The sequence below is a fragment of the Cryomorphaceae bacterium 1068 genome (assembly GCA_027214385.1).
In the GTDB taxonomy this organism is placed as follows: Bacteria; Bacteroidota; Bacteroidia; order Flavobacteriales_D; family Cryomorphaceae; genus JAKVAV01.
Genome location: JAPVXR010000014.1, coordinates 57,672 through 115,342 on the forward strand (window position 1 = coordinate 57,672; position 57,671 = coordinate 115,342).

Genomic DNA, 57,671 nt, shown 5'->3' on the forward strand with positions numbered 1-57,671 from the left:
CCGCTTTGAAAGAAGAGCTCGGCCCAGAGTTGTTTCAGGAAGTTCGGAATATTCTGTTTCGAGATCTGAATTTTCAGTTCTCGCAGTCTGTGCATCATGTTGTAGAAAGGAGTATCACGAATCTGCGGTCTAGAAAAGAGAAATCTTCTCCAGAGTTTGCTGCTCACCCTTCCTTCGCTGATCGAGACTGGCTAAATTTCTATCGAGGATGTTCAGAGGTGTTTGGGATTGACTCTCTAGTTCCTGAGAGCTATTCTAAGTTCGTGCAATGCGGTCTTTTCTGTGGATATTTCTTTGAAGAGTTTGCGGTGCTGGTCCCTGTTCCAAGTTGCATGCACAAGAACGAAAACCTGGTCTTACATCATGACGATGAGGTTGCCGTAAGCTGGATTGACGGCACCGACTTGGCTTACTGGAATGGTATTGAAGTGCCGTCAAAGCTAATTTGCAATCCTGAAACCATCACTGCCAGCGAAATTCTCAATGAAACCAATGCAGAAGTCAGAAGGTGTTATCAAGAAAAATTGGGCAGTGAGAAATTCGGAAATCTCTTGGGTCTGGTCTCCTTGGATAGAAAAACAGATCGATTCGGCAACGAGTTGGTACTTTACCGAACCGAGAAAGTTGACAAATTAGCAGGAGACTTTATCTACTTCGCTAAGGTAGTCTGTCCCTCTACAGGAAGAAAATATTTTCTGTGCGTCCCACCCGGTTTATCAGGGGTAGAGGAGGCGGTCTCCTGGACATTTGGTAAAACACCTGAAGACTACCGTCCTTCCATAGAAACTTAACTGAATTCTTTTACCGATCGCTTTCTGTCGTGCTCCTTGAGGTATACCTTTCTAATTCTTAAAGACAGTGGAGTAGCTTCTACATACTCGTCAGCCTGAATGTATTCCAATGCCTCTTCCAATGAGAACTTGAGAGCAGGAGCTATTTTCAACTTGTCATCAGCTCCTGAGCTGCGCATATTTGACATCTTCTTTGTCTTGGTAACGTTGATTGTCAGATCTCCGGGGCGTGTGTTTTCCCCGATTACTTGTCCTTCGTAGATTTCCTCGTTCGGATCAACAAAGAATTTTCCTCTATCCTGAAGGTTATTAAGTGAATAAGGAATGGCTTTACCCAATTCCATGCTGATCAATGAACCGTTTTGTCTTCCGCCAATCTCACCTTTCATGGGTTCAAACCCTGTAAATCGGTGCGTCATAATGGCTTCGCCGGAAGTCGCAGTCATTAAGTAAGTTCTCAAACCTATTATTCCACGTGAAGGAATCTTAAATTCCAACACCATTCTATCCCCCTTGGGAGTCATAGAAGTCATTTCTCCTTTTCGGAAATTGACCTGTTCAATCGCTTTTCCAGAGTAAGATTCGGGTAGATCGATACGCAAGTCCTCCATCGGTTCACACTTTCTTCCGTCTATTTCCTTGATGATTACTCTTGGTTGTCCTATTTGTAGCTCATAACCCTCTCTTCTCATCGTTTCGACCAGAACAGAGATGTGAAGAACACCACGTCCAAAGACTCTGAAAGAATCACCTTTCTCAGCTGGCTCAACTTTCAGCGCCAAGTTTTTTTCGAGTTCTTTCTTCAATCGCTCTTTCAAGTGATTTGAAGTCACATATTTTCCTTCTTTTCCAAAGAATGGAGAATCATTGATAGTGAATAGCATACTCATAGTAGGCTCATCAATATCAATAGTTGGAAGCGCTTCTTGCTGATCAGCGTCAGAAACGGTATCGCCTATTTCAAAGTTTTCGATTCCCGCCAGTGCGCAAATATCTCCTGAGAAAACCTCGGGTACTTTTCGTTTTTGTAGACCTTCAAAAACATAAACTTCCTTTACGTTTCCTTTTGGAGAAGTGCCATCTCTTTTGAGAAGTGCAACCTTTTGATTGGCCTTAATTGTACCTCTTTTCACTTTTCCAACGGCAATTCTACCTAAGTAAGGAGAAAAGTCCAAAGAAGTGATAAGCATCTGAAACGGCCCATCTTCTACGTGAGGTTCAGGAATTTCTTTGATGATCATATCCATGAGAGGAGTGATGTTGTCGGTTGGCTTTTGCCAATCTTCACTCATCCAGTTGTTTTTCGCACTTCCATAAATAGTTTGAAAATCCAACTGCTCTTCAGTGGCTCCCAAGTCAAACATGAGATCGAAAACAGCTTCATGTACTTCTTCAGGAGTACAGTTTTCTTTATCGACTTTGTTCACAACAACAATCGGCTTCAACCCTGCATTCAAGGCTTTCTCAAGAACGAAACGAGTTTGAGGCATCGGTCCTTCAAAAGCATCTACTAAAAGCAGAACACCATCAGCCATGTTCATCACTCGCTCTACTTCACCACCAAAGTCACTGTGACCGGGAGTATCAATGATATTGATCTTATAATCTTTATAAATAACGGAGACATTCTTTGCTAAAATGGTAATTCCTCGCTCTCTCTCCAGGTCGTTGTTATCCATGATTAGGTCACCTGGTTTCTCGTGTTCTCCAAAGATTTGACCCAGCTGGATCATTTTGTCAACGAGGGTAGTTTTTCCGTGGTCAACGTGGGCAATAATGGCAATGTTTCTGATTGAACTCATACTGAGTGTTTCTAAAATTGGCTGCAAAGGTACGCTTTACTTTTGCGTATAGGGTAAAAAAAAATCCCACCCTCGAAGGGTGGGATTTGACTCGTTATTTTTTACTAATTAGTTCTTATTGATCATCAACTTCTTGGTTACAACTCCTTGTTTGGTAGTCAACTTGTAGATGTAAACTCCATCAGGAAGATCATTGGCCTGAATTTGAAGGCTGTATTCCTGCCCTGCAAATGCTTCTTGGCTGAAAACAACCTGTTGTGTTCTTCCGTTCAAGTCAACCAATTCAATCGAAGTGAATCCATCTTGCATTACTTCAAAATTGATGTTCGAAGTACCTTTGGTTGGATTCGGGTAAGTGTTGAATAGTGCCGGAACATTTTCAGCCACCACGATTGCTTCTTGTGGTTCAAAGATTTCAGTGTTGTCAAAGCAACCTGAAGCCATATCTCCATCAACTACCGGGAACGCGTTACCATCGAGAACAGCAGCTAACATTGTTTCGTTTCCACCATCAATATCGTATAGGTAGAAACTGTTTGAGTTATCTCCTTCAGCTACTATCAGACCACCGTCAGCGTTTCGCGCACCACCATTCACAGAATTGATCAGGTCAGCTACTTCTACTGCAGCGCCATCTTCAATTTTGTAAAGTTTTGATGGTCCGTTGTTGTTTCTTTCGATGAGGTAAAGTTTACCTAATTCGTCCAAGAACAAATCTCCTCCTTGAACAGGAACGTCCTCAGCAACTAAATTTGCATCACCGGAAACAGCATCAACTGTCCAGATCTCGTTGTCGCTGGCGTCGCCAACGTATACCAGTCCATCTGCAGGATTGAAAACTGCCGCAGTTACGTTGCCAATAGAGCTGGTAGAAACTTCATTAATCTGAGCACCACCGTAGCTGTATGTTCTCAAGACGCTTCCGTTTACTACATAAAAGGTTCCATTGTCAGTGTTCACCGCAAGGTGAGCTACCAAACCTGTTTCAAACAGTTGAGTCAATACGAATTCACCATCACTCACTTCACCTTCGAATACTGTACCTTGAGTAAAACCAGGTGTATTATCAGCGATGTAGAAGTATCTGAAGTCATCACACTCTTCGATCACGGTAAATCCACCGACACAACCCGCTGCCATATCTCCGTTTTCGAGAACGATATCAATGCCATAAGACGTTTCCATGAGCATTCCTGTCGAAGGATCTATGAGGTTTAGTTCAGAACTTCCGGCATTTGAAACGATGATTGTTCCGTCTTCAAGCACTGCTGCACCATTGATGTTAGCCAATCCCGGCTCGAACGATGATACGCCATCAGTAAGATTTAGGAATACATCATTAAATCTGTTTGTGATCCAAAGATCTCCGTCTTGTGTGAAGACCAAGTCACCACCACTTACTTCTGTCAAAGCGAATAAGGCTGCTTCTCCTGTGGCAGGGTTTACTTGATAAACCGCTTCATCAACTACTGAAGCAACGTATAAATCGCCTGTTGAAGGATCTACAACTGCTTGAGGTGTTCCATTTACAGGTGCACCATTAAAAGTAATTTGGATAGGAGCGCTTAATGTGTTTGATGAAGGATCGTAAACGCTGTACTTTCCTTGTACTGCAGCCACCACATAGATCTGACCCTCATTTCCGAGTGCAATATGAGCACCGTGTTCGAATTCTGCTTCAACTTCTAAAGTAGCTGATCCACCTGCGATGTTTACCTTGTAAAGTGTTGATCCACCTTGCTCAGGATTGTTGATGAGGTAAACAGCGTATTCCAGGCAAACCACTTCACCATCGTTGTCATTGCAACCACCGGCAAGGTCACCATTCTTAGCAGTAAAAGACTCTCCTTCCAACATTAGGTCGTAAGTTTCAACTTCATTTCCATCGGTGTCAACGACTGTAAACACATCGCTCATGAAGTTGGCCAACAAAATATTGTTGTTAGCATCTGCGCAAGCTCCGTTGACATCAGCAGGTATATTTTGAACGAATTCAGTAGAGCTTCCTACTACCTTTCTTAGTTCGTCACCTGCTCTAGTAGCTACGTATAGTTCATTGTCGATCAAAATAAGGTCTCCACCATGAATGGGTGCATCAGCAACGAATTCATAAGAACCATCCGTTAAGTCTACAGCATAAATCTTGTTATCACTATCATCACCTACATAAAGCTTTTCGTCGTTTGCATTGTAAACTACTGCGTAAAGTGTGTTAATCCCATTTGCTAAAGACAATTGGCTTTCGATAGTTCCCGTAGCAGGATCATAAAAATCAACGAAATTTCCGTTGGCATTTACAAAAAGTACCAAAGCTGCATCTTCTTGATAAGCAATATGAGCTTCGTAAGGAAGGTTGAATTCAAAAGAAAGATCAGCCACTCCTGAACCAAGATCTACATTGTAGATATCAGTTCCACTTACACCGGGACCGTGATTTGCATAGAAAATGCTAAAATCATCACAAGCAGATCCGTCAGGGTTGTTGTCCAAACATCCACCTGCAAAGTCTCCATTGAAAAGCGGCAAACCTGATTCGTATTCAGCGACAACGCTAGCATCAGATAAGTCAATCTCTTTAAACAAACCTTGACCGTTTCCGTCAGCAACTATAACGTTTCCGTTTCCTAGTGTGGCTGCACCATTGATTTCATTTACGGCTACAGAGAAATTCTCTCCTGTAAGTACTTTGGTGAAAACGTTAGTACCTCTGTTGATTGTCCAAAGGTCTTCACCTGCGAAGATCAAGTCTCCTCCGTTTACATCAACACTAGGACCGAAGGCAGTAGCCGTTCCGTCAAGAGCAATGGTATATACTTGGTCAGTCCCCGAATGTCCTCCGTAAAGAACTCCATTGGCATCACATACAGCACTTGGGAATCCTGAAAGTGAGGCTCCGTCAGCAGTTTGAATTGAAATTGACTCAGACATTGTTCCTGAGGCAACATCATACACTCTAAGGTCGGTCCCCAGGACATAAATGGAACCTCCATCAGGAGATAGAGCGATATGTGCTTCTCCGATGTTTTCTTCTAAAGTAGTTAGTGAAGCTAAACCTTCACTAAGATCAACCTCTATTAAGGCATATCCATCTTCACCCGAAGCTTCATGCGTGTAATAGAGTTTGTAGTTTGTGCATTCTTGCGCAAATGCTGTGCTTCCTAAAAAGAAAGCAATCAACACTGCAATTGGTTGTCGTAAGCATTTTATCATAGCAAAATTTATTTTGTTAAGATGCAAAGGTGAGGTACAAAACAAGCAAAGTCAAATATTAAACTGTTAAATTCTTCAATTCGTCGAAAAAATGTAACCTTTTCCAAAATTCGAATGCGGTGCTGATTGATTATATTCGACGTTCCATAAAAAACATAAGTGATGATAACACCAATTATAATAGTCGTACTACTCGTATTACTTCTTCTTGGAGTATTTACGGTAAAGCAGCAAAGCGCTGCCTTAGTAGAAAGATTCGGAAGATTTCAAAGTGTCAGAAATTCAGGGTTTCAACTCCGTATACCCTTTGTAGACCGAATAGCTGGGAGAGTTAGCCTTAGGATTCAACAACTTGATGTAAATGTGGAGACGAAAACGAAAGACGATGTTTTTGTAAAGATGAAAGTCTCTGTGCAGTACTTGGTGCTGAAGGAAAAAATCTATGATGCGTTTTACAGACTCCAAAATCCGAATGATCAAATTACTTCATATGTTTTTGATACGGTTAGAGCAGAGGTACCTAAATTGAGGTTGGACGATGTATTTGAAAAGAAAGATGATATTGCCATTGCGATAAAACGCGAGTTGGAGCAGGCAATGAATGAATATGGTTATGGTATTATAAAAGCTTTGGTAACCGATATTGATCCGGCAGAAGAGGTGAAGATCGCCATGAATCGCATTAACGCTGCGGAGAGACAGCGAACTGCTGCTGAGTACGAAGGGGAGGCTGAAAGAATTAGAATAGTAGCCAAGGCTACCGCGGAAGCAGAGAGTAAAAGACTGCAAGGGCAGGGTATAGCTGATCAACGAAGAGAAATAGCTCGAGGATTGGAAGACTCGGTTAATGTGTTGAATAAAGTGGGGATTAATTCTCAGGAAGCTTCAGCTCTAATAGTAGTCACTCAGCATTACGATACATTGCAATCCGTAAGTGAAAAGAGCCGTAGTAGCTTGATACTTCTGCCAAATAATCCGAGCGCCGCCAGCAATATGCTAACGGAGTTAACTACTTCTTTTATTGCAGCGAATAAGTTGAAGGAGTTGGAATTAGAGGATAACGAAGCTAATCCTGAGAAGGCAAAAGATTAAATTTTCACGAATCTGATTCTCTCCTTAGCCCCCAGATTCTTTATCTCCAAAATATAGACTCCGCTTTGTAATTCGTCAACTCCAATTTGGAAGTAACGTCTATTGTTATAAACGAACACTTTGTCATCGCGTATAAGGTTGCCTGACGGATCGTAAATACGGTACTCAATTTCTTGATCCAAGGATCCACTGGAAATAATTGTGATTTCGCTCTCCACTGGATTTGGTGATAGCGTCAGCTCTTCCCCATCTCTTCCTTCCTCTAAAGTCCCATCACAATCTGGATAAATATTTCTGGAATCACTTGCTTTAAGCCCTCCGGGATCCGTAACCTCTATAACTATTTCGTACCAATATGTCTCAAAAGGGCTACATCCCGTTGGGAAAATGGTGAGGTTTTCTCCATTTCCGGATAAGTAGTCCAAATAGTGAAAATGAGTATTATGGTGAAGTATGTGCGTCCATTCATAGATCATTTCTGATGGACTGCTTTCATTATCTGTCACCTCTGCAATCAGGTTAAACAAAGTAGGACTCAGAGTAGAATATAGCTCTCCTTCATTGATGCTTGATAAATTTACACTAGGCGGAGTATTATTTAAAGACACCGGAATAACCTGTTCCGACGTAGCGCCCAAAGCATCTTCAACTTCGAGAAGAATACTTTCAGTGTGGATATTTCCATTTACAGGGGCGAAAGTCTTCGTGATTATTTCTCCATTCATCTCGGAGCCATCTTCAAATGTCCAAGTGTATGTTAATTCATCTCCTTCGGGGTCATAACTCTCTGATGCATCGAGTTCGACTACAAGCTTACCTATGCCATACACTGTATCAGGTGTAACTTCGATCACTGGCTTCAGATTCCCTCCAAAACAAATTTTCTTTATTTCGGAAGGTGCAATCGTTGTTACATACAGACATTGGTTGAAAGGACTTTGTGTAATGTGAATTACAGGGCCAATTGATTCATTCCAAGTTTCGATTATTTGAGGCTCATTTGTTTCGTCAAACTTTATGGCACGTAACCATCCCGAGAAATCAGCCAGGGTATACCATCCTTGATATTCTTCGGGTATACCATCTCCTTCCATAAATACTCCTCCACTTCCGCTAATCCCCGTAAAGCTTGAGCCGATTACTCCTGCATCTTCCACTGAAGTGTAGTTGGCGTCGCCATTTCCATCAAAAGAGGAGACGGCAGCGATAAGTGGGACGATTTGATTGTTTTCGTTAGCTGAATTAGCAAAACTCAACATTGGCCTTTGATGCACAAAAGTTGTGATCGTATCATCAATCGTTACCGAAGGATCACATGGATTTGGAAAGAAATAATCATGCTGAAGATTCTCTTGTTGAACAACATCTTGATAATCCATGTAATCATTGCAAGTCGAAGAACTCAAAGGATTGAGTGCATTCACATTTTTCGTGGCTTTATTGGCATAGTAACCATACCTCATGGGGCCTTGAAAAATTGGCCATCCATAGTTTCCTCCCGGATCTGAAACAAAGTTGACCTCTTCCCATACCCAATCTCCGACATCGGAAAGTACGATAGTTCCGGGATTACCTGATTCTAAGTTTCCTCCTCCCGTATTAGACTTTATTGTAAATCTATAGGGGTTTCTGAACCCCATCGCCCAAATTTTAGACCGTGGAGCAGAAGGATCGGCAGAATTATAAAACGGATTATTGGGAAGTCCTTCACCCGTTTCAGGATTGATTCTTAATACTTTACCATTTAATCCGTCGATATACTGACTTCTGAAAGCACCAAGTTGCTCTTCCTCCTTGAGAATATTGTAATCCAGAGCGATATCATCGTTTGCGTATTGCGGGAGCGGCCCTTCGCCATTAAAACCTCCTCCATTTGGTGAACCTACCCACGTATTACCATCTCCTGTCGAGGCAATTAGAGAGCCATCATTTCCAAACATCAGCTGACCAACACCATGAGCAGGGGCGCAGATAGGGAGTCCGGTTCCCATTTCTTCTCCGAGTAATATTTTTCGGCTATTCTCTACCAGAGTGAGGTTGTCAACGTCTATGGTGTATCGAGTAATTCTGCCCATAGAAACTTTGTTGTCGCTAACAGCCGGATTATAGTCAGGTGTTCCAAAAAATCGCAGGTAGTGAGTGTCCGCACAATAGAAGAGGTAGATGTAGCCATTTTCCATAAAATTCGGATCCAGTGTGGCTCCAATCATACCTAAGTCTCCGTAAAAGGCGACCTCTTCTGAGATATCAATCACAGGAGCGTCTCCAACTTGATCGTTTGATATTAACCAAACAGTGCCGTTGAGCTCCCATACCACTGATAAGTTGGTATCAGCAAATAAAATTCCAGCTGCTACATTGAATTGATTATATGCTATCTCTTCTACAAATCCATCGGGATACTGAGCTTGAGCGTTTTGAGATACTAAGCCTAAAACCAGTAAAAAACCTATTAAAATGTTCCTCATTATCTGCTTTGTATGTTGCTGCAAATTTAATAATCCGTTACCGAATTGATCTAAAGAACCACATATTGATCCCATTTGGTGTTTTGCTAATATGCTATTCCTAAAAGTTGATTTCAAAAACAAGCATGTCTAAAAAAGTTCTACTGTTAAACGGCCTGATAGGAGCCTGATGGTTTTTACATCCAACTAAAGTGTTTTTACTAATATTCTCCCAATATGAATTATCATCCAAAGTCTAGTGTTCTCATTTAGACATTCTAGAAATATTACAACCGCACAAACTTCCTCTGCTCCCTCTTGCCGTTGCAAATAAGATCAAGAGTATAGACTCCATTTGGCAATTCTTCCACACTAATTCTGAAGAGCCGATGATCGTTGTAAACCCTTATTTCGTCCGATCTCACTAGCCTACCCGCAACATCTATTATTCTTAACTCAATCATTTCCCCAAGGGAAGTATTGCTTAGAATGGTTAGGACATCAGAAGTCGGATTAGGGAATAGCCTTAGTTCATTCGTTCCCGTTTCATTTTCCAACTCCCCATCACAATCCGGATAAATCATTTTTGAGTCAAACGATGTAAGACCTCCTTGGTCAACTACTCGAACATTCAACTCATACCAATAGACATCAGTTTCTCCACATCCCGTTGGATTCACAAGGGTAATTCCACTAGAGAAATCATACTCGTGCAAGACATGGTAGTGCGTATTATGATGCAACAAGTGCTTCCACTCATAGGTCATTTCTGATGCTGCGCTTTCTGCATCAATGACATTGGCGGCAAGCTCAAAGGTGGAAGGGAAATCTATAGCGTAAAGCTGACCCTCTGTTACGCTAATTATCTCAACTTCAGGTGGGGTATTGTTTAGGGATATAAGTATTTCTTTCTCGTTTGTGGCACCGATACTATCGGTCACTGTGAGGGTAGCAATGTATGATTCTACCCCATTGCCGGAATACTCATGATCCACTGCAGGGCCTTCTCCAGCTGTGCCATCTCCAAAATCCCATTGATAGGTAATTGATCCGCCTTCCGGATCATAAGACTCGGATCCGTTAAAGTTCACGTTCATCGGTGACGGACCATAGATGGTATCATTTTCAGTTAATGGAACTGGTTTGAGGTTGCCGCCAAAACATATCCGATCTACTGTTCTTTGATTTAAAGATGTGATATACAGACATCCGTCGTATTTATTGAAGGTCAAGTCTACAGGATTGCTCACATCTTCTTCACCCCATTGCGCTATGGATTTGATCTCGTCGTTTTCATTTATTCCTATCGCTCTAATCCAACCGGTGTAATCTGCAAATATGTAAGAGTCTTGATATTCTTCCGGAATTTTAGGCCCCGTTAAAAAGTCACCTCCTATAATACTCGTGCCTTTAAAGGGTATTCCTTCTACCTCCTCCATATCTTGGATCGCAGTCCAAGTAGCTTCTCCTTGACTTCCGAAAGTCGGGAACCGTGCGTGTTCTCCACCTCCCCATATATTTCGGTAAGCAAGTGCGGGACGCTCATGCTCAAAAGTCAAGACATTTTCAGGAATAGAAGCATTTTCGCTGCAAGGATTTGGGAAAAAGTAATCGTGCTGTTCGTTCGGTTGCTGAATCAGATCTTGGAAATAGAAATACTCTTGATCGCAAGATCCCTCTTCAAATAATGGATTGGGTGCCATTAAATTGTAAGTCAATTTATCAGGGTAGGATCCGTCATAGCCCTGATCATCAAAAGGAACGTGGCCTTCAAACAATGGCCAGCCGTAATTGCCACCACCGTCTACGATAATATTGAGTTCTTCCCATCGGGCATTTCCCACATCACCCAGATAAATACTCCCGGGGTGACCATTCTCGAGATCTCCCCACCCAGTATTTGGTCGTACTTTAAATCGAAATGGATTTCTAAAACCCATGGCCCACCATCTGCCGCGATCAGCATCAGGATTGTTTTCGTCGTAATGTGGATTATTTGGAAGTCCTTCTCCTGTTTCGGGATGAATTCTAAGGACTTTTCCGTTCAGACCATCGGTGAATTGAGATCGAAATGAACCGATCATCTCTGCTTGATTGATGATTCCATCACCCAAGGAGATACTATCAAAAGCAACTGGTGGTAACTCACCCACTCCTGTGTAGCAGCATCTCCAAGAATTGGCATCACCTGTCGCAGCAAGCAGGCTTCCATCATTTCCAAATGCCAGTCCACACGTGCTGTGCGAGTCAGAACAAATCGGGATCCCTGATCCAATCTCATTACCGAGCAAAACGTGACGCGATGACGGATCGGCCGTTAAGTAATCATCGGTATTAACGGTAAAACGTGTAATTCTTCCCATACCACCCATATTATTCGAGTTGGCTTCAGGATCATATTCAGGAGTTCCGAAATATAAAATATGGTGTCTATCGGCGTTGTAGAGAAGGTAGATGTATCCATTCTCTTTGAAGTTGGGATCTATAGTTGCTCCGAGCAATCCATTGCTTTCCCAAAAACCACATTCTTCACGAATGTCTAGGAGAGGTTCAGAGAGAATTTCTTCATTCAGCACAGCCCATACCACTCCGTCTAAATCGTAAACATAAGCGAGATTCGTATCTACGGGGATATATCCCGCCGATCTGTTGAGCCCGTCTGCCCCGGTCAAAATGGTTTCTCTTGCAAATCCTTCGGGCAATTGCGCATAGCTCAATCCAACAAAAAAGAAAAACGAAAATAGGGTTAAGATATGCTTCATTATTTCACACTTCTGACGAGCAAAGATAGCGGCCAGGCTCCTCAATAAAAAACCCAATTGGCTGAGCAATTGGGTTCTTTATTAACTTTTTCAAGTAATCTGATCAGTGATCAGATACTCAACGATTGTCAATCTCATCCACTCCGGGATATTCAGTCGGATCAAACACGAATGTATCATCGCTGTAATCAGCTGTCGTAACGAATGATTGCACTGCGTAAGTGTAATTTACGCCTTGCTTCCCTTTGATTTCAATTTTACTCACCTCCATTTTGGCTTTGTCGATGTAAACCAATATCGTGTGATAGTCCTTGTCTTCAGCATCTACAGGCACTAGCTTTATAACATGAGTAGGTCTTCCATTCAGGTTTTCTTCCGCTTTGTAATACTGCTTGAATCCTGACTCCCATATCGTGTAAACATCTCCCGGGTTCAGCACCTCATCTCCCGTTTCGGTAAAGTCTATATAGACTTCATTCATTTCTTCACTATAGGTCCATCTTGTATCTCCGTCAGAATAGATGTGATTATCGCCGAGAACGATATAATACTTCTTGCCCTTCATTTTAATAGAGCCTTTTTGCTCTTGATTCACATCTGCAGCTTTGTCCTCAAGGGTAAAGGTGAACTCACTTGTGATGGTAGGGTATTTTCTTGTTTTGTCACTTAGCTCATCTAGAATGGCTTTCGCCTTGGCATCTTGAGCATGAGCATTGACTGCTACTAGTGCAATCAATAGCGTAGCGAGAACTTTAAGTATATTTTTCATCAAGTTAATTTTCGATATTCTCAGACTCAGCTTTCAACAACTGTTCCAAAGTGTACTCGTCGGGAATCAAAACCTGTCTGGCTTTGCTTCCTTCAAATGGCCCGACAATTCCCGCAGCCTCGAGCTGATCAACTATTCGACCTGCTCTATTGTAACCAAGCTTCAGCTTTCGTTGTATCAGCGAAGTTGACCCTTGCTGCGTTGCCACTAGCAATCTGGCTGCGTCTTCAAACATGGCATCCCTATCAGCAATGTCAATGTCTAAGCTACCTCCTTCATCATCGCCAATGTACTCAGGCAGATCAAATGCAGAGGGATATCCTCTTTGATTTCCAATGAATTCTGTGATTTCATCCACTTCAGGTGTATCCACGAATCCACACTGAATACGAATAACGTCATTTCCGGTGGACAATAGCATGTCTCCTCGACCGATGAGCTGATCTGCACCACCTGCGTCAAGAATGGTACGAGAGTCAATTTTAGAGGAAACTCTAAATGCGATTCTGGCAGGGAAGTTGGCCTTAATAACCCCCGTAATGATATTCACAGAAGGTCGCTGAGTGGCGATGATCAGGTGAATTCCGATGGCACGAGCAAGCTGGGCCAAACGTGCTATTGGAGTTTCGACTTCCTTACCGGCAGTCATGATCAAATCAGCAAACTCATCAATTACCAAAACGATATAAGGCAAATACTTGTGACCCTCCTCGGGATTTAGACGCCGCTGTACAAATTTGCCATTGTACTCTTTCAGATTGCGGACTCCCGCGTTCTTCAAAAGCTCGTAACGGTTATCCATTTCGATACAGAGAGAGTTCAAGGTCTTCACTACCTTTCCTGTATCCGTGATAATCGACTCTTCCTCATCAGGCAGTTTCGCCAAATAGTGTCGCTCTATTTTATTAAAAAGTGTGAGCTCCACCTTCTTCGGGTCAACCAGTACAAACTTGATTTGCGAAGGGTGTTTCTTGTAAAGTAGAGAGACCAAAATCGCGTTGAGCCCTACCGACTTTCCTTGACCGGTAGCACCCGCCATCAATAGGTGAGGCATCTTGGCCAAGTCGGCCACAAAAGTCTCGTTGCTGATTGTTTTCCCTAGAGCAACAGGTAATTCAAACTTGCTGTTCTGGAATTTCTCCGAAGCAATGATCGATCTCATTGAAACCGTGTCCGGATTGCTATTCGGTACTTCTATACCTATGGTTCCCTTTCCGGGAATGGGTGCAATGATTCGAATTCCCAAAGCCGCAAGACTCAAGGCAATGTCGTCTTCCAGATTTCTGATTTTGGAGATTCGAACACCTGGCTCAGGAACGATTTCGTAAAGTGTAACTGTCGGTCCGATAGTCGCCTTGATTTTCTCAATCCCGATTTTATAGTGCGAAAGGGTGGTGACGATTTTGTCTTTGTTCGCATCCAGCTCTTCCTTTGTCACGGTAACTTTACCATCTCCATGATCTTCCAAGAGGTCAATTCGCGGCATTTGAAAGTTCGAGAGATCCAAAGTAGGGTCATATTCTCCAAAGTCCTTGACTTTCTGATTCACCTCTTTGTCAGAAAGGGCTTTCTCTTCTTTGGGCGCTTCGACAGTAAATTCCTCTGTCTTCTCTTTTGGCGGTATTGGTTTACTTACCACCTTTTCAAAATTTTCAAACTCTGAAGTTTTCGGTTCAGAGTCCACTTCTAGCGCCAAAGATTCTTTAGCTGCTCCATTTTTTTCAGGTGTTTCCTTCACTTCGAGCGGAAGATCATCTTCTTCATTATCCAAATCGGCCATAGCCAAATCAGCAGCGCTCGTTTCGGTGAAGTTATCCATATCGCCAATGGTGTCTTCGAAATGCTTCACTTCGTCAAGTTCTTCTTCCGACTCATTAGTTGAAGTTCGAATCTTATTCCCTACAGAATTGAAGAGGGATCCTATTTTGGCTGAAGCCACCGAAAACCACTTTCCTAAAAACGAGAATGACGGATTGAATACGATCGCGATATAGCCCGAAGCAATAAACAAAAGCAAAAATCCCGTTCCTACGGTACCCACTTTTCCTTCTAGCGTATGATTCATCTCGAAACCATATCGTCCGCCTAAAATCTGGTAATCTGAGGAGTCGAACAAAAAAGCCAGTACAGGTGAAAAGACCAGCATCGCAAAAACAGCAGCTAGTGTTGTTTTCCTGGCCGGAAGTAGGCTTTTTCCGAACAATACTTTGAAGCCATAGAGAAACAAAAGAAAGACGAACAAAAAGCTTGTGACACCAAACCATTCATGAATGAAGGTGTGACCCATCATAGCACCGAGTGGACCTAGCCAATTCTCAGCTTCGTAATTTCCTTCACGTAGCACCACCCACCAATTTTCTGAGAGAAGAGATTGATCCTCCTTCCAGGTAAACATGAATGCTGTAAATGCGATCAATAAGTAAATGCAAGAAAAGAACAAGAATAAGCCTCCGACTCTCTTCACGCGGCGATCTGAGCGTAGATCAGAAATCTTTAGCTTTTTACCTGAAGTGGTTTTCTTCTTGGCTGCACTACCTGTTTTTAAAGTGTTTTTTTTGGCCATGTGGTGTAGCGTCGTTTCAGACGGGATCAACTATCAAAGATAAATGCTATGAAGCTATGAAACGGCAAAGGAGAGCGTCGTATTTTAACAGAGGAGTGTTAAAGGAATTCGACTGGAATTTCTCCGATAATTCGAAATCTCAGTTGGAAGATTTTATCAGCCAATTTTGCCCGGTTGTTTTTGGATATTTGGCTTCTTTAAAACGAACAAAAATGCAAATCAAACTGTTCGCAAGTCATTCTAAGAACTACCTTTGTTTTGCTCTCTGAGCAAGGGGATTGAGGGGTTCATATTTAAGTCGAACAGTATTTCAAGTACAGATGTCATCAAGCCAAGAGAGTCGTAAATTACAGGAAGCCACCTTTGGTGCAGGCTGCTTTTGGTGTGTTGAGGCAGTATTCCAAGAGTTGCGAGGCGTGACTCAAGTATATCCCGGATACAGCGGTGGCGACATAAAGAATCCTGCGTATCGTGAAGTTTGTAATGGAATCACGGGACACGCTGAAGTGGCGAGAATCACATTCGACCCTAATGAGATTGCATTCACCGACTTACTGCGTGTTTTCTTTCAATCACATGATCCCACTATACTCAATCGTCAAGGAGCTGACGTAGGTACACAGTACAGAAGTGTGATTTTTTACCACGACGAATATCAGAGAGATCTGGCTGAGCGGGCCAAAGCAACAATGGATTCTAGCGATTTGTATGCAAATCAAGTAGTGACGGCTATTGAGCCGCTGACGAATTTTTATAGAGCAGAAGAAGATCACCACAACTACTATATGAAAAACACCAGCGCTCCATACTGCCAGGCAGTAGTAAAGCCTAAAGTAGAAAGATTCAGAAAACAGTTTGACGACCTCCGAAAGCAAGAACTCAAGCATTAGGAATTGGTTCTCACCGGCGATTCTATTCTTTTGGCTTCTTAGCCAGAATGTGTCTGCGCAGGAAAGTTTTTACCCTGATACTTTGAATACCAAGCGACTAAATGCCGTCGCAATCACAGCAGGGGTGGGGTATGTCGGCTCAATGTCGGCACTTTACGGTTTGTGGTACGCCGATTATGAGTCAACACCGTTCACGTTTTTTGATGATTCAGATGAATGGCTCGGTATGGACAAGGCGGGGCATGCCCTCACAGCTTATCAGATTTCTCGTTACGGATATGGTATTCTCCGATGGACAGGCTTGGAAGAGCGAAAGAGTATGTGGTGGAGTAGTGGGGTGAGCCTGCTGTTTCTTACCAATGTGGAGGTTTTCGATGCTTACTCAAAAGGATGGGGCTTCAGTTGGGGCGATTTTGCTGCCAATGTTTCGGGAGCAGGACTATTCGTAGGGCAACAACTGCTTTGGCATGAGCAAAGAATGATGTTGAAGTTTTCCTACTCAGAATCGGGGTTAGCCCAATACAGACCTGAACTATTGGGTTCGAGTACCTTAGAAAGGATCTTCAAAGATTACAACGGTCAGACTATTTGGTTGTCTGTTTCTCCCGGGTCATTTGTGCATGATGGAAATGTCCTGCCACCTTGGATTTGTTTCTCATTTGGATACGGAGGACAAAACATGTTAGGAGGAAGTTCCAATCCTCAATTTAATGAGGATGGCACAGCTTTACCCGATCTCAATAGGTATCGGCAGTACTACCTGAGTTTAGATGTAGACCTTACGAAAATAAAAACGAAGTCAGGCTTCTTAAGATCTGTTTTTTCGACGTTTGCCATCTTGAAGGTGCCGGCGCCGACACTTGAATTCAGTGAAGGGCAGACTACTTGGCACTGGCTCTATTTCTAATAAGCCAAAATGGTGTAAACGGGTAGGTGGTCGCTGTAGCCTCCCAAATACTCAGGTCCGCCATAGGTTCGCTTTGGTTTCACATCTCCATATTTTGGATGGGTATAAACCATGCTATCAGTAAAATAGGGCGCTGTGCTGCCACTAACGATGTCAGGAAGGTTTCCATCAATCAGAGTTCGGGATACGATGATTTGATCAAGAAAATCCCAATCTCCTCGGTAATTGTAAGATCCCCTTTTGGATTCTTTGAGGCCACTCATCAAATTCACCAAATTGTCTTCTTCTCCCGTTGGAAGATACTCGGTCAATGATCTATTGTCAGGATAGTCATTAAAATCACCCATGCATATGATTTCCTCATTCGGGAACAATCGATGGATACTATCGGTTTTCGCGGCCAACACCTTGGCTGCAGCAATTCGCTTTGGCTCACTTTTTTCAGCTCCGCCGTAACGAGATGGCCAGTGGTTTACAAAAACATTTATGGTTGGTCCGCCACTTTTTAGATTTCCTCTCACATGCAGAATGTCGCGTGTAGGTCGCTCTTCATCGCCCGGATTCACGCTGTAGGAGCTCGAGGAAAGCAACTTAAATTGCTTCTTAGAATAAAGCAGAGCCACGTCTATACCTCTGCCGTCAGGTCCCTCGATGAGGATAGGCTCGTACTTAGCTTTTTTGATTCGATCGTTTGCCGTCAGGTCGTTGAGGACTTGGATATTTTCTACTTCACAGAGCCCTAATAGTGCAGGGAAGGAACCTACGCCTATTCCGGCGATTACCTCAGAGAGCATTTCTACTTTTCGGTTGTAGCGCTCTTTATTCCAACCTTTGGCTGAATCGGGAAGAAATTCGTTATCGTCTTTTAATGGATCATCGATGGTATCGAAAAGGTTCTCAACGTTGTAAAACCCAATAACAGCAGTTTTGACTTGCTTTTCATCAAGTGGTTTGGCAAAAGCCAAACCGTATAATGAGAAGCAAATTAGGACTCCGAATAAAATGCGATAAAACAGGGAGGATTTCATGGAAAGATTAATAAGGTTGCGAAATTAGCATTTTGAATGAAGTGCCATTTATAGAAATTGACGAATGAAATTTAAAATAGGTGATCAAGTAGCGTTCCTAAATGAAGTAGGTGGTGGACTCGTGATAGGTTACGAAGGTGAGTTAGTATCTGTCGAAAACGAAGATGGCTTCGCTTTTTTATTTCCTGAGGACGAATTGGTGTTGAAAGTGGACTGGCATCCAAAAGAAGAAGTTACCAAAAAAAAATCACAGAAATTAATCCGGCCAATTGATGAAACTGACGGATATAAGATGATAGCGGGAAAAATGCCCTATATGGAAGTTGATTTACATATCCACATGGTAGTGGATTCTTCAAGAAATCTTTCCAATCATGATATGGTCATTGTTCAACTCAATCACTTCGAAAAGACGCTTGCAGAAGCCAGAAGAAGAAGGTTAACCAAGGTGGTTTACATTCATGGAATCGGTAAAGGGAGATTGAGAAATGAGTTGCGAAAAAGACTGAAATCACTCTCAAACTGCGATTTTGAAGATGCTGACTACAGCCGCTACGGCTTAGGCGCGACGCAGGTTAAGCTTTGGTACAATTGATAAAATTGAGCAGCCTGAAACAGCAGGCAGAAAAAGCCTCCGAAATTAAAGCACGATAAGGGCTATTGCGAAATGGCAAATGAACGGGCGAAATTTTCGAAATCCATCGATTTCAGATCGGGCGCAGTATTGAATACCGCTTCGTCAATGGTGGTTTCCTTTACCTCAACAGCGGTATAGATCATCTTAACACCGCCTCTGATTAGCTCATATTTGAGCGGTATCCCTTTTACTTTTGTAAAGGGCGGGGTTCTTGATTCTGATTCCAACTCAATGGAATAAAAGAGTTCGAGCGTATCAGTATCTGAAATGGCTAAGGCTCTGGCACAGGTATAGCCTGCAATGGTTTTCTTCTCATCTGTAGTCAAAACCTCTAATTCTTTCGCCTTTTTTAGAGACTCCATTTCTTCTTGGCTCATTTCAACTTTATAGCCTTGTCCTAAGAATTGCATAACCAAAACCCCTGATCCTTTTCCGGCATCTATGAAAAAGGCTTGTCTGCCCCCTCCTGCAACTTCTTGTTCGAAGAGAGAGCGTTTGTCTTTAACGTAGAGAACACTTTTCTTCGGAAGCATAGAAAGCATCTCTTTTTTAGCCTCTTCCGTCGCTTCATAAGCTACTTCATACACTACCAAACCCTCGAACTGTGAGAATGACGAGAGTGGAAGCGCAAAAATCAATAGAAAGAAAGAGTATAGTTTTATCATAGCTCAAAAGTTTCAACCAGCTGCTCCAGTTCAATATCCATCATTTCACGGGTTATTTCTGAGTACTCAGCTTCGGCTTGGAGCGCATCGAGATTCTCAAGCGGCGTTTTTACTTCCTCCGCTTCCAATCTCATTCTTATTCCGAATTCCTCGATTTCATATGCCATCAGAACACCTTCAATTTCGTGGTATTGCGTGCACCAATTGGGCGATTCCATTTTTATCTGGTCGGTGTAGTACACCTCTATTTCCTTTATGTCCATGTCTTCGAAAACGATCAAAGCTTTTTTACAGAAGTAACCTGCGATCGTGTCAGTTTGATTTGTTCTGATAATAGCGGCTTTTGGGTATTCTGCTAGCATTTGGTTAACATCTGTCTCTCGCATCTTAGTTTGAATCTTCTTACGAAAAACCTTCAGCTGATGGTCAACCGTTCGAGCGTCTCGATTGGCTACGATTTTATTTCTAAACACACCTCCGGCAGTTTCAAAATTTGAAGCAAATGAAGTCGGCGTAAATGCGTAAGTCATTTGATCGGGTAAAAGAGAAGCAGTAATGCTTTCATCCGACACTTCAGGAAAAGTAATACTGTACTTGATGATTCCCTCGGAAGGCTTGGATTCAAAAACATTCTTCGAGATTTGTGAACATGCCGTTACCAAGAATATCATAATCACTAGCGGAGCACACCAGACTCCGAACAATACGACCTTGGAAAACATAGATGTTTGAGGATTTGACGACTTCACGATTACGGAATTTAATGAGTTAAATTGGATAAACTTCTGTGATTACGGACACTGGCGCTTAAAGTTTCAAATCCCTGTGGAGAAGGTGATTTCAAACGTATAGAAATTCATTCGGTTATCTACCTTTGCGGCTTAAACACCACCTACATGTTTGAGTTAAATATTCAAAATGAGACGGACGAGCTCGAGGCAGTTTTGCTGGGTACGGCCAAGTCTCCCGGTCCAGTGCCGTCTCTCCAAGAGGCATATGACCCTAAGTCAAAATATTTTATCCAAATTGGAGAATACCCTAAAGAGGAAGATATGGTCAAAGAAATGACCGCTTTTGAGGATGTCCTCAAAAAGTATAATGTCGAGGTTTATCGACCCGAGGTATTGTTCGATGTGAATCAGATCTTCTCCCGAGACATCTTTTTTGTGATCGGAGATCAACTCGTTGTCCCGAATATTCTGCATGACAGAAGGGATGAGGCGCAAGCTGCTCATTACTTAATCGATCAAATTAACCCTGGTCAGATTATTAAAATGCCCGATGGGGCTAGGGCTGAAGGAGGTGACGTCATGCCATGGAACGGACATATCTTTGTGGGCTATTCGAAGTCCGAAGATTTTGCCAAGTACGAAGTGAGCAGGACGAATCAAGAAGGGGTAGATTTTCTTGCCAATCATTTTAAAGATTGGGAAGTGCACGCTTTTGAATTGAACAAATCTGATGATGACCCCCGACAAAACGCCCTTCACCTCGATTGTTGTTTTCAACCTATTGGCAAAGACAAGGCCATATTGTTCCCCGGAGGATTCAAAAATCAGGAAGATGTGGCATATTTGGTTGACTTTTTCGGGAAAGAAAACATCATCGAAATCGATCGGGAGGAGATGTACAATATGAATAGCAATGTATTTTCAATCTCTCCAACGGTGATCGTTTCCGAGAATAAATTTGAAAGACTCAACGCTGTATTAAGAGAGAAAGGATTTACAGTAGAACCAATACCTTACAGCGAAATTAGCAAGCAAGAAGGCTTATTGCGCTGTTCTACAATGCCATTAAGAAGAAGATCATGAGCAAGCAAATCACGTCTACCATTATGATGGTTCGGCCGTTTAATTTTCGTTTTAATGAGGAAACGGCCAAGAACAACTATTACCAAAAGGTACTTGATGGGTTGGATTCAGCTAAAGCCAATGAACAAGCCACTGCAGAATTTGACGCTTTCGCAGATAAACTGAGAAATCACGGGATAGATGTGGTCGTTTTTCAAGACGATGAATTTCCATCAACACCCGATTCGATTTTCCCGAATAACTGGGTGTCATTTCATTCTGATGGACGAATAGCCACTTACCCGATGTATGCAGAAAACCGCCGTGGCGAGCGTCGAGAAGAAATGTTTGAGCTGTTGGCTGACGACTTCGGTTTTCACGTCGAGATGATCGAAGATTTCAGTGGTTTTGAATCTGAAGGAATCTTCCTGGAGGGCACGGGAAGTATGATTCTCGATCGCGAGAATAGAATAGCTTATGCTGCTATTAGTGTGAGAACCGACATTCACGTCCTCGAGACGTTTTGTGAGCGTTTCGATTACGAATACATAGCCTTTACGGCCAATCAAACGGTGAATGGCGAGCGACTGCCGATTTACCACACCAATGTGATGATGTGTTTGGGGCAAAGCTTCAGTGTCATTTGTTTGAATTGTATTGATGATAAAACCGAGAGAAAAGATGTGTTGGATTCACTGAAGAGAACGGGCAAGAAGATCATAGAAATTACGGAAGCGCAGAAAGAGCATTTTGCGGGAAATATGCTTAACGTTGCCAATAAAGAAGGCCACGAGTTTTTAGTAATGAGCACTGCTGCTTATTCAAGTTTGCGTCCCGATCAAATTGAGGCGATCGGAAAACATGCGACCATCATTCACAGTTCGCTGGATACCATAGAGGCACTTGGTGGTGGGAGTGCTCGTTGTATGATGGCCGAAGTATTTTTACCGAAAAGCAAAAAAAAATGATTGAGAATTACCTCGCGGCGATGTGTGCCGAAGGAGTGAAAGCATTATTTGATGTTGAAGTATCGCCTGCCGATATCCAGGTGCAGCCTACCAGAAAAGACTTTGAAGGAGAGCTGACCATAGTGACATTTCCGCTGGTTCGATATGCCAAAAAATCGCCCGAAGAAACGGGAAGTGCTTTAGGAGAATACCTCCAATCGAGAATGGCGGAAGTTGAGTCTTTTGGAGTAGTCAAAGGATTTCTCAACCTCACCTTTACTTCTCAATTTTGGGTTGAAAATCTTCTCTCGGCAAGTCGCAAAGAGGATTATGGTTTCGCTGAGAAAGGCAGTAAGGGAATGGTTATAGTCGAGTATTCCTCGCCTAACACCAATAAGCCCCTTCACCTTGGGCACCTGAGAAATAACTTTCTCGGGTATTCCGTAGCTGAAATTTTAAAGGCCGCAGGACACGAAGTAAAAAAGGTACAGATCATCAACGATCGTGGAATACACATTTGCAAGTCCATGGTAGCCTGGGAGAAATTTGGTGAAGGCGAAACCCCCGAAACAGCGGGTTTGAAGGGTGATCACTTGGTTGGAAAATATTATGTGCGTTTCGATCAGGAATTGAAAAAACAAGTCGCTGGAGGGATGGACAAAGGAATGTCCAAAGAAGAAGCCGAAGCTGCCGCACCGATTATGCAAGAGGCTCGCGAAACTTTACTGAAGTGGGAGAAGAAAGATCCTGAAGTTTATGCACTTTGGGAAAAAATGAATGGCTGGGTTTACAAAGGATTTGAGAAGACCTACAACCGAATGGGCGTGGACTTCGATAAGCTTTATTATGAAAGTCAGACTTGGATAAAAGGAAAAGACGAGGCTCTAAAAGGAGTTAAAGATGGTGTTTTTACTCAACGCGAAGACGGCTCGGTTTGGGCGGACCTCACCCCCGATGGATTGGACGAAAAAATACTGCTTCGTAAGGATGGAACGACCGTCTACATGACTCAAGATATCGGGACGGCAATTTTGCGCTACCAAGATTTCCCGGATGTAACCCAGATGGTTTACACTGTGGGAAACGAACAAGAGTATCACTTCAAAGTGCTCTTTTTGATCCTTCAAAAAATTGGTTACGAATGGGCCAAGAACTGCTATCACCTGTCATACGGTATGGTTGAATTGCCTGAAGGCAAAATGAAATCGCGAGAAGGAACAGTAATAGATGCTGATGACATTATGCAAGCGATGGCCGATTCTGCAGAAGAGATCACCACAGAACTAGGTAAGTTGGAGGGACTGGAGCAAAGCGAGAAGGAAGGTCTATACGAGATGATCGGAATGTCGGCGCTTAAGTACTTCCTGCTCAAGGTGGATCCAAAGAAGAATATGCTGTTTGATCCGAAAGAAAGTATCGATTTCAATGGGCATACAGGTCCGTTCATTCAATACGCGCATGCCCGAATTCAATCTGTGTTGAGAAATATAAAAGGCGAATTGAAATTCGACTCTGCAAACATTCATGTGGATGAGTTTGAACGACGCGTTCACTTCAAAATCCATTCTTTTCCAAAGTTGATTGAAGAGGCCGCCGCCGATTATAGCCCTGCTGTTTTGGCAAATTATGCCTTCGATTTGGTGAAGGATTTCAATTCCTTCTACCAGAATTCAAGCATTCTTCACGCTGAGACTGAAGATTTAAAAAATTACCGTGCACTGCTGGCAAAGCAAGTCGGAGAGATCATTAAGAAATCCATGGCATTATTGGGAATTCAGTCGCCCGATAGAATGTAGACGAATTGCTAACTTTGCCCTCCCAAAATCACTGATTTTATGTTCGAAAATCTTACCGAGAAGTTTGATAAAGCGTTTCAGGTTTTAAAAGGCCAAGGCCAGATAACCGAGGTTAACGTAGCCGAAACGCTAAAGGAAGTAAGAAGAGCTCTGCTCGATGCCGATGTGAATTACAAAACGGCGAAGGATTTTACCAATGAAGTAAAAGAAAAAGCCCTTGGGCGTGACGTGCTCACGGCCTTGAAGCCTTCTGAACTTTTGGTGAAAATCACCCATGAGTCTCTCGTAGAGTTGATGGGGGGCGAACAGGAAGAGATCGACCTCAAGGGAAATCCTGCCGTCATACTGATGTCTGGTTTGCAGGGATCGGGTAAGACGACCTTTTCAGGGAAACTCGCCAATTACCTCAAAACCAAGAAAGGAAAGAATCCACTGCTCGTAGCTTGTGATGTATACCGCCCTGCGGCTATCGATCAGCTGCACGTGGTAGGAGACCAAATAGGAGTGGAGGTCTTTTCCAATAAGGAAGAGAAAGATCCCGTAAAGATAGCCCAAGCTGCCATTCTGCATGCCCGAAGCAATGGCCACAATGTGGTGATCGTGGATACTGCCGGTCGACTGGCTATCGATGAGCAGATGATGAGCGAAATCGAAGCGGTAAAGCGCACCATCGAACCATCTGAAACGCTTTTCGTGGTAGATGCCATGACGGGTCAGGATGCGGTGAATACCGCCAAGACATTCAACGAGCGTCTCGACTTTGACGGAGTCGTGCTTACCAAGCTCGATGGAGATACACGCGGTGGAGCTGCGATTTCTATCAAAACAGTCGTGGACAAGCCCATTAAGTTTGTCGGTACGGGAGAGAAGATGGATGCTTTGGATCTGTTTTATCCGAAAAGGATGGCGGATCGAATCCTCGGTATGGGAGACGTGGTTTCCTTGGTGGAACGAGCCCAAGAGCAGTACGACGAGGAGAAGGCACGCAAGCTTTCAAAGAAGATTGCCAAGAACGAATTCAACTTCGATGATTTTCTGGATCAAATCCAACAAATCAAGAAGATGGGGAATATGAAAGACCTCATGGGCATGATTCCCGGAATGGGAAAAGCCATGAAGGGAATGGACATTGATGATGATGCGTTCAAAGGAATTGAAGCTATCATTCATTCTATGACTCCTCAAGAAAGAAACGATCACAAAATCATCAATGGTTCGCGTAAGAAGCGGATTGCCAAAGGAAGCGGAAGTGATGTGCAGGAAGTGAATAAGCTTATCAAACAGTTCGAACAGACCCGTAAGATGATGCAGTTGATGTCGAACAAAAAGAATATGGCCAACATGATGAAGATGATGGGTGGCCGCGGAATTCCAGGGATGTAATCATGGCAGAACCAAAGATTCTTAGCGGAAGAGAAACAGCGAAGGAAATTAGACAGGAAATTGCTGCGGAAGTGGCCCGAAGAAAAGAAGGTGGATTGAAAGTTCCCCATTTGGCTGCGGTGCTTGTAGGAAATGATGGCGGGAGCGAAACCTATGTGAGTTACAAGGTAAAAGATTGTAAAGAGGTTGGATTTGACTCAACCCTCATTCGAAGGAATGATGACGTGACTGAAGAAGAACTTCTGAAGCTTATCGCTGAGCTAAATGCCAATGATGACATCGATGGGTTTATCGTTCAGTTGCCTCTGCCAAAGCACATTGATTCACAAAAGGTAATCACGGCTATCGATCCCGATAAAGATGTAGATGGATTTCATCCTACTAATGTTGGTCGGATGAACTTAGGTTTAGATGGATTCCTTCCGGCCACGCCTTCGGGTATCATCGAATTGCTGAGAAGAAACGACATTGAAACTTCGGGAAAGCACTGCGTCATTCTAGGACGAAGCAATATTGTTGGATCCCCCATGAGCGTTTTGCTTTCGCGAAATCGTGCTATGGGAAATGCCACCGTAACCCTTTGTCACAGTCGCACCAAGGACTTGCCTCACTGGACCCGTCAAGCTGATATTCTTGTGGCTGCTTTAGGCCGTCCCGGATTCGTGACCGCCGATATGGTCAAGCGAGGCGCTGTGGTGATAGATGTTGGTACTACCCGTGTACCCGACGCTTCCAAAAAGTCTGGATTTGCCTTGAAAGGCGATGTGCTTTACGATGAGGTGACACCTCTTTCAGAAGCTATTACCCCCGTGCCCGGTGGTGTAGGGCCAATGACGCGTGTCGCCTTATTGTTGAATACCCTGAAGGCAGCCAAGAAGTCTGAAGATTGATGACTCAGAAAGTGCGATAGGCTATCAATTGCCCGAGGCACAATCAGATGGGTGAGTAATGCGCCGATCGACTTTCTCTTATCTGCTACTTATTGAGAGTGCTCCTTATTTTCTTTAACTTTATCAGTTACAGGCTAAATGAGCTATGATTAGATTTTCAGTCCTATTCATCTTTCTATTTCTTTCACTTTTGAGTGCTGGTCAATTCTCCACACCTACGGTTATTTCGAACACCTCTATACAGCCTACTGAGGTAAAACTACATGACTTAGACGGTGATGGAGATCTCGACGTACTTTCTAATGCTATTGCGTCGGATGGACTTGTCTGGATTGAGAATCTCGGGGCAGGTGAGTTTTCAGACCCGATTTTTGTTACAGCAAGTACTCAAGGTCAATCTTTTTTCGAGGCAATGGACATCGACGGAGACTTTGATCTCGACATCATTTCCGTATCAAATGGAGATAATAAAGTAGCTTGGTATGCCAACGATGGGGTGGGAAACTTTGGTCCTCAAAACGTGATTTCTTCTGAAGAAGGTTCGCCTGATGCTCTGGAGGCAGTTGACTTTGATCTGGATGGCGATGTGGATATCATAGTGGGATATAGCAGTGTGGCAGGAGTTGGATGGTTTCAGAATACAGGTGGAGGTGAATTTCTTCCTCTGGAAAACCTGCTGAATATTGATCACGACATGGCAGCAGTGCGAGTAGCCGATTTATCAGGAGACGGAAATTTTGATCTGATCGTTGCGTCACAAATTGATTTTTACAATGAACTCAAGTGGTTCGAGAACCAAGGGAATGGGACGTTCGATACCGATGCCCCCAATGTCATCTCGTCATTGGTAGGCAAACCCTACATAACTCCGCCTTTCGACATAGATGAAGACGGAGACATCGATGTGATCGCACCAGAGTCCGGAGGGCAAGTAAAGTGGTATCAGAATTTAGGAAATGGAACATTTGAAACAAACGTTGCCATTGACTTTGGCGACTACCTCAGTAATTATGTGCTCACCGATATTGATGGTGATAACGACCTCGATTTAATTGGTACCAACCTCTTTTTTTTACAGGAAGACAACCGACTGTGGCTATTCGAAAATTTAGGGAACTTTCAATTTGGTGAGGGACAAATTATAGAGGATACGCCAACACATGCAAAGTTTTTAACCGCAGGTGATCTCGATGGAGATGGGTATCCCGAATTGGTTACCGGCTCAATTGTAGAAACTCAAATTACATTATATGAGAATGAAGGGTCTGGAAATTACGGTCCACAAATTGAATTGACAAAAGGTCTGTCGAGGGTGAAGAGTCTTTCTTTGGTAGATGTCGACGGAGACGGTCTGGAAGATCTTTTGTGTGCCTCAAACGGGGACGACAAGGTTGTTTGGTTCCCGCGGATGGATAATACGAGTTTTGGTCCTCAGGTTACCCTTACCAATCAATTTTACTACTTGCAGGGTGCTGAATTGGAAGATGTGGATCAAGATGGAGACTTGGATCTCATCGCAGTCTCAAATACATTGATTGATGCAGGTTGGCTCGAGAATAACGGCGATTTTGAGTTTGGTGAATACCATCCTATTCATCAATCAACAACCATAGAAGGTGGATTTATTTCAGCGGGAATACCTCAGATTGTTGATCTGGATCAAGATGGGGATTTTGATATCCTGACAAGCTATTTTGATTTTGGTGCGCCCTCGCAAATCATTGGATTTCGCAATGAAGGAGACGGTCAGTTTTCTGACTCTTTGGTCCTGGCCAATGTTCAGGGAGGCGTGTCATTTCTGACTACTGCCGATGTGAACGGTGATGGGAATTTAGATTTTCTGACCCGAGCAGGTACCACGGGTATTTCATATGTTGAAAATCTTGGGGATGGCGAATATGCCTCTCCTCTCACACAGCAAATTACCGAACCCGAAGAGAATATTTATGATTTTGTGCCCGTCAATACCGATGATGACGAGGATATGGACTTGTTCGTTATTACAACCTCAAACAATCAATTTACTCTGAATCACTATGAAAATTTGGATGGGAACGGTCTAGTCGAACAAGGCTCAATTTCTATTGAGAATATCAATCATTATGGTGATTTTTATTTTGAAGCGATTGACATCGATTCAGACGGTCTGATGGATTTGGTGATGGCTGAGGCCGATGCCAATGAAGTCGTTTGGTTTCGGTTTTTAGGGGATGGAAATTTTGCACCACGACAGGGGCTTACCAACCAAATTGAGAAACCTTCCTTTTTCATCTCCGAGGACATAAATGGCGATGGCGATTTCGATCTCATTGTAGGCTCAGAGGGGCAAGGTACCGTTCATGTTTTAGAAAATCTTTTTGTGCCTCCCGTCCAAGTGGCCAGTGGAACCGTTTTTGCTGATCTCAACCAAGATGGGGTCTTTGATGTGGAAGACCAAGGGTTGGATGCTATTTTCATGAGTAGTTCACCACAAACTTCTTGGGCATTTACATACAATAACGGGCAGTACAGCTTTTCTTCCGAGATAGGCTCTGAATATTCCTACGAGATATTCCCGGAAGGATTAGCGGGATGGGAGCTTACCACAGCCGCTTCTTATACTATATACACTGATAGTGCGGAGCTTGATCAAACAAATCTAGATTTCGGGTTTTACCCGAATGAATTTTCTACTTCGTTAGAGGTGAATTTAACCGGTGGATTTCCCCGATGCAATCAAGAGACGAACTATTGGATAAACATTTCCAATGAAGGAACGACCCTTCCATCGGGAGTAATTCGTTTGGAGTTGGCCGATGATCTCACTTACTTGACTTCAAGTCAAGAACCCGATTCAGTTGATGGTCAAAATCTTTACTGGTCTTACGATAGCATCCCTTATTTCTCGACGTTGGGGATTTTGGTGACAGTTGAAATGCCTCCATTTACGAGTATCGGAGAATTACTCGAATCTGTTTTGCAAGTCGATGAAAGAGATGAGTCTAACGCTATTCTTTCCACATACTCTGATACGCTTGAGCAGTATTTGGTGTGTGCTTATGATCCCAATGATAAGTCCGTCAGCCCTGTGGGAAATGGTGAAGAGGGCTACATAGCACTCGATCAGGAGTTGGAGTATTTAATTCGCTTTCAGAATACAGGGACCGATACGGCACTAACGGTCGTTGTTCGCGATTACCTGTGTCAGGAATTGGACTGGTCGACTTTTGAGCCTGTAGCGAGTAGTCATCCAATGCAAGTCTCACTTTCCGAAGAAGGGTTGGCCACATTTACGTTCGACAACATTATGCTGCCTGATAGCAATGTTGATTTTTTGGGTAGCCAGGGCTTTTTGAAATTTCGTATTCTTCCTGAAGATAACCTACTGCCGAATACACCTATTAGCAATAAAGCCGATATCTATTTTGACTTCAATCCACCCATCACGACCAACGAAGTACACAATACTATTGAATGTTATGAGGCGCCCGAGCCAATGATTTCTTATGCTTTCCCAGCATTGTCGGCAGGTGAAGAAGGAATTTACTACCAGTGGTATTTCAACGAGGAGTTGATTCCCGGTGCCAATTCTAATGAATATGTGCCTGAGGAAAATGGCTTCTACTCGGTTATGGTGAAGGATGAGAACAACTGCAATTCCCTATCAGAGGCGTTTAACTATGCGCTAACTTCCATTCACGAAACCGCGGAAATCGCCGCTAGGATTTATCCAAACCCATTTCGTGGAAGTACATTGATTTCTTTTGGAAAGGACCCAGCGGGCGAGTATGACTTTATTTTGTACAATCTTCAGGGAGTTGAAGTAGATCGAGTGAATCGAATTGCTGGATTTGAGTATATCTACCAATCTCACCGTTTAAGCGGAGGCGTATATCTGAGCTGCCTTTTGAACCGCTCTTCCGGAAGACGGATTTTCTTAGAGAAATTGATTGTGCAATAGGACGGTTGAATAGCCCATTCTTTTTTGTTAAAGATTTGAATCTTGAGTTGAACTCAACCAATATCTGTTTTCTATTAAATTAGCAGCACAAACCCCTATTATGGAACTAGAAACACACAACCTCGGCATAGGCGCCCGAGTGAAGCACCCCACATTCGGTGAAGGAATCGTTGTAGATATGGATGTCTCTATCCTTCAAATTTTCTTCAAAGGCGAAGGTGACCGCGAAATATCTAGATCATTCGATGGTCTGGAAGTTTTGGAATCACCCAAAGAAGTGGATGAGTCGATCGGGATCGATGATGTCAAGAATGCCATGAAATCTATTCTAAAGGACTTTTCTGATCTGAGTCACGTGGTTGATCTTGGTGAAAAATGGGATGGCGGCAAGATGGTACTGGTGCCCGGCAATACTGATCTTCAATCGAAGGAGATTCCAATCGATACCTTCTTTCACAAAATTGTGATGGTGAGAGACCGATTGAGAGTCTTGGAGCAGAACATCAACTCGCATGATGTGTTAACAGATAGCGACAAAGTTCATTTGCAGCAGTACATCAGTCGGATCTATGGCTCTTTGACTACGTTTAATGTGCTGTTTGCTGAGAAAAAAGATCATTTTTCGAGTAAGTAATTTGCTCTTCTTTGGTTTTATTCCTCGGGTAATTCCCGTAATTTTGACGCCTAAGGAAGTAAACGAACTCCCGTGCGAGCTATAAGTTTGAAAAACTAACATTTTATGTAATTGGAGCCTAACTTGCTTTGGTTAGGGCGGGCCTCGATCCACTAGTTGGGTTTTCGCATTTTGCGAACGAGAGGATTACCGATCTAAGGCGGAAGCTTCATCCATGTCGTTTAGAGTTTTTCTAAACACTCACCTCGCACGGGTTTCCTTTCCACTACCATGTCAGTATCCCCTGAAATAATTTCTGAAGTAAAAGTCGACGCTCTGCCAGTGATGGAAGAGTTTTACACCATCCAAGGCGAAGGTGCCCACACAGGAACGGCTGCCTATTTTATTCGCTTAGGTGGCTGCGATGTGGGTTGCGTTTGGTGTGATGTAAAAGAGAGTTGGGATGCTTCTGCTCATCCAAGAAAGACCGTTACGGAATTAGCCGAAAGTGCCACAGCCTCGGGAGCTGAAGTAGTCGTAATTACGGGTGGAGAGCCTGCTATGTACGATTTAGAAACCCTCACCACGGCGCTGATTGAAAAAGGATTGAGAACCCACATCGAAACGTCAGGTGCCCACCCACTCACGGGAGAATGGCACTGGGTTTGCTTCTCACCGAAAAAATTCAAGTCACCGATCGATGCGGTTTGTGAGAAAGCTGATGAACTTAAAGTGGTGGCTTACAACAAACACGATTTTAAGTGGGCCGAAACTCATGCAGCAAAGGTTCGTAAAGACTGTCAGCTATATTTACAACCCGAATGGGACAAGGCAAAAGCCATGACTCCCTTGATCATCGACTACGTTAAAGAAAACCCGAAATGGCGCATCTCTCTTCAGACTCACAAATACATGGACATTCCTTGATGAAATTATTCAAGCTATTTGTTCCTGCTCTTTTTTTATTTGCTTTTCATTCTAACGCTCAATCTCAAGATTATACTACAACTGACAAGAAGGCGATTCGCTCTTTCGAGAATGCCATGAACGCTTTCGACGCCAGAAACTACGATTTAGCTTTAGCACTGATCGATGAGGCGCTGGAAAGAGAGAACGGGTTTATTGAGGCTCACTTACTCAGTTTTGAGGTCTGCACGGAAATGCGCGATTATGATTGTGCCAAGAAATCACTTAGGAAAGCCATCGCTATTGATCCTGAGTTCTATGCCAATGCACACTTTTTTCTAGGAGCCCTTGAGATGAACGATGGAGAATACGAAGCTGCCAAGCAAGGTTTTGAAACGTTTCTTTCATTCGATCGCATCAGCTCCGAAATGGCAGAAAAGGCAAATGCCGAATTGCTTAACTGTATGTTTGCTTTGGACAAAATTCAGAATCCGGTGGATTTCAATCCCATCAATTTGGGTGAAAACATCAACAGCCCATTTCCTGAGTACTATCCGACCATTACAGCTGATGATCGTCAACTTATTTACACGCGTCTCATAAATGACCCTGAGGCCTATCAGGGTAAGAATGAAGATTTTTATATGGCTTTCAAGGACGGAGAGAACTGGCGTGCCTCTTTCCCCCTTGGCGCAATCAACACGACTTACAACGAGGGTGCTCCCGCAATCTCGGGTGATGGCCGTGTATTGATTTATACGGCGTGTGAACTTTTTGGAGAGTATGGTGGCAATAGAAGAGGATTCGGCTCTTGCGATCTCTTTATGTCGGAAAGACAAGGGAATACATGGTCCCCTCCTGTAAACCTTGGTCCCGATGTCAATACTTCTGCATGGGAATCACAACCCTCACTTTCAGCCGACGGTCAAACGATTTATTTCGTTCGAGGTTATCCTACTGCTTCAGGTAACAAGGAACAGGACATTCATGTAGCGAAAAGAAACGCTGATGGAACATGGGGTGGAGCCGTCAAGCTTCCTCGAACGGTTAATTCGCGGGGTAAGGAAGAATCAGCGCACATTCATCCCGATGGCAAAACGCTCTACTTCTCTTCCAATGGACACATAGGAATGGGAGGGCTCGATATTTTCATGTCTCAGAAAATGGACAATGGCAAGTGGTCGGAGCCAGTCAATTTGGGTTACCCCATTAACACCCACAAGGATGAAAACAGTCTTTTGGTTTCTCCAAATGGTGAGATCGCCTATTTTGCGTCAAGCCGCGAAGGAGGTTTCGGAAATTTGGACATGTACAGTTTTGTATTGCCAAAAGAAGTGCGTCCAACACCCGTTACTTTTGCACAAGGTTTAGTGGTCGATTCAGATACCAAGAAGCCCGTTGAAGCATTACTTCGATTGAGTGATGTTTCTTCACAGAGTTTGACCTCTCAGCTGAATAGTGATGCAGTATCAGGCGAATTTCTTATTGCTTTACCTGCAGGCAAAACTTACGCCTTAAGCGTTACTGCTGAAGGATACCTCTTGCATTCAGAGACGTTTTCACTCAAAGAGAATAAAGGCAATGAGCCTTATGCTCTGACCGTTGAGCTAAAAAAGATCAAAGAGGGAACCGCTATCGTACTGCAAAACATCTTCTTTGATTTGGATAAGGATCAAATGAAAATCGAGTCACTTTCTGAATTGAAAGAACTGGCCGGTTTCCTGAACACAAACCCTGAAGTTCGGATTGAAATCTCAGGACATACCGATAATCAAGGTGCTGCCGATTACAACGAAGACCTTTCCTTGCGACGTGCAAACGCCGTTAAGAAGTACCTTGTAGAACGAGAAAGCATAGAGGCTGATCGATTGGAAACAAAAGGATACGGAGCTTTGAAACCGCTTGTATCGAACGATACTGAAGAAGGCAAAGCAAAAAACAGGCGTACGGAGTTTAAGGTGCTGTAGAAAATATCCTAAGTCTTTGAATAAAAAGTGACTGACCACTTGAAGAAGATGGCTGTCTCTTTTACATTTGTAGGATATGGAAATGCTTAAAAAACGGTTTTTCGTAGCATGGGGCCTATCGGTTGTGGTTATGATGGCTTTAAGCTTTCTCTGGCACGGAGTTATCCTAAACGACTTCATTCATATTCCCAAGCCCTACGGTCTGTTTTACGGTCTGGCAGTGCTCACCTACATCCTGATCGGATTTGTGCTCACCTTCGTATTTACCTACCTCAGTATGGGAATCGGTATTAAAATGAAAGGGGGCTTTATGGGACTGGCTTTAGGTTTTTTCATCTATCTGATCGCCTTTGTTTTGGGAGTTTCATTTAAAGGCTCAGGCACCGAACATGTCGTGGTAGACTTTGCTTGGCAGATGATCGAGCAAGGAATCGGAGGCGGGGTAGTGGGCTTTGTTTATGAAATGGCCAGACGTCGAGATCAAGTCGTTTTAAGCGATCGTCAATAGCCGTACTTCCCTTGCCACAAGGTATTGAGTTGTTTCCTCATTTCTCTTTCTCGAGCATTATTACCGGGCGCATAAAAGCGCATTTCTTTGATTTCCTCCGGGAGGTATTCCTGAGCTTTGAAGTTGTTTTCGTAAGAATGGCTGTACTTGTAATTATCTCCGTAACCCAAGTCTTTCATCAACTTGGTTGGTGCATTCCTGAGGTGGAGTGGAACCGCTAAATTCCCCGTTTCTCTCACCTTGCTCATGGCCATATTGATAGCCTCGTAAGAAGCGTTGCTTTTGGCACTTGAAGCGAGGTATACCGCGCATTGACTCAGTACTATTCGACCTTCAGGCAATCCGATTTTTGCAACCGCATCAAAGGTAGCATTGGCCAATACCAATCCTGTAGGGTTCGCATTTCCAATGTCTTCACTTGCTAGAATGATGAGCCTGCGTGCAATGAACTTGGGGTCTTCACCACCTTCAATCATCCGGGCAAGCCAGTAGACGGCACCGTTGGGGTCGCTTCCGCGAATGGATTTAATGAAGGCTGAAATGATATCGTAATGCTGCTCTCCATCTTTGTCGTAGATGGTCGGGTTATTCCGAACGACTTCTTTTACCAGATCGTTGGTAATTTCCTTTTCGCCGGAAGGCAAAGCTTGAATCACTGAATCAAGAATGTTGAGCAGCTTTCGAGCATCCCCGCCACTTAGACGAAGCAAGTACTCATCCTCTTTCAGTTTAACACCTTCCTTCTTTAGCTCCTCATCCTGCGTGATGGCTCGATTTACCAAGAGTTGCAAATCGGCTTTTTCCAGAGGCTTCAATACATGGACCTGACAGCGGGAGAGTAGAGCCGAGTTGACCTCGAAAGAGGGATTTTCTGTAGTTGCTCCCACGAGGGTGAGTACTCCTTTCTCTACGGCACCCAAAAGTGAGTCTTGTTGCGATTTACTGAATCGGTGAATCTCATCGATGAAGAGAATGGCATTACCCTGACCGAAAAAACCTTGAGATTCCACTTTCGCAATGATCTCTCGAATATCTTTAACTCCGGAATTGATGGCGCTCAAGGTGTAAAAAGGTCGATCGAGCGAGGAGGCCAGGATCTTGGCCAGGGTGGTCTTACCTACCCCGGGAGGTCCCCAGAAAATAATGGAAGGGATCAAACCTCGATCGAGTGCTTTACGGAAAACCGCATTTTTTCCAACTAAATGTTCCTGACCGATATACTCGTCAAGATTGGTTGGGCGCATCCGTTCGGCAAGTGGTGTGTGATTCATAGTGCAAAACTAATCAAGGTTTTTTTGGGGTAGCGTAAATAGATTACGTTCTATGTAAGTAATATTGCTTCGTGTTAGAACAATCGGCCTTTGATGTTGTCATTCACTATACCGATAAAGCACTAAAACAAATGGAATACTTAAAAGAAGGAGATGCCGCTCCGAAATTTACGGCCACAGATCAAAACGGAAATGAAGTTTCTGACGCTGACTTTCGAGGAAAGAAAACAATTCTTTATTTTTATCCGAAGGACAATACTCCGGGATGTACGAAGGAGGCGTGTGATTTCAGGGATAATTATGAGATGCTTGCCAAGCAGGGCTTTCAAGTTATAGGCGTAAGTGCTGATACCGAAAAATCACATCAGAAATTTATTGACAAATACGATTTGCCTTTTTCATTGATTTCTGATCCTGAGAAGGGGATGATTCAAAAATACCACGCTTGGGGTCCGAAGAAGTTTATGGGCCGAGAGTACGATGGAATTCACCGAATCACTTATGTGATTGATGAAAACGGAAAAATTGAAAAAACCATAGCAAAAGTAAAAACCAAAGAAGCCTCCAAGCAGGTGCTGGAAGCTCTCGCATAAAACCTATCATTATGGCAGCAGAAGTAAACAAAGAAAAACTCAAAGCATTGCAAATGACCATCGACCGTATGGAGAAATCTTACGGAAAAGGAGCGGTCATGAAACTCGGAGACAACGCAATTGAAAAAATAGATGTGATTCCATCAGGTTCACTCGGAATCGACTTGGCTCTGGGAGTGGGTGGTTACCCAAAAGGAAGAGTCGTAGAGATTTATGGTCCTGAGTCTTCGGGAAAAACTACTTTGGCGATTCACGCTATTGCTGAAGTGCAAAGGCAAGGAGGAATTGCTGCCATTGTTGACGCTGAGCACGCTTTCGATCGTTACTACGCTGAGAATCTCGGTGTTGATACCGAAAACCTTTTTATCTCTCAGCCTGATAATGGAGAGCAAGCGCTCGAAATTGCTGAAAACCTAATTCGCTCCGGAGCTATTGACCTTTTGGTTGTTGACTCTGTGGCTGCTTTGACACCGCGCGCTGAGATCGAAGGTGAGATGGGAGATTCTCAAGTTGGGCTTCAAGCTCGATTGATGTCAAAAGCCTTAAGAAAGCTTACGGGAGCCATTTCGAAAACAGGTTGTTGCTGTATTTTCATTAACCAGCTTCGTGAGAAGATTGGTGTGATGTTCGGTAATCCTGAGACGACCACAGGTGGTAACGCTCTAAAATTCTACTCTTCGGTGAGAATTGATATTCGACGCTCTACTCAAATAAAAGATGGAGACACTGTAATGGGTAACCGCACACGTGTGAAAATCGTGAAGAATAAGGTGGCACCGCCTTTCGCAAAAGCGGAATTTGACATCATGTATGGTAAAGGAATCTCTAAAAGTGGAGAAATTCTTGACTTAGCAGTAGAGCTTAACTTGGTGAAGAAAAGTGGATCTTGGTTTAGCTACGGCGATACAAAACTTGGACAGGGCCGTGACGCGGTCAAATCCTTAATCGAAGACAATCCTGAGCTAATGGATGAGCTTGAGGAAAAAATCAAGGTTGAGATAGCAAAGAACTAGTCTGACCGATTGGTATTTGAGAGCCGAAGGTGAATTCACCTTCGGCTTTCCTTTTTTAGTCCCGTTCAAATCCCTTGAAAATGCGAAATTTGTGGCCATGAAAATTGCGTTAAACGTTTCAGTCATTTGCATCTGTATTATTGTTGCCACTTCTTGTGATGATTCGACGACCCAAACCAATGGAACCAATAAGACTCTCAAAGAAAAGAGGGAAGCTCCTCAAGACTACATAGAGCAGCTTAGCGATCAGATTATAGAAAGTCCCAACAATGCCAATCTCTATGTGAAACGAGCGATGGCATACACTGAACGCAACTTGATGGAACTCGCTGTGAAAGATGCTGAGCGAGCGCTGAGCATTGATAGTACAGCATCATATTTTCACCAAGTATTGGGTGAGGTGAATTTTTTGAAAGGTGATTTGAGGCCTGCGCGTCTTAGTCTTGAAAAAGCCGCTGAAATTGATCCGGCAAACACTGATGCTCTCCTCAAACTTGCAGAGGTGTATTTTCTGCTTCGCCGATACGATGAGGCTATAATTGCTGTAAATGATGCCCTTCGTCGCGATGATCAATTGGCACAGGGATATTTCATTAAAGGATATATCTATAAAGAGACAGGGGATACGATCACTTCCATTTCTTCTTTTCAGACGGCGGTTGAGGTCAATCCTGATCTCTACGAAGCATACATGGAATTGGGCAGCTTGTATGCTTTTCAAGGTGATCCATTGGCATTGGAATACTTTAATTCAGCCCTTGAAATAAGACCGAAGAGCGCTGAGGCATTTTACCACAAAGGAATGTTTCTCCAAGCGGGAAGTAGAATTGATCAGGCCAGAGAAACGTATTTTGAGATGCTCCGGGCTGATCCCAATAATGTGTTGGCCTACTACAATTTGGGCTACCTGTACCTGACGGAATATTTGGCATTTGATACGGCAGTGGCGTACTTTGACTCAGCCGTTGTGGTTAGACCTGACTATGTCGAGGCAATCTATAACCGAGGTTTGGCCTACGAAGAGCAGGAGCTTTATGGAGAAGCGGAAACGTCTTATCGCGAAGCGCTGTCGATTAATCCGCAATACGACTTAGCGGCAAGAGGCTTGAGCAGACTCTTAGAATAGACTTTGTTTTCTACTTTCGGCCCTTTTCCGGATCGTAAAAGGTTGAAATGGAATGGTTAAACCCAGCCTCCTCATTCACATTGATTTTGTGGAAGAAACTGATTTCCTTTCGGTATTGTCTTGAAGGATCGGCCTTAGATCTTATAAACAGCGAAAACTCAATGGTGAATGCCTGTCGTTTTACGGAAGAATCGGGCATGAAAGTGAGCTGAAGTTGTCCATCGCTCAAGTCAGAATCGACCAACTCTATCCCAGTTGTGCGAGTGTTGAGATTAATGTCTTGAAATGCTGTAGGGTCGAGTTCATAATTCGGCCCGAAATCCAAGCTGTAGCTTAATTCGTTTAGGCCATTTCCGAGTGTCAGCTCCTCGCCATCCCGTAAATCCATTAACCCTTTTCCTTCTCCACGACCTACACATTCATAATTGATAAGCCCAATGCTACCCACTTCAGAGGTCTCAAAGTTGAACGTGCGGATAGCGCCATTTCCCGCATCAGCGATAATCAAAGTTTTTCCCAGTATGGCAACATCCATAGGCTGCTTGAATAGCGGGCTGAATCCATTTCGGTATCCTGAAATTTTGGGATTACCCGTCAGGGTCTCTGATCTTTCTTTAAAGGGTTCTATGGCTCGAATGCAGTTGTTATAGGTATCTGCCAGATAGATTTTATCGGCAAAAGATACGATGCCATTCGCGTATCGCAATTTGATCTCTTCCTTTTTGCCATCGGCATATCCGAAGGTGAATACTCCTTCTCCAACAGCTGTCGCGACTTTTCCATCATCCAAGTATCTCAGAGCGGATGCCTGCGCGTCGGTGAAGAAAACTGCTCCGGATGGATCTGAAGATAAACGCGAGGGTGCAGCCAATTGAGACTTTAGTGCTTCTCCATCGGTAAAACCGAATTCCTCAGTACCTGCTATAGGTTCAGCCACTTCGGTTCTTACATCCATCTTCCAAATTTGATTGCTTCCCTGCATGCTGATGTAGAGTTCATTTCCATCTAAGAGGAGATCAGTAGGAGCGTTGATGGAGGAATTAATACCTATAATTTTCTTCGGCATTTTCTTCGGTGGGCGTCCGCTGCCCATTATCGTAGTGACCTTGTCATTGATAAGGTCGACTTTGCGAACTGCATGATTATCGGTATCGGCAATGTAAAGGATAAAGTTATCTGAGTCCATCGCCATACCTCTCGGTCCATTAAAAGATGCTTGTTCCAGTGTCCCGTCTTTAAAACCTGCCTCACCCGTGCCGATGCAATACATAACATTGCCATCAATAGTGAGTCCCAAGACTCTGTCTCCAAGTTGATCGGAAACGAAAATCATGCTTTCTTTTTCATTGACTGCGAGACCCGTAGGATATTCCAGAACGGTTCGCTTATTCCACCTTCCCGGAGGCATTCCATAAAAAGCTTCAGGATTTCTGTCGGAATAAGGCCCCAATCGATTGATGACTTCAGGAAGAGACATTCGCAACTCTTGAAGGTTTAGTCGACCCTCTTGTGTGTGAATCAAGCTGCCTTGCGGGCTAAAGAACATTGTGGTAGGCCAAAATTCAATATCCATGCATTCCCAGAGCTCAAACCCCTTGTCAATGTACACGGGTAAGGGAATCTGTCGCTTTTCCAATTCGAACAAAATATCTTTTTCCTCAATTGGATAGCCGAATTTTGGATTCAATGAAATGATTATGCGAATATGAGGAAATGCCTTCTGCAATTTAGTCAGGTCCTCCATATCGGCGGTGGACATGTAATTATCAAATGTCCCAAAGTGAACTACGGTGACCTTACCGTAGTGTTCTTTTTCCATATTCGGCATTGCAGCGTTTACCCAATTCCCCGAATTGAATTGACAGAGTGAAGGGGCAGCTTTCAGGGTGGCTTCGAGCTCAGTTTTGGGAATGGAATAGAACTCTTCAAAGGTTTGGGCTTGAAGCCAGTTCATTGAAAGAAGTAGAAGTGTAATTAGGGTCAATCTCATTTTACCAAAAGTATGGACATAAAAAAGGGGAGCAAAAATTGCTCCCCAAAAATAGGATTTGATTTCAGTTACTTTACCGAATCCACGATCGCTTTAAAAGCGTCAGGGTGATTCATCGCCAAATCGGCCAAAACCTTACGGTTAAGTTGAATGTCTTTTCCTTTTAGCTTACCCATGAACTCAGAGTAGGACATGCCATGTTCACGCGTTCCCGCGTTAATACGCTGAATCCATAAGGAGCGGAAGTTTCTTTTTTTCTGACGTCTGTCACGGTATGCATACTGTAAACCTTTCTCTAAGGCGTTTTTTGCAACCGTGTAAACGTTTTTCCTTCTACCAAAGTACCCTTTGGTTTGCTTGAGGACCTTTTTTCTTCTTGCCCTCGAGGCTACTGAATTTACTGATCTTGGCATTTTGTTTCTTTTTTGAAAATAAGTGCCGCACTCAACGCGCGAACTTCAAACTCATCTTCTGGTTTTTTAACCTGTTGAATTTACTTGTTAAGCATGTCTTTGACGTTCGCTACATCTGCTTGATCGACCAATCCCGTTTGAGTGAGATTCCGCTTCTGCTTCGTCTCCTTCTTTGTAAGGATGTGGCTTTTAAAAGCATGCTTTCTTTTGATTTTTCCCGTACCGGTGAACTTGAAACGTTTCTTAGCACTCGATACGGTCTTTTGCTTTGGCATGACCTGTTTGTTTTACTTGTTGTTTATTACTTTTTCTTCGGGTTGATCATCATGATCATCCGTTTACCTTCTAATTTAGGAAGCTGTTCTACTGCTCCCAAGTCGGCCAATTCTTTCGCAAAGCGAAGGAGTAAAATCTCTCCTCGTTCCTTGAAAACAATTGTACGTCCTTTAAAAAACACGTAAGCCTTTACTTTCGATCCCTCTTCCAAAAACTTTTTGGCGTGGTTGAGCTTAAAGTCAAAATCGTGATCGTCCGTATTTGGTCCGAATCTGATTTCTTTTACAACAACTTTTTGTTGCTTGCTCTTAAGCTCCTTCTGCTTCTTCTTTTGGTCGTAGAGGAATTTCTTGTAATCGATAATCTTACAAACGGGAGGATCTGCATTAGGAGCAATCTCAACCAAATCGAGCTCTTGCTCTTTGGCCATTTTTATTCCTTCTTCGACAGTTACTACTTGCGGCTCCTGTCCATCGGCTAATAGCCTGATTTGAGGTGCAGTAATTCTTTCATTGATCTTGTGAGGATCTTCCTTAATAACCCTTCTGGGTTTCCGCTTGTGAAATCTTTTCGCTATGACTTTATGGTTTTAGTTTCTTTTCAATTCTGAATCAATCTCCGTTTGGATCAATTCTGCGAAAGCTTCAATCTTCATTGAACCCTTATCGCCTTCTCCTTGCTTGCGCACTGAAACGGTGCCGTTGTTTTCTTCTTCCTCGCCTACAATCAGCATGTAGGGCATCTTTTCAACTTCAGCATCGCGGATTTTTCGACCCACTTTTTCACTGCGCTCGTCAACGAGGGCGCGAATATCGTAAATCTTTAGCTTATTTGAAACCGATTGGGCGTAATTGTTGAACTTGTCGCTCACCGGCAAAATCTTGACTTGATCGGGATTAAGCCAAAGCGGGAATTTTCCTGCGCAATGCTCAATCAAAACTGCCACGAATCTTTCCATACTACCGAAGGGTGCACGGTGTATCATGACTGGTCTGTGCTTGGAGTTATCAGCTCCTGTGTACTCCAACTCAAAACGATCAGGAAGCGTATAGTCAACTTGGATGGTGCCTAGCTGCCATTTACGACCAATAGCATCTCGGACCATGAAGTCCAGCTTCGGGCCATAGAATGCAGCCTCGCCTTCTTCGATGACATAATTTAGCCCTGCCTCTTCCACCGCTTCTTTGATTGCGTTTTCTGCTTTTTCCCAATTTTCGTCGCTACCGATATACTTGGCTTTATCGTTCGGATCTCTGAGCGAAACTTGTGTTACAAAATCATCGAAACTTAGCGTCTGGAAAATGTACAGTACCAAGTTGATCACCTTCTTAAACTCTTCTTTCACCTGATCAGGCGTGCAGAAGATATGGGCGTCGTCTTGGGTAAATCCTCGAACTCTAGTCAAGCCGTGTAGCTCTCCACTTTGCTCGTAGCGGTATACCGTACCGAATTCGGCAAAACGAATGGGCAAGTCTTTGTATGATCGCGGCTCCGATTTATAAATCTCGCAATGGTGCGGGCAGTTCATTGGCTTTAGCAGATACTCCTCATCTTCGTGTGGAGTTTGAATCGGCTGAAAGCTATCCTTTCCGTACTTGGCGTAGTGACCTGAGGTGACGTAAAGCTCCTTGCTCCCTATATGTGGTGTAATGACCGGGAGATATCCCGCCTCTTTTTGAGCGGCCTTCAGGAAGTTTTCTAATCGTTCGCGCAATACGGCTCCTTTCGGTAACCAAAGGGGTAGACCCATTCCCACCTTCTGGCTAAAAGTGAAGAGTCCCATTTCCTTCCCGAGCTTTCGATGGTCGCGTTTTTGTGCTTCTTCCAGGAGGTGTAGATAATCCTTGAGGTCTTTTTGCTTTGGAAAAGCCACTCCGTAAATCCTTGTAAGCTGTTTGTTTTTTTCGTCACCGCGCCAGTAGGCTCCTGCCAAAGACATGAGTTTGATGGCTTTGATTTTTCCAGTATCGGGAATGTGTGGCCCACGACAGAGGTCGGTGAAATTTCCTTGTGTGTAAAAAGTGATGCTTCCGTCTTCCAAGCCGTCTAGCAATTCGAGTTTGTATTCGTCGCCTTTTTCTTGGTAATAGGCTACGGCCTCGTTCTTGCTGATTTCCTTCCTGATGTACTCGTTTTTTTCACGAGCCAGCTCCAGCATCCGCTTTTCAATCTTGTCGAAATCTTTGTCGGTCATTACTTCATCACCGAGATCGACATCATAATAGAAGCCTGTCTCGATCGGTGGTCCTATTCCGAACTTCACATTTGGATAGAATTCTTGAAGCGCTTCAGCCATCAAGTGAGCCGAAGAATGCCACATAGTAGATTTTCCCTCATCGTCATTCCAGGTGAGCAAGCTCACTTCTGAATCTTCTTCGATTGGGCGACTGGCGTCGCGCACTTCGCCATTCACTTTGGCGGCAAGAACGTTACGCGCTAAACCTTCGCTAATGTCCATGGCAACATCCATGGCACTTGATCCTTTCGGGTAATTCCGTTTAGAACCGTCGGGTAGGGTGATTTCTATCTCCATTTGGGTCAGTCAAATTTGGGCTGCCAAAGGTAGTAATTGGATGAAAGGATTGAAATCAAAAGCCGATTATCGCTTAAAAACCTCAATTTCTTTGGTACGCTTTACCAAGTCAGTAAACTTTCCGTTGAATTTCGTGGCTCTTACCATATGGTTATCTATCCAGTGGTAGTTTCCGCCGCGTGGCTTGCCCATCAGTAGTCCATGGTATTTGAAGCCGTGCTTTTCGAGCCACATTTCGGTGACTTCACGGTGATCTTCCGTTCGAGAAGTAAAGAAGGTGATAATGTGACCCTCGTCGTACCACTTGTTTAATATGTCAAGTGCGTCAGGGTAGGGCTCACAAGTCCCCATTCTTTCGGGTTCCTCGTTGGGTACATCGTCAGTGACGGTACCATCGATATCGATGAGGTAGTTTTTTACGTCTTCATCGAGTTGAGGGGAAAGCTCATTTCCTTGATCGTCGTATAGTTTTTTGAGCGGGTGGCCGGCTGATTCGGGCATGTTGTCTTGTTTTGCCTGCACAGCTGCGCATGGCTGCTGAGCTAAGTTTGATTACAAAATTACATGGTACGGATGGATCAGCAATGAAGTTATTGTAAAAAGAACACTTAGTTATTGAGGGATAAATTTTATGTGAGAGAGCGTTGGACGAATTGGGAATACTTTATACATTTGCGCTCCCATTCGGAGAAGCGTATTTTGTTAAAACGCGTCTTTCGAGTGTTAGCCTAAACAGGAGAGGTGGGTGAGTGGCTTAAACCGCATGTTTGCTAAACATGTGTACTAGAAATGGTACCGGGGGTTCGAATCCCCCTCTCTCCGCAAGCCAAACCCGAATCCACGAAAGTGGATTCGGGTTTGATACTTGTAGGACCCACCCCTTGGGATGGCCAGACGCAGGAGGGCCAATCCTTTTAACCGAGATTTCGCTTTCACGAGCAGCCGTCGAGCTCTCTTGAGAGTTTGCGGTATGAAGAACACCACAAAAGAACGAAAGGTAATTGGTTCTCTTGTTCGGTTAAAGATTTATAATAAACTGATTACAACGCCGAAGAAGTTGGCTCTAGAAAAGCTGAAGCATTAAAAAAGTAACGTTTACAAAACAAAAATATCTGATTTGTCAGGTGTAAAGTAATTTTGAAATCTCGGGAAACTTGTCAATACAATTTATTGAGTTTGCTGAATCTAACGTAGACCTAGAGCCGGAATTTAGAATTCAGACTAATGTGCAGTCGAAAAAAATTAGAAATTACCATTACTCCTTAAATGCGACTATTCTCATTGGGGAAAAAAAACGATCACTAAGGGGGTATAGGTAGTCTGACACATTGTCGTAAAAGCGAATGGCAACGATATAAAGGGTATTTTTTGAGTGACTGTTTATTGTAAAATTGAAATGTTCGGAGAGTTCGGTGAAAGATTTGGTGAGATAAGTGCTAATTCGGTTGATGCAGGTAAGGTTTTTAAAATCGATTTCCACAGCGTAGCCTATGAATTCGATGGTATTGGCCTGAGTGGGCAATTGGGACAGAAATTGGAAACCCGGAAACTCGTAACTAAGCTCAGTGCCCGTAAACAGGTGTGGGGGCATGATAAGATCGAAAAGTGAAGATTGGGTGTTGAAGGCAAAGCCAGTCAGGTGATGAAAAGCGCCGATTGACGGGCGTTTCTTGCCTTTGGGGTTGGAGCGGTCGAGTATTCGGAATTTTTGAAAATGAGCTACAAGTCTCTTGTAAGCTTTCGGGTCGCGGTGTGAGGTGGACAAATCCAAGTCACAGATGCGATAGACTTCTTTGGCCATAGAAGAGCTGGATGCGAATTCAGATGCTTCTTTTCTTGGGGCATAGTCAGGGTTATTGGCATTATTTTTCCAGGTTTCTTTAGTAAATCCTCCCGGTTTACCTACTACGAGTTGGCCATTGATTTGACGGCCTACCACATCTCCGATTTTACCTCGGAAACCATATGGACCTGTTTGCTTTGCCATTATTATCGTTAGGTTATTTTTAAGCAACCTCAAAATAGAGCATTTATTGCATTAATTCAAGAGTATTCCAGCCCTTTAAAGAAGTAGAGATGGGGTTCTAATTAAGCTACTTAAGAGATCGATAGGGTTTGAGACGAAGCCCTGCTAAAGATGGACAGGGTCTAGAGGCAAGGAGTAACGCTTTATAAACGCTTTAGTAACGCTTGATGGACGCTTTATCGACGCTATATCCTTTTGGGAAATTCGATATTAAATCGTGGGAGTTAGTCTGTCTATTTGATTGAAGGTATAAGATACGGATTTAATCTAATAAGATGGTTCTATTTTTTAAATTTAACTTAGGATAATATTAACTCATGGCAGGCCAGAGGAGGGGCATTGAGAGAGCTGATTATTTCTTGATAGAAGTCATTTAAATGTACTAAACCTAGCTCATACCTCCTAACAGGCCACCGTTGTTCATACAGGCGGACTTTTATTGGTCATGATGTAGACAGATCCGTTTCGATTTGCTTTATCCTAGACCGTAGAATTTTTATGGGGAATGTTTATAAGGCTATCGTTTAGGACGTACTCAACTTATGAGAGCTGTGCATTGAGTTTCGGTTGTAAAGAATTGCGAAGCTCCAATTGATCATCTCCAAGCATTATAAGATCTCATTTATTACAAGTTAGGGTGTTCGGGTTTGGAATTAGCAGGATTCTCCGCATGATTCGGACCGGTGGCGTTTATTAAAAACAATCCCAGACTCCCTTATTTTCATTTCAAGATAAACTCAACATAGCTTGCTTGAAGGTTACGAAAAATGTGAGTAAACTGAAAAAATAAAGTGTGGTTGCTATTTTGCCCTTGTTGCCCAACTCATGAGAAGACCCTATGAAATAGCACTAACAGTGAATTTCTATATTACATTATTCCGACCTCTTTTCCCCATATTTGCATCAACCAATCTCAAGGATGAAAAAGTGGCTTAAAATTCTTCTCTGGGTTCTCGCAGCGCTCGTCGTCATTGTGCTCGTCTTGCTTTCTTATTTACCCACCTTTTTAGAGGATTACATTCAGGAGAATGATCTGGAGCTGATTGGCAGAGAGGTAGAAATTGAGAATATCGACATCAACTATTTTACCGGTAAGGTGAGCATCGAGAATTTTAAGATGTACGAAGAGGATGCTTCGACGGTGTTTACCTCCTTTTTTCACTTGAAGTTTGATTTGGAGATTGGTCACCTTTTTTCAAATGGCATTTATATCCAGGATTTTGTCATCGACGGATTCTTTGCTCGGGTAGAGCAAAACGAAGCCTCTTTCAATTTTGATGACTTGATGGATTCAGAAGAAACAGTCTCCGAATCTGAAGAGGAAGAGTCGGAACCTATGCATTTCACTTTGGCTAATTTCAAGATGAATGGAGCATCATTGGAGTACAGTAGCGAGATTCACCCTGAGGCTGTTTTTGACTCGTTGAATGTTGAATTGCCTCTTTTTAGTGATACGGTCAGTGTATTCGATGTTATGACCTCCTTGCACGTGGGGAGTGGCGGGCATTTGTCCACTACTAATCGAATCGATCTCGAGAACTCCTTTTACGATGTATTACTCGAGATGGAAGATCTGGATATTTCGCTGATCCGTCCCTATTTCGATCCCTACATGGAGTTGAATAGCCTCAACGGACTTTTCAATTCCGATTTGAGAATTCACGGGAGCTGGGAAGATAGCGATGTACTTGATCTCGGAGGAACGTTTGAAATAAATGAATTTGAAATGACTGACAGTCGCGACAAGAGAGTTCTGGCCTTGACGTCAATGGAGATCGGTGTAGATACGGTTCAGATGAAGGACGCGGTTTACACTATCGATCACATTAAGTTGGATGGCTTTTACGGCCTTTACGAAATGTACGACGAGAGCGACAACTGGTCGAATATGTTGGTAGCTTCTGCTGATACAACCGTGGTTGATTCTGTGGGAATGGCAGAAGCGGAAGTGGAGATAGACTACTCGAATCCATTCCAGCTTCTTGGTATTTATATGAAAGATATTGCGAGATCCTACAGCGAGTCGACTTACAAAGTCGAGGAGATTTCTATGATTAATTCTGCTTTCGATTTCAATGATTACATCCCATCTCAGCCGTTTAGGTATTCGCTTACTGATTTGGTGCTTCACGCCGATTCATTGAATTCTGCCAATGAGCAACTCACCTTCAACGCGGAGGCGACGCTGAACGGGACGGGTCGGTTTGAAGGGTATTTGAGAGTCTTTACCGATAATTTGGAAGACATCGACTTGCACTACGACATTCGTGGAACGGAGCTTTCCTTCTTTTCTCCCTACACTGCCGATTATGTGGATTATCCCATTTCTGAAGGTGACCTTTTGTACACCTGCGATACGAAGATTAGAAACGGAATAATTGACAGTCAGAATATTATCAAATTCAATCAATTTAACTTTGGCGGGAAATACGATGGTGAGCCATTTTATAACCTTCCGGTAAAATTGGCGGTGAGTCTGCTCAAAGATTTGGATGGAAACATAGAGATGGACATCCCCATCCAAGGAGATTTAAAAGATCCCGAGTACAAGTTGGGTAAATTCATATGGAACACGGTGAAGAATATTCTCCTCAAAGCGGTTACCGCTCCGTTCCGACTTTTGGCGGGAGTATTTGGAATGAAGGCGGAAGACTTGGAGAAAATCAATTTTGGCCACTTGCAGATGAAGTTGGACAAAGGCAATGAGAAGCAATTGAATGATTTGTACAAAGTCTTGAAAAACAAGGAAGACCTCAATATTGAATTCAAGCGAATTACCAAAAAATACGAGGCCATTGAGAATTATGCCATGGCTGAGGCCAAGTACCGATATCTTTATGATGGTGACGTTCCTGAGATTGACGAAATTTCTGACGAGGTCATGGAGGCCGTCATAACGTTTGACGTGAAAGATTCTCTCTTTATGCGATTTGTGGATGAGCAAATCATGGAGCAAGACCGTGAGCTTCCCATTCAACGAAAGTGCATGTTATTGGTAGGAGAGGAGCGCGCCGAAGAGAAAGTTGATCGAGTAGGTTTTAAACGCTCGTCAGCAATTTCGGATTACCTGATTTTGGAAAAAGGTCTGCCTGAGGAGAGAATCCGCTTTACTGCTTTGCCTGAGGATTCATTGATCACTCACCGCAGTAACTCAGTTTACAATGTGGGCTTTTGGGTAGTAGAGTAGCCGATTCGATTTACTCAGTAATATCAGAGTCGTTAATCGAGAAAGTGCATTTGTGATCGAATTTCTCAGGGATATTTTGAGTTTTGTCCGTTTCTACCTGCCAATTTGCACTTATTGAGATGTCCTTTTCCAAGGTTCCACCACCATCTATCTCAACAAACGCCGAATCTATTCGCTCGGCGCAATCCGGCTCTTCTTCTTCCGCTTGATTGGAGCTTCCGCGTGAAATTGATTTAGTGGAATTTGATGATATTCTCAACGTATCTCCTCTGGGAAATCCATCATTGTACAGCAGTATTATAATGTCGCGATCAGTTCTGTTTTGTATAAAACTCTCATAGTTAGTCTCTCCCGAGCAACTCGCGAGAATGATCAGAGCAGCTACAATGGCAAGTCGATTCATTTGACAAATTTGCACCATAAATCTGAAATTAAATTTCTTGACTTGGGGAAAAAGTTTTCTATATTTGCGCTCCCAAAATGGAACACGAGTTGTTCCGACTCGGGGTGTAGCGTAGCCCGGTATCGCGCCTGCTTTGGGAGCAGGAGGTCGTAGGTTCGAATCCTGCCACCCCGACAAAAGAAAAATGCCAGCGAGAGCTGGCTTTTTTCGTTTAAAGAGGTACAAAAGCTTGCTTTCTAGTACCTTTTTAAACGAAAAAAGCAAGATCGACGGAGGCGATCTGCATTTTTCTTTTGATTCCCTCCCCCAACAGGATCATCCCTCTGAGGCACAAGGAGGGATAACTATTGCGAACATTTTAGAGCGAAAGCTTGCTTTCAAGTACCTTTTTAAACGAAAAAAGCAAGATCGACGAAGGCGATCTGCTTTTTCCTTTGTCTTCCCCCCAATTCAGGATCACTGACCGCCATGGAGGTAGTCCTGCCACCCCGACTGCAAAAGCTCGACAGAAACTGTCGAGCTTTTTTGTTTTCTTGTATAAATGATCGTTTACATAATCTACAGCGATTCGATTGAGCAATATTACGTTGGCATAACGGCAAATCTGGATGATCGTATGCAACGTCATAATGGAGGTCGTTCTAGAACCCCAACTGATTCTGTCAGGCTTTCTTGTGTTTTCAATAATTACTCTTTTTAACTTCTTGGAGCTAACTATAAAACCAGCTCTCCAATGAGAGTGGTTTTTTGTTTTTCATCTCATTCGCTTTGTCCGAGCAGATTGCATATTTTCGCAAAATGAAAATATTTCGTTTTGCTCTTTTCAGTTTGTGCCTCACTTTGATGGCAAAATATACTTCCGCTCAGTGTGAGCCCTTTTTTGGTAAGCTGGTGATCAATGAAGTTTTACCTGGAAATGATAATTCGGGTGCTGATGAATTCGGCGAAAACGACGACTGGGTAGAAATCTACAACGCTTCTGATGAAGCCATTAATCTCGAAGGGTTTTTCCTTTCTGATAATGATGGAAATGAAACCAAATTTGTTTTTCCTGATTTTGAATTAGCTTCGAATGAAGTTGTCACTATCTGGTGTGATGATCAACCCGAACAAGGTCCCTTTCACGCGGCTTTCAGGTTGTCAGGATCAGGTGAAGAAGTAGGGTTGTACGATCCCGATACGCTGACGCTAGACTATGTTCGATTCGGAGCTGTTCCTGATGATATTTCAGTAGGTAGATTTCCAAATGGTGAAGGTCCGTTTAGCATTCTCATCCCGACTTTTGACGGCTTAAATACCAATAGCGTACAGCCGGGACTGGTCATCAACGAATACCAGTCTTCCAATGAATCTACCGCGCAAGACCAATGGGGCGGCTTCGAAGATTGGATCGAGCTTTACAATGCCGGAAACAGTCCCATCAATTTAGAAGGATATTTCCTAAGTGATAAAATCGGAAGTCCTACCGAGTTTGTATTTCCCGATACGACTTTGATGCCGGATGAGTATCTGATCATTTGGTGCGACATGGGATTGATGGAGCCCGGACTGCATACATTCTTTAGGCTTGGCGGCGACGGCGATGATATTTTGCTTTCCAACCCTGACACATTGACAATAGACTATGTAAGTTTCGGAGTGATTACTACTGATGAATCTGAAGGACGTTACGCCAATGGGACGGGGCCAATTTCCTGCTTTATTACCCCTACACATGGAGCCAATAACGGCGACCCCTTGAGCTCTGAAGAAATTATTGGAAATAAGACTTTCAAGGTGTACCCTAATCCTTCTTCGGGTTCTGTTGTAATTGAATCCGAAGAGTTTCAGCGCGGACTATTACAAGTCTTTTCTTCTGTAGGAACGATGGTTTATCAGACTACCTTGAATCAAGATCAGCAACGAATTGATTTGGAAGCTTTACCGCCTGGATTCTACGTGATGAAGTTCAACAATAGGATTGCCAAAATCGTTATTGAATAGTCGTGCAACTTTAAGTCTAAGGAAAGCGTCATGATAGTGCAAGATTTTGAATCCTTATTAAAACCTTTTTGATGAAGTTGAAAGCCGTACTTTTTTTTCTGTTTGTACCGTGTAGTATTTTTCTAAATGCCCAAGTCGTCGTTAATGAATTAAGTGCTGCTAATTTCGGAGGATTTGCTGATAATTACGGCGATTTCGAAGATTGGATTGAGCTTTATAACTCGGGAGGTGCCGATGTAGATCTGTCCGGATATTGGCTCAGTGATGATGAACTCGAACCCATGAAATGGGAGATACCCGCGGGAACGACTATTACTGCAGGTGGCTACCTCTTAATTTATGCTTCTGACAGAGACGAGAGTGTTGGAGGAAATCTCCACACCAGTTTCAAAATTACTCAAGCAAATCAAGAAGGGGCTGTACTATCAGACCCTTCCGGTACCATACTCGATTCTTACTTATTAACCATTGCGAATCAGCAAAATCACTCTAGAGGTAGAATCACTGATGGCTCGAATGACTGGGGTGTATTTACTACACCGTCACCAGGCGCGGCCAATGGAGGAGCCTTGGGAGAATATGTACCGTTGGAGATCGTGACAGCTCCGGGCTATTATTCGGGATCTGTTAGTGTTGAGATTCAATCCGCTGATGCGAATGCCGACATTTATTACACCACAGATGGAACAGTGCCAACAGTTGCTTCTACACTGTATACAGGCCCGATCAATCTGACTCAAACCGCCGTAGTAAAGGCGAGAGCTTTTAATGCCGGAGCCAATGCCCCCGCAAGTTTTGTGGAGACCAATACATATTTTTTAGATCAGACGCATGGTATTTACATAGTGTCAGTGAGTGGAGATCAACTGCCTACTCTTTTAGGAGGAAGTCAGATAGAGCCAATTGGTCATTTTGAACTTTTTTCGGCTTCGGGAGACTTACTGGCTGAATGTAACGGAGATTACAACGAGCACGGAAATGATTCTTGGGCTTATCCCCAAAGAGGAATTGACTACATTACACAAGATGAGTTTGGTTATGGAAATGAAGTAAACCATCAAATATTCGGAGGAAAGGATCGCGATGGATTCCAGCGATTGATTCTCAAAGCAGCGGCCAGTGATAATTATCCATTTGAGAATGGAGGTGCGCACATTAGAGATGCCTACGTTCAATCGCTTTCTCAACTTGCAGATCTGCGCGTCGATGAGCGCACTTATGCTCCATGTGTTTTGTACATGAATGGAGAGTACTGGGGTGTTTATGAGATACGTGAGAAAGTAGATGATCTGGACTTTACAGATTACTACTATGACCAAGGATCGGGTCAAGTGGATTTCTTAAAAACTTGGGGTGGAACTTGGGAAGAATATGGTTCGGGGGACGATTGGTATGATTTGCGCGACTACATTTTAGGAAATGATATGAGCGACCCGGCAAATTACGATTACGTGAACGATCTATACAATACAGGAAGTTTGATCGATTACTTTCTTCTCAATTCATACATAGTAAGTTCTGACTGGTTGAACTGGAACACGGGCTGGTGGAGAGGCCGTAATCCAGATGGAGACAAAAAGAAGTGGCGCTATATTCTTTGGGACATGGATGCTACTTTTGGTCACTATGCCAATTTTACGGGAATTCCAGATCAAAGTCCTGAAGCCGGACTTTGTGATCCTGAGCAGCTCAATGATCCCGGAGGTCAGGGACATGTGCCGGTTTGGAATGCACTACTTCAAAATGAAGAGTTCTTTGCTGATTATATCAATCGCTACTCTGATTTAGCTTCGTCCTATTTTTCGTGCGAATTCATGTTGAATCACCTCGATAGCCTTATCCTACTCATTGAACCGGAAATGCAGGATCATGTGGACCGTTGGGGTGGAAGCATGGCTGAGTGGCAATCAAACGTTCAAGAAGTCAGAGATTTTATTGAAGAGAGATGCGAGGTCATCAATAATGGAATAATCGACTGTTATCCGCAGTTGGATGGCCCATACACGGTGGTTTTTTATGCTGATCCACCAAATGGTGGTCGAATTGATCTACCCTCGATAGAAATTGATACATACCCGTATAGCGCAGAATATTTCGGAGGGATACAAGTAGATCTTGATGCTGATGAAAATGATGGCTTCATTTTTAGTCATTGGACTGCAAACAATACTGTTATAGCACCGGATGAATTCAGCGAAGAGATTTTTGTCAGTTTCACGGCTGATGATACGCTTATCGCGCACTTCGTTCCGGATATTTCGTACAGCCTCACTCTAGATGTGGAGCCTGCAAACTCAGGTTCGATAACAATAGCCGGAACTACTTACAACTCCTTCCCTGTAACCATCGATTTGGCCGAATCTGTTGATTATTCAGCTAAAGCACAACCTATCACAGGATATGGGTTTAGCGATTGGCAAAGCGGACTTGCACTTAGTCCGAATGCGGTAGCTGATAGTGTCACGTTCAGCATGACGGAGAATCAAACATTAACGGCGCGATTCTTTGAAATCATCAATGAGGTAACTTTTGATGTGGCGCCTGAAGGTGTTGGAGAAATTATTTTGGGAGACACGGCTATTCAAGACTATCCCACAACGATTGAACTTCCGGAAGTAGCAATACTCGAACTGAAAGCCAAGCCAACTGAACCTTTCTATGCCTTTTCACATTGGTCTTTCTTAAATGCAAACCCAAACCCTGACGAGGAGACTGCAGACATTTCCGTTCAATTTGAGGATCCCGATGTAGTAGTTGCAAACTTCATTGAATTGCCTAATTATCCGATCAGAATAGAGACCGAACCTGAGGGTGCCGGGTGGGTTAGACTTCCTGATACTCTGTTAAAGACCTTGCCATATGAGACTATAATGCTCGGTGACGAGAATATCGCAATAGAGGCAATCGAAAGAGACAAATATAAATTCTCGCATTGGGAAGTTAAAGTAGGAGCGGCAGCTCAAAACGAAAATTTACCATTGCTCAACTATCCATTTTTTGCTCCTACTCATCTCATAGCTCACTTTGATGAAAGACTGAATGCAGTATTCATCCCAAGTAGTTTTACACCAAATGGTGACGGCTTGAACGACATACTAAAGGTCTACGGGATCGAGGTTTCAGATGAGAACTTCAGACTATCCATTATGAATCGTTGGGGACAAGAAATCTGGTCAACCAGCGATATCAATGAAGGTTGGAATGGAGGTGGTGAAGAAGGCAGTAATTATTTTGCTCCTCCCGGATTCTATTCTTACTTCCTTCGCTATAGAAATGACATAACCGGCGATGTGGTTAGAACCTCTGGGACCGTATTCTTGATTCGCTAGGAATTAGCATTCAGTTAATTTTCGATATTAGCGGCTCCAAACCGGATGTATGATTCGAGTGTCATTTCTAATTTGTGCTATTTGCCTTTTTTTCTTCTCTTGTCAGGATAAGCCTGGTGAAGGCGGAAAAGCATCTATTCAAGGAAAAGTCTACGTAAAAGATTTCAATGGAAACTGCACGGTTCTCTTGGATTCATTTTACGGGATAGATGAAGAGGTTTTCATCATAGCAGGTGACGACCCCTCATATTTCGAGCGCGTCAGAACAGGTCCCGATGGTACATTCTGGTTTCCTTATTTGAGAAAGGGTAAATACGAAGTCTATGCTCTCTCTGAGCCATGCAATGTTGCAGGCGAACTTGAGGCTGTTAGCGTCCAAGTCGAAATCAAGGATAGAAAAGAAGAAATTATCACCGAAGATATTGTTGTACTAAGATGAGGTTAGCCGTTCTACATATAATTTTTCTCTTTGGATTTGGATCCGCTTTTGGTCAGTCGTCTAAGACAATACGCACGTACGGCATTGAAAAGAAGACTGAGACGTTGATCATTTACAACAATGGTATTGAGGTAGCTCGTTACACCGAAGAAGTAGAGATGTATAATTCAGAGGGTGATTGGGTAGAGAAGTTGACCTACTCTTCGGGAGGCGAATTGAAGCTTCACCAAAAACGCACTTATGATGGTGATGATGTCATTGATGAGACTACGATCGATCTAAATGGTTCGGGTATTAAGAATGCAAAACCACCAAGTTTCGAACGTATTCAATATGTATATGAAAAGGGTGAAGTAGTCTTAGAAAAAAAGTTATCCCAAAACGGCGAGGTACTTGAGCAGAAGGAATCCGTCTATAATAAGTTGGGAGACTTAATAGAAGTAACAACCAAAGATGGAAAGGGATCAGTCCTTAAGAGGGAAACGACAGAATACGACAACAGAGGCCTGAAGATTAAGGAAAGCATAACTGATTCCTCAGGGGCCATTTTGAAAGAAAAGATCTTTGTGTATGAGTAGTGATCTACTCGAGAAAATAGAACTAGTATTAACCCCTTTCGAAAGACTGGGGTTAAATGATTTTGGAGATGGCCGTTTTGCCGAGAGGCGCGACAGAAAATTTCCTTGTCACATCGACAAAATAGCTGATATAATAGAAGGTTTGGAAGATCATTATGACATGATTACTCCAAATGATGATTCTATTTCGGCAATAGGCACGCTGTACTTTGATACTCCTGATTACGATTTTTTTAAAGCTCATCATCGTGGAAGAGCTAATCGTTTGAAAGTGAGATTCAGAAAGTATCCGGATACGAAAACGTCTTTCCTCGAGGTCAAAAAGAAGTCAATCAAAGGATTAACACTGAAAGAGCGTGTCCTTTCTCCCTTCGAGTCCAATGATATTAATGAAGAGATGCGGGTTTTCTTGGAAGAAAACGGCATCAAGTCTTCTGCGCATTTGGAAGCCGTTTTAGAAGTAAACTACCGCCGCTTCAGCTTTATCAGTAAAGACAGGATTGAACGGTTTTCTATTGATTTTGAGGTAGAATTTAACAACCCTCACGGAAAAGGTAATTTTGGAAATCTGGCCATTGTTGAGGTGAAACAGCCGTCTTTGGAAACCACACCTATCATAAAAAAACTCAGAGAAAATCGCATTAGAGAAGCATCGCTTAGCAAGTATTGCCTTTCTTTATCGACTTTGATCCCTGAGCTGAAGTCAAATAGATTTAAACCTGCTTTACGAAGCCTGCAAGCACTATTTCATGAGCCTATACCTCAAAGCACTGTCTAAAAAGATATTACCATTTCTTCTTTTGTTAATTCCCGGGTTGGTGATGGGACAGTTTTTTCCTGCAGAAACGGTTGCCGTTGAACCAAAAGAACCAGCTGAATTTTTTGCATTTAGTATCACCCAATTTGATTCTGTCTTCTTTGTACGCTTAGCGATTGATCTGTTGAGTATGATTATTCTTTTGAGATTGATTTATTATAGAGTAACCGGCAGACATGATTTTTTCTTGACTTTTTTCATGTTCAACTTGGTGATTTTTATCATCACGATCTTGCTCAATTCAAATACCGGTTTCAGTATTGGAGCGGCTTTCGGGTTATTCGCCATCTTCGCTATGCTTCGATACAGAACGGAGGATATCAGTGTAAAAGACATGACCTACTTGTTCCTATCCATTACCATAGGATTGATTTCGTCCATTAACCAGGGAACCGCTGTTGAGATCGTCTTGATCAATTCGGTCATTCTTCTTGTAGTCTTTCTTATCGAGGGAAATGTTCTAATAAAGCAAGAGTACATCAAGACTATCGAGTATGAGAATATTGAATTGATCAAGCCTGAACGACACGAGGAACTGATGGCTGATCTCAGAGGGCGAACCGGATTGGATATTCACAAGGTGTACATCAAGCGCATCGATTTCCTCAGAGATACGGCCTTGATTAAAGTTCACTACCGCAGTCGCAAAAATCAGGATGCGTAGTCTTGCCATGGGCATACTCTTTTCACTGCTCTTTTTTAACTCGAGCGCACAGGAATCCAGAGATTTCGGCCTATGGGGTACTATTTCATACGGGGGTGAAATAAATGATGACATCGATTTCTCTATCGAACAAGAGGTTCGAATGGAACAAAATGCCACCGTACCTGGTGTCATTTTCACCAGTTTTGGAATTGACTATCGATTCTCCAGAGCATTTGAAATTGGCGGAAACTACCGCTTCATATTGAATGATCAGGAATCAGGTGTTTATGGCCATCGACACCGTGTCATGCTAGATCTTCAAGTCCGAGAGATACATCGCCAATGGACTTTTGCTTATCGAGCCAGAGGTCAATCAGAAATCCGTGCCCGAAATTATTCGAATGAATATGGTTTCGCTCCCACGGCCGATTTACGAAATACCGTAAAGACGGCTTACCAATTGAATCGAAGGTTTGAGCTCTATGCCAGCTTCGACTTGCGCGTATTACTAAGAGATCCTAGAATTCCTGAATACAGCGGAATTGATCGTTTTCGCTATCGAATTGGTACGGATATGCTTGTAGCTCGGGAACAAACGATTGGTATTTTTATTCAGCACCAAAGAGAATTAAATGTGCCTGGCCCTGAAGTAGAGTTCATTATTGGAATAGAGTACAAGTTTGGTAGTCGGCGTCAGTTAATGGAAAGCTAAATGCAAATTCTAATGTGCCGCTCTTTTCAA

At 43.2% G+C, this 57,671-nt stretch carries 45 protein-coding genes and 2 tRNA genes (2 of these 47 cut by a window edge); 28 read left to right on the forward strand and 19 right to left on the reverse strand.

The window, feature by feature from the left end; translation table 11 throughout:
- Positions 1-791: the 3' portion of a hypothetical protein gene (locus tag O3Q51_15130; GenBank protein ID MCZ4410155.1), read on the forward strand. 322 nt of this gene lie to the left of the window's left edge; the window shows 791 of its 1,113 coding nt (coding positions 323-1,113); its start codon lies off the left edge, out of view; it ends in the stop codon at positions 789-791.
- Here O3Q51_15130 and typA read toward each other — a convergent pair.
- Positions 788-2,593, reverse strand: coding sequence for a translational GTPase TypA (gene typA, locus O3Q51_15135; protein MCZ4410156.1), 1,806 nt, complete (start codon positions 2,591-2,593; stop codon positions 788-790). The two genes, O3Q51_15130 and typA, sit on opposite strands and share 4 nt — an antisense overlap.
- A 108-nt stretch (positions 2,594-2,701) precedes the next feature.
- Entirely contained in the window at positions 2,702-5,803 is a 3,102-nt protein-coding gene (locus O3Q51_15140) for a T9SS type A sorting domain-containing protein (GenBank protein MCZ4410157.1), read from the reverse strand.
- Between the two features lie 162 nt (positions 5,804-5,965).
- Here O3Q51_15140 and O3Q51_15145 point away from each other — a divergent pair, with 162 nt between their 5' ends.
- Positions 5,966-6,895, forward strand: a complete 930-nt coding sequence (locus O3Q51_15145; GenBank protein ID MCZ4410158.1) for an SPFH domain-containing protein — start codon at positions 5,966-5,968, stop codon at positions 6,893-6,895.
- On the opposite strand, the gene O3Q51_15150 is transcribed toward O3Q51_15145, so the two are convergent.
- The 4 genes from O3Q51_15150 to O3Q51_15165 all read right to left on the reverse strand — a co-directional run bounded on the left by O3Q51_15150 (position 6,892) and on the right by O3Q51_15165 (position 15,436).
- Positions 6,892-9,363: a PQQ-dependent sugar dehydrogenase gene (locus O3Q51_15150; protein ID MCZ4410159.1), complete on the reverse strand. Its 2,472-nt coding sequence runs from the start codon at positions 9,361-9,363 to the stop codon at positions 6,892-6,894. The genes O3Q51_15145 and O3Q51_15150 overlap by 4 nt on opposite strands.
- A gap of 266 nt (positions 9,364-9,629) precedes the next feature.
- Positions 9,630-12,104 (reverse strand): PQQ-dependent sugar dehydrogenase, encoded by a 2,475-nt coding sequence (locus O3Q51_15155; protein MCZ4410160.1) that lies wholly within the window; start codon positions 12,102-12,104, stop codon positions 9,630-9,632.
- A 118-nt stretch (positions 12,105-12,222) separates the two neighbouring features.
- Entirely contained in the window at positions 12,223-12,873 is a 651-nt protein-coding gene (locus O3Q51_15160) for an outer membrane lipoprotein carrier protein LolA (protein MCZ4410161.1), read from the reverse strand.
- A gap of 4 nt (positions 12,874-12,877) precedes the next feature.
- Positions 12,878-15,436: a DNA translocase FtsK 4TM domain-containing protein gene (locus tag O3Q51_15165; protein MCZ4410162.1), complete on the reverse strand. Its 2,559-nt coding sequence runs from the start codon at positions 15,434-15,436 to the stop codon at positions 12,878-12,880.
- A 320-nt stretch (positions 15,437-15,756) separates the two neighbouring features.
- On the opposite strand from O3Q51_15165, the gene msrA reads away from it, so the two are divergent.
- Entirely contained in the window at positions 15,757-16,326 is a 570-nt protein-coding gene (gene msrA / locus O3Q51_15170) for a peptide-methionine (S)-S-oxide reductase MsrA (protein ID MCZ4410163.1), read from the forward strand.
- A gap of 82 nt (positions 16,327-16,408) precedes the next feature.
- Positions 16,409-17,233 (forward strand): DUF2279 domain-containing protein, encoded by an 825-nt coding sequence (locus tag O3Q51_15175; protein MCZ4410164.1) that lies wholly within the window; start codon positions 16,409-16,411, stop codon positions 17,231-17,233.
- Here O3Q51_15175 and O3Q51_15180 read toward each other — a convergent pair.
- The gene (locus O3Q51_15180) at positions 17,230-18,261 is read right to left on the reverse strand and encodes an endonuclease (protein ID MCZ4410165.1); all 1,032 of its coding nucleotides are present in this window, start codon (positions 18,259-18,261) and stop codon (positions 17,230-17,232) included. The two genes, O3Q51_15175 and O3Q51_15180, sit on opposite strands and share 4 nt — an antisense overlap.
- A 64-nt stretch (positions 18,262-18,325) precedes the next feature.
- On the opposite strand from O3Q51_15180, the gene O3Q51_15185 reads away from it, so the two are divergent.
- Positions 18,326-18,856, forward strand: a complete 531-nt coding sequence (locus O3Q51_15185) for a Smr/MutS family protein (protein ID MCZ4410166.1) — start codon at positions 18,326-18,328, stop codon at positions 18,854-18,856.
- A gap of 62 nt (positions 18,857-18,918) precedes the next feature.
- On the opposite strand, the gene O3Q51_15190 is transcribed toward O3Q51_15185, so the two are convergent.
- A complete protein-coding gene (locus tag O3Q51_15190) occupies positions 18,919-19,563 on the reverse strand; it encodes a hypothetical protein (protein ID MCZ4410167.1) in 645 nt (214 codons plus the stop codon).
- A complete protein-coding gene (locus tag O3Q51_15195) occupies positions 19,560-20,285 on the reverse strand; it encodes a hypothetical protein (GenBank protein ID MCZ4410168.1) in 726 nt (241 codons plus the stop codon). The genes O3Q51_15190 and O3Q51_15195 overlap by 4 nt, the downstream gene beginning before the upstream one ends.
- A gap of 174 nt (positions 20,286-20,459) precedes the next feature.
- On the opposite strand from O3Q51_15195, the gene O3Q51_15200 reads away from it, so the two are divergent.
- The 10 genes from O3Q51_15200 to O3Q51_15245 all read left to right on the forward strand — a co-directional run bounded on the left by O3Q51_15200 (position 20,460) and on the right by O3Q51_15245 (position 34,306).
- Complete coding sequence (locus O3Q51_15200; protein ID MCZ4410169.1) at positions 20,460-21,377, forward strand: arginine deiminase family protein; 918 nt, start codon at positions 20,460-20,462, stop codon at positions 21,375-21,377.
- On the forward strand, positions 21,374-22,324 hold the full coding sequence (locus tag O3Q51_15205) for an arginine deiminase-related protein (GenBank protein ID MCZ4410170.1): 951 nt from the start codon (positions 21,374-21,376) through the stop codon (positions 22,322-22,324). The genes O3Q51_15200 and O3Q51_15205 overlap by 4 nt, the downstream gene beginning before the upstream one ends.
- Complete coding sequence (argS, locus tag O3Q51_15210; protein ID MCZ4410171.1) at positions 22,321-24,099, forward strand: arginine--tRNA ligase; 1,779 nt, start codon at positions 22,321-22,323, stop codon at positions 24,097-24,099. Before O3Q51_15205 ends, argS begins: the two co-directional genes overlap by 4 nt.
- A 39-nt stretch (positions 24,100-24,138) precedes the next feature.
- A complete protein-coding gene (gene ffh, locus O3Q51_15215) occupies positions 24,139-25,482 on the forward strand; it encodes a signal recognition particle protein (GenBank protein MCZ4410172.1) in 1,344 nt (447 codons plus the stop codon).
- 2 nt (positions 25,483-25,484) lie between these two features.
- Entirely contained in the window at positions 25,485-26,372 is an 888-nt protein-coding gene (locus O3Q51_15220; GenBank protein ID MCZ4410173.1) for a bifunctional 5,10-methylene-tetrahydrofolate dehydrogenase/5,10-methylene-tetrahydrofolate cyclohydrolase, read from the forward strand.
- A 145-nt stretch (positions 26,373-26,517) separates the two neighbouring features.
- Positions 26,518-30,312, forward strand: a complete 3,795-nt coding sequence (locus tag O3Q51_15225) for a T9SS type A sorting domain-containing protein (protein ID MCZ4410174.1) — start codon at positions 26,518-26,520, stop codon at positions 30,310-30,312.
- Between the two features lie 100 nt (positions 30,313-30,412).
- On the forward strand, positions 30,413-30,946 hold the full coding sequence (locus O3Q51_15230; protein ID MCZ4410175.1) for a hypothetical protein: 534 nt from the start codon (positions 30,413-30,415) through the stop codon (positions 30,944-30,946).
- 270 nt (positions 30,947-31,216) lie between these two features.
- On the forward strand, positions 31,217-31,852 hold the full coding sequence (locus O3Q51_15235) for a 7-carboxy-7-deazaguanine synthase QueE (protein MCZ4410176.1): 636 nt from the start codon (positions 31,217-31,219) through the stop codon (positions 31,850-31,852).
- Complete coding sequence (locus tag O3Q51_15240) at positions 31,852-33,798, forward strand: OmpA family protein (GenBank protein ID MCZ4410177.1); 1,947 nt, start codon at positions 31,852-31,854, stop codon at positions 33,796-33,798. Before O3Q51_15235 ends, O3Q51_15240 begins: the two co-directional genes overlap by 1 nt.
- Positions 33,799-33,874: 76 nt before the next feature.
- Positions 33,875-34,306 carry a hypothetical protein gene (locus O3Q51_15245; protein MCZ4410178.1) on the forward strand — a complete coding sequence of 144 codons (432 nt, stop codon included), beginning with the start codon at positions 33,875-33,877 and terminating at the stop codon, positions 34,304-34,306.
- Here O3Q51_15245 and O3Q51_15250 read toward each other — a convergent pair.
- A complete protein-coding gene (locus O3Q51_15250; protein ID MCZ4410179.1) occupies positions 34,300-35,577 on the reverse strand; it encodes a replication-associated recombination protein A in 1,278 nt (425 codons plus the stop codon). The two genes, O3Q51_15245 and O3Q51_15250, sit on opposite strands and share 7 nt — an antisense overlap.
- Before the next feature lie 131 nt (positions 35,578-35,708).
- Here O3Q51_15250 and bcp point away from each other — a divergent pair, with 131 nt between their 5' ends.
- The 3 genes from bcp (at position 35,709) to O3Q51_15265 (ending at position 38,309) form a co-directional block, all read left to right on the forward strand.
- Positions 35,709-36,170: a thioredoxin-dependent thiol peroxidase gene (gene bcp, locus O3Q51_15255; GenBank protein ID MCZ4410180.1), complete on the forward strand. Its 462-nt coding sequence runs from the start codon at positions 35,709-35,711 to the stop codon at positions 36,168-36,170.
- An 11-nt stretch (positions 36,171-36,181) separates the two neighbouring features.
- The gene (gene recA, locus O3Q51_15260) at positions 36,182-37,183 is read left to right on the forward strand and encodes a recombinase RecA (protein ID MCZ4410181.1); all 1,002 of its coding nucleotides are present in this window, start codon (positions 36,182-36,184) and stop codon (positions 37,181-37,183) included.
- A 97-nt stretch (positions 37,184-37,280) separates the two neighbouring features.
- Positions 37,281-38,309 carry a tetratricopeptide repeat protein gene (locus tag O3Q51_15265; protein MCZ4410182.1) on the forward strand — a complete coding sequence of 343 codons (1,029 nt, stop codon included), beginning with the start codon at positions 37,281-37,283 and terminating at the stop codon, positions 38,307-38,309.
- A gap of 10 nt (positions 38,310-38,319) precedes the next feature.
- Here O3Q51_15265 and O3Q51_15270 read toward each other — a convergent pair whose 3' ends face one another.
- From O3Q51_15270 to O3Q51_15295, 6 genes are all read right to left on the reverse strand, one after another.
- Positions 38,320-40,299, reverse strand: a complete 1,980-nt coding sequence (locus O3Q51_15270) for a hypothetical protein (GenBank protein MCZ4410183.1) — start codon at positions 40,297-40,299, stop codon at positions 38,320-38,322.
- Positions 40,300-40,367: 68 nt separating this feature from the next.
- A complete protein-coding gene (gene rplT / locus O3Q51_15275) occupies positions 40,368-40,712 on the reverse strand; it encodes a 50S ribosomal protein L20 (GenBank protein ID MCZ4410184.1) in 345 nt (114 codons plus the stop codon).
- Positions 40,713-40,792: 80 nt separating this feature from the next.
- On the reverse strand, positions 40,793-40,987 hold the full coding sequence (gene rpmI, locus O3Q51_15280) for a 50S ribosomal protein L35 (protein ID MCZ4410185.1): 195 nt from the start codon (positions 40,985-40,987) through the stop codon (positions 40,793-40,795).
- Positions 40,988-41,013: 26 nt separating this feature from the next.
- Complete coding sequence (gene infC / locus O3Q51_15285; GenBank protein ID MCZ4410186.1) at positions 41,014-41,526, reverse strand: translation initiation factor IF-3; 513 nt, start codon at positions 41,524-41,526, stop codon at positions 41,014-41,016.
- Between the two features lie 51 nt (positions 41,527-41,577).
- Positions 41,578-43,521, reverse strand: a complete 1,944-nt coding sequence (thrS, locus tag O3Q51_15290) for a threonine--tRNA ligase (GenBank protein ID MCZ4410187.1) — start codon at positions 43,519-43,521, stop codon at positions 41,578-41,580.
- 66 nt (positions 43,522-43,587) lie between these two features.
- The gene (locus O3Q51_15295) at positions 43,588-44,022 is read right to left on the reverse strand and encodes a phosphoheptose isomerase (protein ID MCZ4410188.1); all 435 of its coding nucleotides are present in this window, start codon (positions 44,020-44,022) and stop codon (positions 43,588-43,590) included.
- Positions 44,023-44,256: 234 nt separating this feature from the next.
- On the opposite strand from O3Q51_15295, the gene O3Q51_15300 reads away from it, so the two are divergent.
- A tRNA-Ser gene (locus tag O3Q51_15300) sits at positions 44,257-44,343 on the forward strand.
- A gap of 433 nt (positions 44,344-44,776) precedes the next feature.
- On the opposite strand, the gene O3Q51_15305 is transcribed toward O3Q51_15300, so the two are convergent.
- On the reverse strand, positions 44,777-45,508 hold the full coding sequence (locus O3Q51_15305) for a hypothetical protein (GenBank protein ID MCZ4410189.1): 732 nt from the start codon (positions 45,506-45,508) through the stop codon (positions 44,777-44,779).
- Between the two features lie 958 nt (positions 45,509-46,466).
- On the opposite strand from O3Q51_15305, the gene O3Q51_15310 reads away from it, so the two are divergent.
- Positions 46,467-48,734 carry a DUF748 domain-containing protein gene (locus O3Q51_15310; GenBank protein ID MCZ4410190.1) on the forward strand — a complete coding sequence of 756 codons (2,268 nt, stop codon included), beginning with the start codon at positions 46,467-46,469 and terminating at the stop codon, positions 48,732-48,734.
- A gap of 10 nt (positions 48,735-48,744) precedes the next feature.
- On the opposite strand, the gene O3Q51_15315 is transcribed toward O3Q51_15310, so the two are convergent.
- Positions 48,745-49,137: a hypothetical protein gene (locus O3Q51_15315; GenBank protein ID MCZ4410191.1), complete on the reverse strand. Its 393-nt coding sequence runs from the start codon at positions 49,135-49,137 to the stop codon at positions 48,745-48,747.
- A 100-nt stretch (positions 49,138-49,237) separates the two neighbouring features.
- On the opposite strand from O3Q51_15315, the gene O3Q51_15320 reads away from it, so the two are divergent.
- From O3Q51_15320 to O3Q51_15355, 8 genes are all read left to right on the forward strand, one after another.
- A tRNA-Pro gene (locus O3Q51_15320) sits at positions 49,238-49,311 on the forward strand.
- Between the two features lie 624 nt (positions 49,312-49,935).
- Positions 49,936-51,120, forward strand: coding sequence for a lamin tail domain-containing protein (locus O3Q51_15325; GenBank protein MCZ4410192.1), 1,185 nt, complete (start codon positions 49,936-49,938; stop codon positions 51,118-51,120).
- Between the two features lie 71 nt (positions 51,121-51,191).
- Entirely contained in the window at positions 51,192-54,449 is a 3,258-nt protein-coding gene (locus O3Q51_15330) for a CotH kinase family protein (protein ID MCZ4410193.1), read from the forward strand.
- Positions 54,450-54,498: 49 nt separating this feature from the next.
- Positions 54,499-54,888, forward strand: a complete 390-nt coding sequence (locus O3Q51_15335) for a hypothetical protein (GenBank protein MCZ4410194.1) — start codon at positions 54,499-54,501, stop codon at positions 54,886-54,888.
- On the forward strand, positions 54,885-55,466 hold the full coding sequence (locus tag O3Q51_15340; protein ID MCZ4410195.1) for a hypothetical protein: 582 nt from the start codon (positions 54,885-54,887) through the stop codon (positions 55,464-55,466). The genes O3Q51_15335 and O3Q51_15340 overlap by 4 nt, the downstream gene beginning before the upstream one ends.
- Entirely contained in the window at positions 55,459-56,244 is a 786-nt protein-coding gene (locus O3Q51_15345; GenBank protein ID MCZ4410196.1) for a polyphosphate polymerase domain-containing protein, read from the forward strand. The genes O3Q51_15340 and O3Q51_15345 overlap by 8 nt, the downstream gene beginning before the upstream one ends.
- A complete protein-coding gene (locus tag O3Q51_15350) occupies positions 56,216-56,947 on the forward strand; it encodes a DUF4956 domain-containing protein (GenBank protein ID MCZ4410197.1) in 732 nt (243 codons plus the stop codon). The genes O3Q51_15345 and O3Q51_15350 overlap by 29 nt, the downstream gene beginning before the upstream one ends.
- A complete protein-coding gene (locus O3Q51_15355; GenBank protein ID MCZ4410198.1) occupies positions 56,940-57,641 on the forward strand; it encodes a DUF2490 domain-containing protein in 702 nt (233 codons plus the stop codon). The genes O3Q51_15350 and O3Q51_15355 overlap by 8 nt, the downstream gene beginning before the upstream one ends.
- 9 nt (positions 57,642-57,650) lie before the next feature.
- On the opposite strand, the gene O3Q51_15360 is transcribed toward O3Q51_15355, so the two are convergent.
- Positions 57,651-57,671, reverse strand: partial view of an L-threonylcarbamoyladenylate synthase gene (locus O3Q51_15360; GenBank protein ID MCZ4410199.1) — the 3' end only. It continues 924 nt past the right edge of the window; 21 of the gene's 945 nt are visible here — the last part of the coding sequence; the start codon falls outside the window, past its right edge; it ends in the stop codon at positions 57,651-57,653.

Bases quoted from the DNA above. Each gene is read 5' to 3' on its own strand.
- O3Q51_15325 (MCZ4410192.1), top strand. From the start codon at position 49,936: ATGAAAATATTTCGTTTTGCTCTTTTCAGTTTGTGCCTCACTTTGATG.
- O3Q51_15350 (MCZ4410197.1), top strand. From the start codon at position 56,216: ATGAGCCTATACCTCAAAGCACTGTCTAAAAAGATATTACCATTTCTT.
- O3Q51_15250 (MCZ4410179.1), bottom strand. From the start codon at position 35,577: ATGAATCACACACCACTTGCCGAACGGATGCGCCCAACCAATCTTGAC.
- msrA (MCZ4410163.1), top strand. From the start codon at position 15,757: ATGTCATCAAGCCAAGAGAGTCGTAAATTACAGGAAGCCACCTTTGGT.
- O3Q51_15140 (MCZ4410157.1), bottom strand. From the start codon at position 5,803: ATGATAAAATGCTTACGACAACCAATTGCAGTGTTGATTGCTTTCTTT.
- O3Q51_15335 (MCZ4410194.1), top strand. From the start codon at position 54,499: ATGATTCGAGTGTCATTTCTAATTTGTGCTATTTGCCTTTTTTTCTTC.
- O3Q51_15145 (MCZ4410158.1), top strand. From the start codon at position 5,966: ATGATAACACCAATTATAATAGTCGTACTACTCGTATTACTTCTTCTT.
- O3Q51_15340 (MCZ4410195.1), top strand. From the start codon at position 54,885: ATGAGGTTAGCCGTTCTACATATAATTTTTCTCTTTGGATTTGGATCC.
- O3Q51_15270 (MCZ4410183.1), bottom strand. From the start codon at position 40,299: ATGAGATTGACCCTAATTACACTTCTACTTCTTTCAATGAACTGGCTT.
- O3Q51_15165 (MCZ4410162.1), bottom strand. From the start codon at position 15,436: ATGGCCAAAAAAAACACTTTAAAAACAGGTAGTGCAGCCAAGAAGAAA.
- O3Q51_15295 (MCZ4410188.1), bottom strand. From the start codon at position 44,022: ATGCCCGAATCAGCCGGCCACCCGCTCAAAAAACTATACGACGATCAA.
- argS (MCZ4410171.1), top strand. From the start codon at position 22,321: ATGATTGAGAATTACCTCGCGGCGATGTGTGCCGAAGGAGTGAAAGCA.
- O3Q51_15245 (MCZ4410178.1), top strand. From the start codon at position 33,875: ATGGAAATGCTTAAAAAACGGTTTTTCGTAGCATGGGGCCTATCGGTT.
- O3Q51_15345 (MCZ4410196.1), top strand. From the start codon at position 55,459: ATGAGTAGTGATCTACTCGAGAAAATAGAACTAGTATTAACCCCTTTC.
- rpmI (MCZ4410185.1), bottom strand. From the start codon at position 40,987: ATGCCAAAGCAAAAGACCGTATCGAGTGCTAAGAAACGTTTCAAGTTC.
- ffh (MCZ4410172.1), top strand. From the start codon at position 24,139: ATGTTCGAAAATCTTACCGAGAAGTTTGATAAAGCGTTTCAGGTTTTA.
- O3Q51_15330 (MCZ4410193.1), top strand. From the start codon at position 51,192: ATGAAGTTGAAAGCCGTACTTTTTTTTCTGTTTGTACCGTGTAGTATT.
- recA (MCZ4410181.1), top strand. From the start codon at position 36,182: ATGGCAGCAGAAGTAAACAAAGAAAAACTCAAAGCATTGCAAATGACC.
- O3Q51_15235 (MCZ4410176.1), top strand. From the start codon at position 31,217: ATGTCAGTATCCCCTGAAATAATTTCTGAAGTAAAAGTCGACGCTCTG.
- bcp (MCZ4410180.1), top strand. From the start codon at position 35,709: ATGGAATACTTAAAAGAAGGAGATGCCGCTCCGAAATTTACGGCCACA.
- O3Q51_15305 (MCZ4410189.1), bottom strand. From the start codon at position 45,508: ATGGCAAAGCAAACAGGTCCATATGGTTTCCGAGGTAAAATCGGAGAT.
- O3Q51_15220 (MCZ4410173.1), top strand. From the start codon at position 25,485: ATGGCAGAACCAAAGATTCTTAGCGGAAGAGAAACAGCGAAGGAAATT.
- typA (MCZ4410156.1), bottom strand. From the start codon at position 2,593: ATGAGTTCAATCAGAAACATTGCCATTATTGCCCACGTTGACCACGGA.
- O3Q51_15240 (MCZ4410177.1), top strand. From the start codon at position 31,852: ATGAAATTATTCAAGCTATTTGTTCCTGCTCTTTTTTTATTTGCTTTT.
- O3Q51_15195 (MCZ4410168.1), bottom strand. From the start codon at position 20,285: ATGTTTTCCAAGGTCGTATTGTTCGGAGTCTGGTGTGCTCCGCTAGTG.
- O3Q51_15155 (MCZ4410160.1), bottom strand. From the start codon at position 12,104: ATGAAGCATATCTTAACCCTATTTTCGTTTTTCTTTTTTGTTGGATTG.
- O3Q51_15310 (MCZ4410190.1), top strand. From the start codon at position 46,467: ATGAAAAAGTGGCTTAAAATTCTTCTCTGGGTTCTCGCAGCGCTCGTC.
- O3Q51_15315 (MCZ4410191.1), bottom strand. From the start codon at position 49,137: ATGAATCGACTTGCCATTGTAGCTGCTCTGATCATTCTCGCGAGTTGC.
- O3Q51_15185 (MCZ4410166.1), top strand. From the start codon at position 18,326: ATGAAATTTAAAATAGGTGATCAAGTAGCGTTCCTAAATGAAGTAGGT.
- rplT (MCZ4410184.1), bottom strand. From the start codon at position 40,712: ATGCCAAGATCAGTAAATTCAGTAGCCTCGAGGGCAAGAAGAAAAAAG.
- thrS (MCZ4410187.1), bottom strand. From the start codon at position 43,521: ATGGAGATAGAAATCACCCTACCCGACGGTTCTAAACGGAATTACCCG.
- O3Q51_15160 (MCZ4410161.1), bottom strand. From the start codon at position 12,873: ATGAAAAATATACTTAAAGTTCTCGCTACGCTATTGATTGCACTAGTA.
- O3Q51_15225 (MCZ4410174.1), top strand. From the start codon at position 26,518: ATGATTAGATTTTCAGTCCTATTCATCTTTCTATTTCTTTCACTTTTG.
- O3Q51_15190 (MCZ4410167.1), bottom strand. From the start codon at position 19,563: ATGATAAAACTATACTCTTTCTTTCTATTGATTTTTGCGCTTCCACTC.
- O3Q51_15150 (MCZ4410159.1), bottom strand. From the start codon at position 9,363: ATGAGGAACATTTTAATAGGTTTTTTACTGGTTTTAGGCTTAGTATCT.
- O3Q51_15265 (MCZ4410182.1), top strand. From the start codon at position 37,281: ATGAAAATTGCGTTAAACGTTTCAGTCATTTGCATCTGTATTATTGTT.
- O3Q51_15230 (MCZ4410175.1), top strand. From the start codon at position 30,413: ATGGAACTAGAAACACACAACCTCGGCATAGGCGCCCGAGTGAAGCAC.
- O3Q51_15205 (MCZ4410170.1), top strand. From the start codon at position 21,374: ATGAGCAAGCAAATCACGTCTACCATTATGATGGTTCGGCCGTTTAAT.
- O3Q51_15355 (MCZ4410198.1), top strand. From the start codon at position 56,940: ATGCGTAGTCTTGCCATGGGCATACTCTTTTCACTGCTCTTTTTTAAC.
- O3Q51_15200 (MCZ4410169.1), top strand. From the start codon at position 20,460: ATGTTTGAGTTAAATATTCAAAATGAGACGGACGAGCTCGAGGCAGTT.
- O3Q51_15180 (MCZ4410165.1), bottom strand. From the start codon at position 18,261: ATGAAATCCTCCCTGTTTTATCGCATTTTATTCGGAGTCCTAATTTGC.